Consider the following 49,198-nt stretch of genomic DNA (forward strand, 5'->3'; position numbering starts at 1 on the left):
TAGGCTTAGATGTGTATAGTTCATGGTTGCAATCTCACTTTGGCGGTGGATATAAACTTTGATGCTAGCGCATCTAGGTCTTTTTTTCACCTCGCATTTGGTATTGCACTTCATGTGTTAATCTAAGTTTTTATAAAAATGGTTGTCATCAAGATAAGTTGACAAGATAATTTGAACAGCGATTACAAACGCATTCAATACCTTAAGCCTGTGCTTCTATATGCTTAATTAAAGCGGCTAATTGATCTTGGCTATGGAAGAATATCTCGACGCTACCCTGCCCATCTTTTTTATGCTTGAGCTTCACTTCTGCACCTAACATATCTGTCAGTCTTTGTGTTAAACGCTCGACATCGCGAGATTGCCCTTGTTCGGTGCGGCTCACTTTTGGTGCTGGCTGCAAAATAGATTTAACGAGTTTTTCAGCTTCGCGTACGGTCATACCGCCATCAATGATTTTTTGGGCGATGATAGGCTGCTGATCAGAAGATAAGGCTAAAAGTGTACGCGCATGACCCATATCTAGAGCATTGGTCGCCAAATGATCTTTGACCGTGTCATGTAATTGATTCAGACGCAAGAGATTGGATACCGTCGTACGTGCTTTACCGACGACTTCTGCAATCATGGCATGACTCATACCAAATTCAGTATGGAAACGCTGCAGTGCCGCAGCTTGCTCAATGACCGATAAGTCTTCGCGCTGAATATTTTCAATCAATGCGAGGGCAATCGCCAGCTCGTCTGACAAAGCACGCTCAATCGCTGGAATGACTGACTTGCCTGCCATTTTTGCCGCACGCCAACGGCGTTCACCGGCGATGATTTCGTGAGTAACAAAGGCTTCGCTTTTGTCTTCATTTGCCAGTAATGGACGAATAACGATCGGCTGCATGATACCATGCTGTTCGATAGAAGATGCCAACTCTGCCAGTGCCGTTTCACTCATATCACGGCGCGGCTGATACTTGCCCGCTTGCAAACGGGTGACATCGATTTGCACCAAACTGATTTGGTCCTCAGACCCGCTATTTTCTGTACTATTTACACGATTGCTCTTAACCGCAGTTTTATTTATCGTACGCGGTGTGCGAGCTTTACGCAGGCTATTGTCTTTTGGCTCAGAAGCCGCAGATTGAGCGGACGCAGACTTCGTATTGATTGCAGTTTCAGCAGCATTGCCCGTCGCTTTTGTCTCAGCTGGCAAAGCATGCTCGCGCGCAGCCATATCGTCTTGCAAGGCAGAGGCGGTAATTTGCTTTTCTTTTTTGATTGACCCTAATAAGGCATCCAAGCCTCGATTGGCAGCCAACCCTCTTTTCTTCGCCATGATTACCTATCCTCTAACGCTAAAATAAAAGCCAAATGTTTTTAAATTTAATAATGAATACAATGTTCAATGTTCAATGTTCAATGTTTTGTTATTTAGCTGATTGCTCTAATGATCCATTACTTTTTTATCATTCGTCATTTTGTCTTATCCTAAGATAACTAACGACTTTGTTTTATGACTTCAGCGGCCAATTTTTGATAAGCACGCGCGCCCTTTGACCATCTCTCATAAGCAATGACCGGTAGACCATGAGCAGGCGCTTCAGCCAAGCGGATATTTCTTGGAATAATGGTTTGATACATGACGTCGCCAAAGTGCGCCTCTAACTCAGCAGACACATCACGGGCGAGCGTATTACGCGCATCGAATAACGTTCTGACCACGCCGCGAATATATAACTTAGGGTTCAATTCTGTTAAACGCTCTATCGTTTGCGACAAATCCGCCAACCCTTCTAGCGCATAATACTCACATTGCATCGGAATAATAACGCTATCAGTTGCCACCAAAGCATTAATCGTCAATAAGTTTAAGCTTGGCGCGCAATCTATAATCACATAATCATAGGCGGGCTTTTGTGCCACTGCTTGCGCATCAATCAAATCTGCCATTGCCGTCTTAAATAACTCATGGCTGTTGGTTTTGCTCATTAATGTGATGTCCATACCCGCCAAATCACGATTGGCACCGATGACATCAAATCCTGCAGGGCTACTGACTATAGCATCAGATAAAGATACGCCATCAAGCAGTACATCTGCTATCGTCAATGCGAGCTCATTTTTATCAATGCCCGTACCACTAGTGGCATTGCCCTGTGGGTCTAAGTCAATGAGCAGTACGTGCTTGCGTTTGGCAGCCAAGCTGGCGGTCAAATTTACCGCCGTTGTGGTCTTACCCACGCCGCCTTTTTGATTCGCAATCGCTATGATTTCCATACACTCACTCAATTTAATTAGGATCTATTACTGATTTTACTAACGGGCTCTTTTACTGAAGGCATAAACATTAGCACAAAGGATGTTTCACCATAAAAACACAGTTTCATGGCAAATGCTGTGCTCATAGCTTAGACATTTTTATGAGACAATTCAATTAAATGACGACTATCATGTAAACGTGGCACATTAAGTTTAATGGTCTTAATCTGCCAATTATCATCCAATGCTTGCAGCTCCTCATCGCTCGGAGCCTTACCTTTCATCGCACATAAGTAACCACCATCTGCTAATCTTGGCTGTGCTGAGTCAACAAAATCTATCAAACTGGCAAACGCACGCGAGGTGACCACATCGTAGCTGGCCTTATGCGCCTCAATGCGCGACGCGATGGGCTGCACGTTGCTCAAACCAAGCTCGCTGCTGATTTGCTTAATAAAACGAATTTTTTTCTGATTACTATCAAGCGCGGTACATGAGCGCTCAGGCTGGCAAATCGCAATAATAACCGCCGGTAAGCCTGCGCCCGTGCCGATATCAAGCAGCGACCCTGGTGGTAAATGCGTTATAATAGCCAAGCAGTCGATAACATGTTTGATAAGTGCCTCTACCGGATCAGTAATGGCGGTCAGATTATACGCTTTATTCCATAATAAAAGCTGGTCTAAATACAATAATAACGTGCGTTGCTGCGTCTTACTTAATGCGAGACCGAGCTCCTTTATCGCTTGTGCCAAGACATTTGCCAATGTCGGTAATTGCGTGCCAAGCTTTACAAAGCCAGTTGGATCAATATGGATATTGCCTGTGCTAACAGATGATGCAGCGATTTTAGTAGTGTCTGACATACAAGGAATTATCCAGTTTTGATACGTGAACCGTCTATTTTATCATGCAGGCTGCCCATTGAATAGTTACAGATTGCGCCAATGTCCGCCATCTTATACTATCTACACTGACAGTGAGCCGTTATTCTTCTTGTAAGTCGTAAAGTTATCATATCGAAGTTAAGGTAAGTGCATTCCTATTAAATAAAACCTTCATCTCCCTATGATACAAAACTGCGCTTAATGACTTATTTAAACTATGGCTATATCTTGTAAGATGTTCTATCCATTATTAAAAATTGACCATAAATATTTAAATATAAAAACCCAGTATTAAAACCCAGTATTAAAACCCAGTACTAAAACCAAGCATTAAAACTCAATGACCATCCAACTACTAAAAACGACTGATCATACACCTATGACTGAAGAGCCCAACATAACCCCGAATAAAGACCAACAAGACATCACCGACAATACCGCTGATGCTATGATGCCTATTAGTGATTCAAGTGATAAGCATGCATCTAAAGAGCCGTCAGCCAATAAAGAGCCATCAGCCAATGAAGAGCCGTCAGCAAGTAAAGAATCCCTGAATAACAATGCTTTAGCTAAGAAGAAATTAGATCAAAGCTTAAAACGCAAAAGAACGGCTCGTAAGTCTGCAGAAAAAGAAAATAACCCTGACACTGCGGACACACCTATGACGCCTCACCCTATATTTATAGAGGTCTCTCAGCGCTGCCTCATCGCGGCAAACCAACTTAAACGTTATAGTAAACCTACCCTACTGCCAACTGATACCCGCAGCGCCCCAGATTTAGATATTGGTTTTGGGCAACAGCGGGCGCTTAAGGCATTGCATACGGCACTCGATATTCATGCTAGTGGCTATCATGTGTTTGCTGCTGGTGAAAATGGCTTAGGCAAACGGACAGTGATTAGTCGCTTGCTCAGTCTTATCGCAGCCGATGCACCGACACCGGATGATTGGGTATATGTACATAATTTTACTGACCCTCGTACGCCGCTCGCCCTACGCTTACCTGCTGGTCAGGCCGCTGTATTGCAACAACAAGTCAATACTCTGTGGCAACAAGCCAAAAAACGGCTGAGTCAACGTTTTCGTAGCGACCAGTATCAAAGCAAAATTGAAGCCATCAAAAATGACACCCATCAAAAAGAAAGTCACGCCTATGATGCGCTCAATGCTGAGGGCAAACAGTATGATTTGGCGTTAACCTTTCGCCCATTTGATAATAAAGCCGTTTTTGTTCATCCAAGCCAGCTTGCCGCAGAAACGAGCGAGATGGATGATAAAGAAGGCAAACTCTCTCATAGCCGTAAAAATAATAGCCTTATCAATGACAATAAGGAAGCGGCTACCGCTAGCGCCGATGAGAGCGATGTTAAAGCTAACAATAAGGCATACAGCAGTGAATATGAGACTGAGCTGAATAATTTTGCGCAAAAAAACCATATGCAAAAACGTCTTAGCCAGCTGACCATTGCTTTAGAGCAATTAGAAGACGAAGCTAATGATGCCATTGAGTCATTACATCGCAATATTGCAAAGCGGGCGCTGCAGCCGTTATTCACACCTATTTATGAGCAGTTCAGCGCTCACCCAATTGTCGTTGAGTATCTAAAGGTAGTCTTTGCTGATATGGTTACTCATGTCGAGCGTATCGTCAATGGCGATGACGAAGAGTTTGTAACGGCGCTGCTTGCCACGACGCCTAGCCGCTATGCTGTCAATGTCGTTATTAGCCATGAGCCTGACAGTGGTGCGCCGGTTATCCTTGAAGACCTGCCCACTCATCTAAACCTTTTGGGTCATGTAGAGCAAATTACCCAATTAGGCACGGTCACCACCGATGTCAGCATGATTCGTGCCGGCGCCCTACACCGCGCCAATGGTGGCTATCTGCTGCTAGAAGCCAGTCATCTGCTTGAGCATCCTTATGCGTGGCAGGGTCTTAAGCGTGCACTGCAGTCTCGTAAAATCAAACTCTCAAGCCTTGAGCAAATGCTGACCTTAACAGGCAGTTTGTCTTTAGCGCCTGCACCGATTGAGCTTGATATAAAGGTTATTTTATTAGGCGAAGCTGATTTATATTATGAATTATTAGAGCTTGAGCCAGAGTTTGATGCGGTATTTAAGGTACGTGCTGACTTTCATGATGATGTAGTGCGCACTCATGAGCACGAGCTGGCGTTGGTTGGAAAGATGGCAGACATCATCGACTATGCCAATCTTTATCCGTTTGATAGAAGGGCACAGGCTGCGCTGCTTGAGCATTTAAGCCTACAAGCAGAGGACCAAGATCGTCTGAGTCTGCACAGTGACTTACTTATTAAACTGTTGCATGAATCTAACCGTCATGCGCGTTTGGGCGGACAAGACATCGTCAGTGCCAAGCACGTAGTGCAAGCGATTGAGGATATGGATGAGCGCTCAGGATATTTGCGCGACCTATATTGGGATGAGCTCAAAAACGGTCAGCAGCTTATCCAGACCCAAGGAGAGGCGGTTGGACAAGTCAACGCTTTAACCGTGGTAAGTTATGCCGATAGTGAGTTTGGTATGCCTGCCCGTCTCACGGCGGTCATTCAGCCAAATATCGGTACGGGTGAAATTCTAGATATCGAGCGCGACGTTGATTTGGGCGGCAGCTTACACGCCAAAGGCATGCTGATTATGACCAGCTACTTACGGGCGTTATTTAGTCAGCACCACGCATTAAATTTTAGCGCCTCACTGGCTTTTGAGCAGAGCTACGCGCATATCGATGGTGATAGCGCGACTGTCAGTGAAGGCTGTGCCCTATTGTCTGCCTTAGCAAACGTACCGATCAATCAATCCCTTGCGATCACAGGGTCTATGAATCAGCTTGGTGAAGTACAAGCCGTCGGTGGCATTAATTCCAAGATTGCTGGTTTCTTTGATGCGTGCCGCGAGCAGGAATTGACTGGACAGCAAGGCGTGGTCATCCCGATGGCAAACGTCAAACAGCTTATGCTGCGTGATGACATTATTACCGCTGTCAAAGCGGGCAGTTTTCATATATATGGGGTGCACACGCTGAGCGAAGCGCTCACATTAATGACGGGCTTGCCTATCGATACGATGAATAAGAAAGGTCGCTATCGCAAAGAGACACTGTTTGGCAAGGTGTTAAGTCGTTTGATGCTATGGGATGAAAACCAAAACACAGATGATGATATTGATGATAAAAAATCAAAAAAGAAAGCCAAAAAGAAGCGTCAAGCCAAACGGCAAAAAGAAGAAGATAAGAAAAAAGCAGTTAATAAAGACAAAACGCTTGATGAAGACAATGGCATTGCCACAGATGAAGCACCCTAGACGTTATGCTGCTTTTCTGCGATGATAATCCACTGCTGCCGTCGTGCTCATATTAATATCAATAACCGACTGCCTTTATACTCGTGACTTTACAAAGGTTATCTTTTTATGACTGTATCTCATATCGACACTGCTCATACCAACAATGACAGTCTCGACTCTCAGCTTGCCATTGATGAAGGGACGCATACTGTTGCGCCTTTAGACAATAAAACCTCTGATGATACAGCAGATAGTCGTCATGGCGCTGCGACAACTGCGCGGCAGTGGCAAGTATTGTCGCAATTGCAGCGCAATCGCTGGGTCGGCACAACCCATGTCTATGAACAGCTGATATTGGCAGGTTTTGATATCAGTTTACGCACAGTACAGCGCGACCTAAACGCCCTTGCCAAACGCTTTCCTATCGAAAAAAACAACGCCAACCCGCAAGGTTGGCGCTGGGAAGATGATGCACCACTACAAAGCTTACCGCATATGAATTTATCGCAAGCAGTCGCTTTTAATATGGTTGAAGCCAATCTAAGCCAACTGCTACCACCAGTTATTTTAGATGAGCTATTCCCTTGGTTTGATTTGGCACGGCGCCAACTTAAACACAGTAAAGTCACTCATTCATGGATTGACAGAGTTCGTATTGAGCCTGCGACCCAGCCTTTGATTGCCCCGCATATTGATTTGGACAGTAAAGACAATATTTATCATGCGTTATTTTATCAGTTACAAATCAAAGCCTGCTATACCCGCAGCAATAAATCCCAAGCCAGCGAATACATCCTAAACCCTATCGCTATTATCCAGCGCGGGGTAATTATTTATCTGCTCGCAACCCGCACCGATGATAGCGAAAATATCATTCGCACCTTTGCCTTACATCGATTTGCCACAGTTGAGATATTAGAGAGCGCCGCAAAAACCCCTGACAACTTCCAACTGGATAATTATCTAGACGCAGGTGGCATGGGCTTTAGCCATCCCCTATTTAGCCAATTGCCCAATCATGGCAAATACACAGCGATTGAGCTACAATTTACCAAACAAGCAGGCAAGAGCTTGACCGAAAGTAAGCTCAGTGATGACCAAATTGTTACCATCAATAGCGATGAAAGCTTGACCATACAAGCAACCGTGAATCTCACTTCTCAACTGGTTTGGTGGTTACGAGGTTTTGGTAATGGGCTGCTAGATGCCAAGCCAGAGCTATTACATCAAGCAGTATTAGATAAAGAATTAGATAGCCACTAATCCGTCTTTACGTTGCCTTTATTAATACCTGTATAGCTATCTTAACAATTCATAAAAAAATCCAAGCATCAAAAAGGAATACTATGTCGACCACTACCCCATCGCCACTACTTTCAGACAGTTTAAGAGGGTTAGGTCTAGACGCAGGGACTTTGTTTTTTGGTCTCAATTATGAATTTACCAAAGTTGAGCAAAAAGGCTTATTTAAAAAATTAAAAAAACGCTTTAATAAAAATGCAAATTCCATGGATCTTGATTTGGCTTGCGTGTTATATGATGAAAACTGCACCATCAGCGACATCGTCTGGTTTAAACAATTGCGTGACAAAGCCGAATCGGTTCGCCATCAAGGCGATAGCCTCAATGGCAAAGACCGCGGTACAGAAGCGATGTACCTTGCACCCCTTGATCAAGAGCAAATCAGACTGTATTTGGATGAAATTCCTGCTCATATCACGCACATTGCTTTGATTGCCAACTCCTATTACGGACAGCCCTTTACCAGAGTTAAAAAGGGTGAGATTCATCTGAGTGATGATGAAGGTAATCGCTCTTTTGAGGTTAATTTAAAACAGCTGCCGCGTGATTGCGTGACGCTTTGGGTGGCAGACTTGCGCCGAGAAGTAGATGACTGGCATTTGACCTTACAGAACCTGCCACTCCCTGCAACAGATTTGGCAGTAGCAGCACAACAAGTGGCGCATGAATTGGCACGTGCCTTGCCTATTCCACAGGCAATCTATAGCTAAGACACTGCGCTGCGCTTAATAAAAAATGGTCAATCGCTATACAAAGCCATTGACCATTTTTTATTTTATATATAAGCGATTCGGTACAGAAGAAAACCTGTGATAACTGGTATAGTTAAAATATCTTAAAGACGCTACAGTGCTGCTGGTATAAATTTTTTGCAGCCTCTGTCTGCGTAGGCACAGCAAGCAAGAAAAATGAATATCAGCAGTACTTGATGTATCAATATTACTTTTCCCTGACTATAGTCCTTTACTATAAGCGCTCACCGCAATGCGGACAAAAATTCTTTTGCTGCACATCTCTTTCACGGCGCTCAAGCTCTTGCTCACGCAGTACTTGCAGCACAATGTCCTGTGCTTGCTCTTTATCTAGGCCAAGCTTGTGGCGTATTTTCTCAATCATCATCTGATTTTGTACCAAATCAAAATCACTATCAATCAGCTGTCCTCGAAAGTCTTGTTCAAGCTCTTCACGGCGCTGACTGAGCTCATTCGCCAAGCCCGTCGCTAAAATACCGGCAGGCAATGCTGCTAAACCAACACCCAATATGGTAATAATAGCGCCTAATATCTTGCCAGCATTGGTAATCGGTATCACATCACCATAACCCACCGTCGTGAGTGTCACTACCGCCCACCACATGGCTTTTGGTATCGACTCAAACTCCTCTGGTTGTGCATGATTTTCTACCAAATAGATACCACTAGAGGCGGTCACAATCATGATTATCAGGATAAAAATAACCGCTTGAAAAGAGCCTCTTTCTTTACTAATGACCACCAATAATATACGTAATGACGCAAAATAACGTGTCAACTTAAGAATACGAAACAGACGCAAAATACGTAAGAAACGCAAGTCTATACTGACAAAGAAATTCAAAAAGGCAGGTACAATAGCAATCAAATCAATCAATGCTGACGGACTTTTTAGCCAATCCCAGCGCTGTCGCCATGTGGTATTGCTTGGCTTAGCTTCAGCAACGCTCCATAGCCGAAGCAGATATTCAATAGAAAATATGATAATAGAAAAATTTTCAAACCACGTAAAGTATTCTTGATAAGGGTAGTACCAAGTATCAACAGACTCTGCAATCACCGCAGTAACGTTTGCCATAATCAAAAAAATAAGGAAATAATCAACACAGCGACTAAAGAGCGTATCATGCTCATCGTTTTGCAAAATATTATAGACAAAAAGACGCAAGCGCCGTATAGATTGAAATAGCATGTCGTCCCTATGCGGTATAACACCGAGCTTAGATAGTCAGTCCTAAATAAAAGAAGTACAAATATTATCAATCACTACTGCGGTTAATTTTCTAGCTTGCTGTTCCTACGCAGACAGAGGCTGCGAATAATTAGCCCCAGTAGTTCTATACTCTTTTAAAAGTGGATCAAAACTATATGAACAAAAAAGCCATTGTGAGAGTCTAATTATACTAACTTTGTGTAATAAATGTGGGTAACCATGACCAATATTACAGCAACTGCAAAAAACGCCATGCATAATAACCGCTTTTCAGCACGCAGCTCATCACTGCGTTTTTGGGCAGGCAATAAAAACAAGCCACAGTTCGGGCAACAAGAATCTATTTGGTCTAACACTCTTAATGAGCGAGCGTTTTCACAGCGCAGTGGAGAATTACTACAGTAACCAAGCATGATAGATAATCGATCCCTTTATAAAATAATGACGTATCCATGATAGCAAAAACCTATAATTAAAATATGTTATGCCGTAAACTTTAACGTATCCAAACCTTTCTCATTGTAACTTTACACATAATAGTCTTAACGTTCCGCTTAAAACCTTACTTATAATAAGGTCCTTGTATGTAAGAGATAACAGACATAAAAAAGACCATCCGCAGACAGTCTATTATTATGTATATAAGGGTTAAATACTCATGAAACCTACAGCAAAATACGACGCGGATCCGCCAATAAGTTGGCAACATAGCGGGTGAATACTGCCGCATCAGCGCCGTTAATCACACGGTGATCATACGATAAGGACAACGGCAACATCAAGCGCGGCTCAAAAGTTTGCTTAGTAGCGTTCCACTTCGGTTGCATAGTGGCTTCTGATGCGCCCAAAATACCCACTTGTGGCCAGTTTACCAGTGGCGTAAACGCGGTGCCACCTAAGATGCCTTGACTTGATATGGTAAAGCTTGCGCCTTGCAAGTCTTTGGTACTTAGCTTTTTATCACGGGCTTTGATTGCTAGCTCGCCGATTTCAATGGCGATTTGCTTAATGCCTTTTTCGTGAGCGTTTTTAATCACTGGCACGATTAAGCCATCATCTGTTGCTACTGCAATACCCATATTCACGCTTTTGCGTAGGATAACTTGGGTATTGTCATCGCTTAAATGACTGTTAAAGCGCGGATGCTGAGTCAAGGCATAAGCGGTTGCTTTGACAATAAAGGCTAAAATCGTCAGTCCAACCCCTTCAGCTTTCATACCGCCTTTGAGCTCACTACGCAGATTTTCTGTCTCTGTAATATCAGACAAATCAAACTGCGTCACTTGCGGCAAGTAAGTATTGTAATTCAGCTGCGGTATAGAGACCTTTTGCAAGCGGGTTAAGTCTTGGGTTTCTGTTTCACCCCAAATCTCAACGTTACTCATATCAGGCAAGCTTGGTAAGCTGGCTCTAGATACGCTAGCTCCCGTAGCTGGCGCAGCTTGCTTTGTCGTTAGGCTTTGTTTGACATGCGCAAATAAATCTTCTTTTAAAATACGCGCATTCAGTGCTGAACCTGCCACCTCACTAATATCCACACCCAACTGACGAGCAAGCTTACGCACGGCAGGACCGGCATAGACATCAACCATCTTTTCATTGACTTGTGCTTCAGTCAACTTATTGCCTGCGCTGCTCATTACAGTAGATACAGTATTAGCAGCTTGTTTAGGCTCAGCGCTTACTTGCTTGTCCACTTTTTGGCTTGAATCAGGCTTTTTATCAGTAGCCGCTGGCTTTGCCTCTTGCGACTGCGCGACCGGTGCTTTGGCTTCGCTTGCAGCATTGGCATTGTCATTGTCATTGTCATTGTCTGAGCTTTGACCTATGATGACAATAAAGTCTTGACCATTGGCTACCATATCGCCCACTTGTACCAGTATTTTTTCAACTTTGCCTGCTTGTGGCGCGGGTACTTCAACTGAGGCTTTGTCCGATTCAATCAATAAGATAGACTGATCGGCACTGACCATATCGCCGACACTGACCATAATCTCAGACACTTGCGCTTCATCGACGCCTAAATCTGGAAGCGCATGTGTGGTCGCTGTTGCTTCTTGCTGAGCAGGTTGGTCGGTATTTGACTCAGCTGGCGCCTTATCAATTTGCTCTTCTTTTTGCTCAGCATCAAGAGACTTATCTTGAGTGTCAGCGACAGGTGCTTCTGCGTTTTGGCTCTGATCTTGACTGTCAGTCTCGCTTTCAAGCTCGATCAGCACCATACCTTCACTGACTTGATCACCAACTGCAACATTAATTTTGCTCACTTTACCAGCGGCAGAGCTTGGTACTTCGACCGAGGCTTTATCAGATTCAATCAAAATAATATTGTCGTCTTTTGCAATGACATCACCAACTGCAACCATAATTTCACTGACTTCGGCACTATCGACACCCAAATCGGGGGCTTTAATTTCCATCCTTGTTCTCCTTGTCTTATGGTTATTTTTCTTTGACGTCATTATCATTTAGCAAGGCTGCATCGGCTTGATCTTCAGCACGACCTTCACTGCTGATCTCTTCATCATCTTCAGCGACAAACTCAGGTACTGGGTTTGGATTGATATGGTCAGGTGCTGGTGCTGGTGCATCTGGGAAGTGATCATAATGAGGCTGTTGCTGCCATGCTGGCGGTTGATCCGCTTCGATACCGAAGCTTGAAATTGCGTCTTTTACCAAACGCATCTCAACTTCGCCTTCATCTGCCAAGCGTTTGAGTGTTGCAACGACGATGTGAGCCGCATCGACATGGAAGAAGCTACGCAGATTCTCACGGGTATCAGAGCGACCATAACCATCGGTACCAAGCGTGGTATAAGGACGGTTATCAGGTAACCATGCACGGATTTGTTCTGAATAATTACGCATGTAGTCCGTTGCTGCAACGACCACACCTTCATGAGGCGCAAGTTGTTCAGTGATCCACGAAACTTTTTCTTCTTCCATAGGATGCAGACGATTGTAATCGTCACAAGCCATACCATCACGAGTCAACTCATTAAAGCTAGTGACGCTCCAAACGTTGGCGGTGATATTGAACTCATCTTGTAATATACGCGCCGCTTTTTGAACTTCACGTAAGATAACACCAGAACCTAATAGCTGCACTTGAGTTGAGCCATTATCTTCAAGTAAATACATACCGCGCTTGATGCCTTCCTCGCTTCCTTCTGGCATCGCAGGCTGATCGTAGTTTTCATTCATTAGCGTCAAGTAATAATAAACACGCTCACCTTCACCATACATCCGGCGCAGACCGTCATGCATCACGACTGCCAGCTCATAACCAAAGCATGGGTCATAAGTGACGCAGTTAGGTACCACGTTGAATAGAATTTGTGAATGACCATCTTGATGCTGCAGGCCTTCGCCATTTAGTGTCGTACGACCTGCTGTTGCCCCAAGTAAGAAACCCTGAGCCTGACAATCGCCCGCCGCCCATGCAAGGTCACCAATACGTTGGAAACCGAACATTGAGTAGTAGATATACATCGGAATCATCGGTAACGCGTTAACAGAGTAGCTGGTTGCTAAGGCAATCCAAGCACTCATCGCGCCTGCTTCATTGATGCCTTCCTCTAACATATGACCGTCGATAGCTTCTTTATAGCCCATCAAGGCTTCGCTATCTTCTGGCGTATATTTTTGACCAACAGCCGAGTAAATACCCAATTGACGGAACATACCTTCTAGACCAAAAGTACGCGCTTCGTCAGGTACGATAGGTACCACACGATCTTGAATGTCCTTGTTTTTTAGCATAGCAGCTAACAGACGCACAAATACCATGGTGGTCGACTGCTCTTTACCATTACTACCTTTTAAGACACGATCAAAAATAGACAAGTCTGGGATATTCAATGGAATATGCCCACTGCGACGGTTTGGCAGATGACCACCTAATGCTTCACGGCGACCTCTAAGATACTTCATCTCTGCTGAATCTTCGGCTGGACGATAAAACGGCAGCGTCTCTAATTGCTCATCGGTAAATGGCAAATCAAAGCGATCGCGGAAGTACATCAAACCTTCTTGATCGAGCTTTTTAACCTGATGCGATTTATTCACCGCTTGGGTTTGCGTCGATAGGCCATAACCTTTAACTGTTTTGACCAAAATAACGGTTGGTTGATCTTTGGTCTTCATGGCTTCACTAAAGGCCGCATAGACCTTCATTGGATCATGACCACCACGGTTCAAGCGTGAGATATCTTCATCAGATAACTCATCTGCCATCTCTTTTAATTCAGGATATTTATTAAAGAAATTCTCGCGAGTAAATTCCGCTGTACGCGCCTCATATAGCTGATACTCGCCATCGACCGTTTCTTCCATACGGTGCTTAAGGACACCGGTATGATCTTTATCGAGTAACGAATCCCAATTACCACCCCAAACGACTTTAATCACTCGCCAGCCTGCACCGCGGAACACCGATTCTAATTCTTGAATAATCTTACCGTTACCACGAACCGGACCATCAAGGCGTTGCAAGTTACAGTTGACAACCCATATGAGATTATCCAACTTCTCACGGCCAGCAAGTGAGATTGCGCCCAAGCTTTCTGGCTCATCGGTTTCGCCGTCACCTAAGAAGGTCCAAATCTTGCGACCTTCTTTTTCAAGCAAACCACGGTTTTCCATATAGCGCTGCACGTGCGCATGGTAGATCGACATGATAGGACCTAAACCCATCGAAACGGTTGGGAACTGCCAATAATCAGGCATCAAGTACGGATGCGGATAGCTTGATAGACCCTTACCACCGACTTCACGGCGGAAGTTTTCTAACTGCTCTTCAGTCAAGCGCCCTTCTAAATAAGAGCGCGCATAGATACCAGGTGCTGAGTGACCTTGGTAATAAATCATATCACCACCGAAATGATCACTGGCAGCACGGAAAAAATGGTTAAATCCGGTCTCATAAAGAGTCGCACTTGAGGCAAATGTCGCTAAGTGACCGCCCAAATCGTCATCATTTTTATTGGCACGCATGACCATTGCCAAGGCATTGTAGCGAATCAAGGCACGAATTTTGCGCTCGATCGTCAAATCACCGGGATACATAGGTTCATCTTCAACGGCGATGGTATTGATATAAGCTGTATCGAGACGGTTAAATGGCAGACCTTCTTGTACTGCCATGTTATATAACGCTTTTAATAAAAACTGCGCCCTATCCTTGTCAGCATGTTTGACAACAGACTCAAAGGCTTCCAGCCATTCTTGGGTTTCGCTGCTATCAGCATCCTTGTAATAATTCATCTTTATTAATCCTTTTTATCAGTCAGCCCTGCATGATGGCAGGTGTTATTAAATTAGAGTGTTATACATATTTTAAATGAGTAAACGATTTACTTGATGACTTCCTTGCTGCATCTGAGCATTCCATTGTCTTATGTGGATTATATACAGCTATGCCATACAAAGTAGTGGCACTGTACATTGGCATACGTGTTGAATAAGCATAATTATAAAACTGAATATACAATTAACTGTGTCTATTCAGTCACTAAATGATTATGGCAATCTATTATAGACGCTTATAAGTAAATTGTTTATGGCTGTAGAGAAATGTCGATGCGACAAGTATTTTTAAAATAAATAGTGATTATTTTTTTAGAGGTATTATAGAATTTTGTTGGGAAATTTTTTGACATAGGCGGTTAAGTGGGATTTAGGACAGAAATGTATTTGGTCATAATAAATCTACCGCTCATCTGTTTTCTAGGAAATTTACAAAATTATTGCTTAATATAATGCATTACGTAACATAAACAGATTTTTGGTTATGTTTATCGTCCGTATTTAGATCAATAGTTATCAGTAAATATCGATTTATAGGAATAGCGATATGTATCAGTTCTATTTAAAAATATGAGTGATGAAATACTAATTTCTGCATTTAGCTATTCTCAATTTTGCTTCACTATTAGCTATATCCTTTTTTACAATGCTTCTTATAGAATATATCAGTTACTAATAGCAGTTATTAAAATTCAATATTAATATTTCAAATATATCACACTCCATATTCGGTGATAATTTACAAGCACATCAATTTTTATACTAGATGCATTTGGTTACTCTAATTTACAATTTGAAATATATAATTACATTTCATCCTAAAATATCTACCATCTGTCGACTTTTAGGTGTTTTATGACAAATTATTATACACAATGTCAAATTAAGCGACTTATGTACTCATTTACTTACTAATACTTAAGTCGTCCGTTTGAATTTTAGTCATTAGTATAAGTTTATGGGAATAGCGATATGTATAAAGCTCGATACTCTTCAGACTCAATAAGTATTTCTCCATATCGTAGGTATTTACAACAAATGTTGTCTTTAGTTGGTATTTTGCTATTTTTATTGTATAGCAATTTCGCAGTCGCTAATCCATTTGCTACTCCTGATGACTTCAGTGCCGCTAGCTGCCCCATCAACCATAAGATGTACTACTTAGGGTCTAATCCTCCTACCTCTACTTCTGCTCAACCCGTAGTTGCACTACCTTTGAGCTGGACAGCTGGTAACACCAGTAAAGAGTTTACTTTTGCAGACAATAAGATTTTTACCATTGCCTTCCCAATTTTGATAGATGCCAATAATAGTAATGGCACAGTCCCATTTTACGGTTCCATCAATGACGCTACTTCTAATGCTATTAACTTAGTACACAATTCTACACGAGTGCAGACCGATCACTCTTTAGAGCTTAGTATTAATCGACCCGTCAGTAAGATCGGCTATAAAATACAAGATTTGGACTCAACTACAGTACGAGTAAATGTTGGATCGTTTTTTTTCCCTCGTTATGAAAATAGAGCGCCATACATTGAGCAAGTGGATGTTTCAGCTAATAACGGCCAATTAACCTTTAATAATATTTTTCATAATATTAACGCGCAGAGAAATATCGTAACCGCTAAAGAAGGTGAGAATTGTGATACTGGTGAATGTACTATAGATGCTGCATGGGGATATAAACCCGCAAACAGTGTTGTTAATCTAAAACATAGTAATACTAAGAGAGAAACTAGTGGAAGCCATGCAACGGGCTACTCTGACTTCTACTTCTGTCTAGCACCCCCCAAAATTATTGTCAAGAAAGCCCTTAGCGGTAATCGCATCAATGATACCGATGCTAAGCGTGATCAATTCGAGATAAAAGCGACTGGTGGTTCGATAGCCGCCAATAGCTTCACGACAACTGGTAATGCAGCAGCAGTCACTAATAATAGTAGTGTCGTATTAGAGCTATCGGAAAATACAAGTTATAAGATTACTGAACGAGTGATGAATGGGAATACACTTGGTGATATTGCCAATTATGAAGCCACCTATGTCTGCAATAATGCGACAACGGGTAGCACCACAGTTATGCCTACTACGGCGATGACCTACGATGCAACCACCAAAACTCGCTCATTTACTCTTGCTAATGCCAATTACGGCGATGAGATTACTTGTACCATAACGAATGGACCGACACTATATAATTTTTCTGGAATTGTCTTTGACGATAATGGTGGCATTGCTAGCACTAGAGCCGACAAAGAGAATGCTGACATCACCACCACTGCGAGTGCATATAGTAATAATAGCACCTACTTCAACGGCGTATTTAACACGCCTCCAGAAACAGGTATCGCCGGTAGTAGTGTGAAGCTGGTCAGTTGTACTAATACCAATACTATCTATGCCAATCAATCAGTTGTCACAACTGGTACTACTATTGGTCGTTACCAATTCAGCTTACCTATCAGCACCTTTGGCGGTAATAATAATCTCTGTCTGATAGAGAGTCGTACGGGCGATACCCACCCTATCCGGACCTCTAATGAGAATAAGAATGTAGGCTTTGCGCCAACCAATTTTAACTATCCCGATAACGATTTTGGAAGAGTCATTGATGCTCATGCAGCGATCGTGTTGAAGAAATACCAATATGTCAACGACTGCGACACGACTCTAAATTATTCCGCTATTTCCATCACGGCAGACCCAAGGACGGGCTTTAGTACGGGTACTGTTTCAGAGAGTTTGATTCCCGGACAATGTATCGCGTATAAGATAGTCGCTACCAACCGCGCCAATATCTCTGTTGATAACTTCGTAATGCGTGACGTGCTCCAAAGCAAAGGCGTTAAGAACGCAACGACGACCTCTGTATTGGTAGCACCTGTTGACGCAGCTAGTAACTATGCGGGCAATAGTGTGGCTATTGGGATGAACGGCACGGTGATTTCTAACAGTCAGTCCATACCTGCTAGAAAAAAACGTGATTTTTACTTCAATACCAAATATGGCACCACATCGAATCCATAGTAATTACTTATGTTGCATCGTCCTTAATACTGAAAAATCAAACTTTTCAACAAAAGCCCTATCTTAAAAGATAGGGCTTTTACCGTTCAGCCATCTAAAAGTGCCGTTTGTCTTCTTTATGGTGCATCTTTGTATCTATTTTGTGACAATACCCTTAAGAAAAAATATAAATTTATCAGTACTTTTATAGATCACTCATTGCAATTTTTAAATCACATGAGATGACATTTAAGTCGCATTAATAACAATAGTCTAAGCAAGGAATACTATATGAAAGGTTTTAATATTTTACGCAACACCTTATTAGCCAGCGTAACGTCGGTATTATTATTAAGTACCGCTCATGCCGATGACGCTTTGAAAATGGATCTAACCGTCAATCAAGTCATCAAAAACGCTGAGGGTAAAATCAGCTATGTACCTGTACGTACTGCACCCAAGGGAACCGTCATTCAGTATAAAGCCAATTACCTTAATACGATTAACAAAGATATCCAAGACTTAGCAGTGGTCCTGCCTATCCCTGCTAATATGACTTTTACCGGTGAAGCAAGCCCTGCCAGTGCGCAAGCCAGTACTGATGGCAAGAACTATATGGATATGCCACTGATGCGCAAAGTCAATGGCAAGATGGTCAAGATTCCGTTTTCTGAATACCGTACCCTGCGCTGGAATATCAAGTTATTACCCGCACAGAAAACCGCTGCGGTATCTCTTAATACCATTGTTGAATAATCTCATCATTGATTAAAGCGTGCCGTTCACTACTTTCAAACCCTCATTCCAATTTCGACACTTTTAAACCTTGGAGTTATACATGAAATCAAATACTTTTAATTACAGCTTATTAGCTATCGGCGTCGCTGCTGTACTAGGCCTCAGTACGGCTGCTAGCGCAGTAGAAACCCCCACTACAACAACGGGCGTAGACATCACCAACCAAGCGACCGCTAACTATAGTGTTGCTGGTCAGGCCCAGCCTGAGGCTAAATCAAATATCGTAAAAGTTAGTGTCTCACAACAAGTATCATTTTCACTGACTGCTGATAATAACGATACAGCCGCGCCGACAAATGGCGTACAAGGCGACAATAAAAACGAAAATATAGCAGTGACGCCTAATGGCTTCGTTCTCTTTGAACATACGTTGAAGAACACGGGTAACACTACTGACACCTATGATATAACTGTGGGTGCAACTGACCCTAAATATACCCAAAACGCATCTACTGTCACATTTACCACATATAAAGCAGATGGAACGCCAATTACAGACCGCACGAACATCACCCTAAACTATATGGAAAACACTCTAATACCGTCTACTCTAGAAAAAGGAGAGTATGTTAAGTTCACGATTAGAGCCAAAACCAGTGGTAATAAAGGTGAGGAAACCCTACCACTCCAACTATCAGTGACTAGTAGAAACTTAGCTGGCATTGCTGGTGCAACTAAAACACTCATAAACACTGACACTTCATTCACGAGACTGCCTACCTTTGGTATCGTTAAGACCATTACTAATGGTCTAGACCTCAATGATACGACTTATCAGGATACTGCCACTTATAAAGTAGTCGTGACCAACGACGGTACTAACTTTAGTGCTGATGCTACAAACATCACTATCGAAGACGTTTTACCAAACGGTCTCGTCATGGCGAAAGAATTGATAGCCAGTAATATCACTGTCAGTACTGGTGCTACTAAAGGCACTATTGCTTCAGGTAGTTTAGGTTCTCAAGGCTTCAGCATCACTAATGTCAATCTCCCAATAGGTCAAAGCATCACTATTACCTTTGAAGTCAAACAAACTGGCGCAGTTACGATTACTCCTACAGTTGCTATGGGCATGATCAACCATGTCACTGTCACTGATGACTTGGATGAAGATGCGGCTACTACTGGTGACATCGTTATCGATAGTACAAAAACTGGTAGCCCAGAAAACGTCTCTACCTTCTACCCTGCTGCCAATCCAGAGGTTAACTATGTTAAGGGTGAGACTCCAGCTAAATCAGGTGATGACTCTACCGTGCCATTATTGACTATCAAGCGTGAGCTGACTCTAACTGGTGTGACTACTAAAGAAATTGCACCTGTCACAGGGCTTACTGCAGCCGATACCGCTGGCCAAGTGACCCATTCAACCGTCATTACCAACACCGGTAAAGATGTTGAAGGTAGTAAACCTGGCGAGTTAACCTTTACGATCACTGATAATGATGGCGGCGTGCGAGATGCGATCAACGTAGTACCTGGTACTGTAAAAGTCACTTATAATCCAGGCGGTACAGGCACTGGTGTAACAGATGCGACTATTACCCCCGTCAACGGTATCTATGATATCAACACTGTTTTAACTGCTGGTATAAAAGCGGGTGGCATCGTCACGATTACCTATAACGTCTCAGCAAACGATGCTCCACTGTTCAATCCAGTGACCTCTACGAATGATGCTGATGCTACATTTGAAGACACCATTGTTACCTTGATTCCTGTTGCAGAAGGCGCACCTACACCAATTACGGTAACAGACAAAACAACAGTGCGCGGCTTAGTGCTAGTGAAAAAACAAGCGCTAGCTGTAGATTGCGCTGCAACTAGTACTGGTATTGTCGGGTCTTTCGTGACTACAGACATTACTGGTGCTCTACCTGGTCAATGTATTGTCTACCAAATCCAAGCTAGAAACACGTCTACTACGGCAGCAGGTTTTCCTATTACTAGTGTCACCATCTTGGACGAATTTTCTAAATTTGCGCCCAATGCTACCTATGTTATAGGTTCTTTAGCTGATATGGATGGTGCAGAGATTGAAGGTACAGATAGAGTTACCACTACGCTTGCTACCTTAGCGGCACAAGGAACTGCCACTATGCAGTTCAAAGTCAAAATCAAAACTGGTCTTTAAATCCTAGATTTATGTTATTAGTTTAATTTCTATCTTTTAAGGTCTATAAGTATCCACAGGTACATATAGATATTTCCCTAGCCTGAATTTACTTAGGCTAGAGGAATCCAAACCCTGATTTTGTTTTATTGGATAAGCGACATATGACTCTATCTACCATGACACCGTCTAATCGTATCGCCTTACGTACAGCGAAGATATCTGCGCTGTCGGTGGCCATGTTGCTTATGCAATCAAATATGGCATTTGCTGCTTCTGACTCTTTAGTACAGTTCATCACTAATACGGCTCAAGCCAGTTATAATGTCAATGCTCGAACCGATACAACGCTTAGTACCGACTCAAATTTAGTAAAAGTGAGATCTTCAGCATTTCCTGAATTCGGTATTAGCTTGACGCAAAATCCGTCGCAGACCGTCGCACCAAATACGGTTGTGAATTGGATCAATACACTTAGTAACACCAGCTTTAGTGATCAAACTATTGCGCTAACCCTTGATGTCAGCCCTTCTCTATCCAATGTCAAAGTCTATCAAGACCTCAATAAAAACGGCATTATCGATAGCGCTGACCAACAGATTATCTTTGATAATTTGACCGCACAGATCAAACTGGGTCAGAGCGAAAATATTCAGCTTATTATCCAAGCATTATCTGATCCTAATGGCAAAAGTGGCGATACCGCTGCTATCAAACTAGGTGCTGTCGTCCTTGAAGATCCTTCGGTTGCGTCTGCCAACGCGACTGATGACTTAGTGATTGTTACCGCAGCGATCGACTTTACCACGCCCAAATTTGATAGCAACAAGACAACCTCACAAATCGACGAAAACGTCTATATCGAAACCAGTTATGCGCAGTGTAATGTGCAGTTCGATCAGCCGGATCAAGTCTGGGTGACTGTTACTTCGAGATTGACTGGCGATACCTATGCGCTAAAAGCAATTGAGACAGGTAATAACACCGGTAAATATCAGCTGTCTGCGCCCACGCAAAACAATGCTGATAAGCTGAATGACAAGATTATCCAAACCCTAGCCGGCGATACGTTGACGGCGTCTTTGGATGCTTGTATTGCCCCTTCTGTGGGCACGGCTCCTGACCAGTTACCGACAGAGTCTGACTTTACGCTTCGTATCGATGATCTAAATACCAGTATCGAAATCGTCAACGATAGCCCAAGTCTAATCGTTACCAAAGAAAGTGACGTAAAGATTGCAGATCTCGGCGACTACGTCAACTATACGATCGACATCACCAACAGTGGTAACTCTACGGCGTATGATGTTCAACTAAAGGACGCTTTACCGCGTGGTTTCGCTTATGTTGAAGATAGTGTTCGAGTCAGCCAAACCGCCGATATCGACATCAATCAACCACAGACCACTGAATTCAAAGCGGAAGGTAAGTATCAAGTCTTGAATCTCGGAACGATGGCTATTGGTGAGACTAGACATATCACTTATCGTGTGTTGCTAGGGGCATCTGCCTTAGGTGGTGATGGTACCAACCGTGCGGTTGCAGTAGCGAGTAATGATCAAGGGGATATCCTCGTCTCGAGAGAAGCACAGTGGAAGATCGATGTAGAGCGTGGCGTGATGAATACTGACGGTATCATCATCGGTAAGGTCTATCACGATATCAACCGCGACGGTATTCAACAAAAAGACGACGGTGAGCTAGGCGTTGCCGGCGTACGACTTTACATGGAAAACGGTAATTTCATCGTCACCGACCCTGAAGGTAAATACAACTTTTATGGTGTCAGCGCCAAGACTCACGTGCTAAAAGTTGACCGCACGACGTTACCTAGAGCGACAGAACTCATCATCCAAAGCAATCGTAATGCAGGGGATGCCGGTAGTCGCTTCGTCGATCTAAAATACGGTGAGCTTCATCGTGCTGATTTCGGTATCGTAGGTGTTATGGCAGATAGCACTGAGCGTTTAAATGCAGAGCTAATCGCCCGTAGCAAAACTATCAGTGCCAAAAACGATACTCTCGAGCAAGCGGTAAAATCCGAATTAGTACTAGAGCCTGACTACGATCGTGACAATAATGATAATGTTGATGCCAGTGGCTGCAAATCTAACGACTTTTTAGATCAAGGTATTCATTGCGATTCAGCCATTGTCACTGAAATGGCAAACCCTACCGCCAATCGTGTTGATATGGCGATCTCTACTATTGCTCCTCCAGTAGAAAAAGAGCTGGAAGAATATCTTAAAGACGTGGCTAATAATAATGTGACCTTTATCAATATGGGTGAAGGTCAACAGCTCAATACTTATAAGCAATTGATTCAAGTACAAGCGCCGTTAGGGGCCAACTTTACCTTATATGCGAATGGTAAAGCTGTATCAGAAGAGACAATCGGTAAAACAGCTGAGCAAGAAAAGCAAAAGGTCACCGCATTTGACTATTATGGCGTTGAGCTAAAACGCGGACGTAATGTCTTACGCGGTGTCGCTACCGATATCAATGGTAAAGTCATCTCTGAACAGACGATTAATGTCTTGACGCCAGATACCTTACAATCTATAGATTATCGTACTCAGGCACAATTGGTTGCTGCGGACGGCGTCAGTGAATACCAGATCGTCATCAGCCTAAAAGACCGTGATGGTCGCCCTTACATTGGCTCAACGCCGATGACTATCGATACCAACATTGGACGTATCAACCTTAATGACACCAGCAAAGACCAAGCGGGTACGCAAGTTACCGTCAATGGTGGTGAGCTCCTCATATCAGTAGTTGCACCAAGCGTCCCTGGTAAAGGTGAGCTGTTGATTGACACCGGATCGACTAAACAAATTATCCCGCTACAATTCACGGCAAAACTACGCCCCCTCATCGCAGTAGGTATCGTTGAAGGCGCGATTTCGCTCAAAGACTTCGATGGTAGCAGTATTACTGACGCTCAAGGCGCATTTGAGCAAGAGCTCCGCGAAATCGCCGGTAACGATGATTACTCAGCGACTGGGCGCGCGGCAATGTTCTTAAAAGGTAAAGTACGCGGTGATTATCTATTAACGCTTGCTTATGATAGCGACAAAAAAGGCGAGCGCCTGTTCCGTGATATCGAGCCGGGTGAATACTATCCCGTTTATGGCGACTCCTCAGCCAAAGGTTTTGATGCGCAATCGACCAGCAAGCTGTATGTTCGCCTTGATAAAGGTCGCTCATTTGCGATGTATGGCGATTTAAAAACCCAAATTGATAACGATGACGGTATCAAGCTTGGTCAATACAACCGCACCTTGACGGGTGTAAAAGCCCAATACGAAGATGACAATACTCGTATTACTGCCTTTGTCGCTGAAACCAGTACCTCACAGCGTGTTAATGAGACTCGCGGCTTAGGCATATCAGGTCCTTACCCACTTGCCAATAATTTTGATGCGGTATTAGAAAATTCAGAAACCATCGAAGTGATCACCCGTGATGCCAATAATCCTGGACGTATCATAAGCCGTGACACCCTAACGCGCTTTGCTGATTATGAAATTGATCCTATCAGCCGTAGCCTATATCTAAAATCACCGATTGCCAGTCAAGATATTGATGGCAACCCTATTTATCTGCGCGTCACTGTCGAAGTAGATGAAGGCGGCGAGAACTATTTGGTTGGTGGTATCGCCGCCAAGCAGCAATTGACCGATAAAATCTCTTTCGGTGGTAGCTATATCAACAGTGATGATCCGCTTAATAAGGAAGAACTTGCCAGCGTTAATACTGTGATTAAAATTAATGATAAGTTAAAACTGGTCGCAGAATACGCTCAAAACAAAGCTGAGAATCCAAACTTTCAGCCAAGCAACCAGATTAACGTCACAGAATCAGATAACAAAAACGTCGAAGGCAATGCTCTACGTATCGAGCTTGACTATGATGATAAGAAAAATACCCGTGCAAAAGCCTATCATAACGATACAGATATCGGTTTTGTCACTGGTGCGTCCCCTCAAACTGCTGGCCGTACCGAGTCTGGCATCGAAGTCACTCACACTATAAATAATAAAAATACGGCGCTTAAACTTGAAGGCGTACGTACAAAGGACCAGACTACTGATGCCAGTATTGAGGGTATACAAGCCAGTGTTGAACAACGTTTAAGCAAAAACATCGTTGGTGAAATTGGTGTACGGTACTATAAACAAGAAGCAGCAGCCTCACGTAATATCCAAGCAGCGACCGATGTCGTAGACATAACTAACGACACTGTTTTTAACGATGACATCATTAATCAATCAGCGCTTAATGGCGTCAATAGCATAGAAAAAGACATCGAAGGTACCACTGCTCGCGCCCGTTTGACTGCGCGTTTACCGAAGCTGAATAACTCATTGATATTTGCTGAGTACGAGCAAGATATTGAACACAGCTCACGCAATGCTACCTCTATCGGTGGTGAAACCACACTGGGTAATTTAGGTCGACTCTATGCTCGCCATGATTTAATCAATAGCTTGTCAGGCAGCTACGGTTTAGATGATTCTGAGGAGCGCCAACGTACTGTCGTCGGTTTTGATGCCACTTATATGAAAGATGGCAAGGTTTATAGTGAATACCGTATGCGTGATGCCATCAGTGCTCGCGAAGCGGAAGCTGCTATTGGTCTAAAGAATAAATGGTATGTGCAAAAAGGCTTAACGCTTAATACTTTACTCGAGCGTGTCGAATCTTTAGAGGGCGAGAAAGACAGTACCTCAACTGCAGCAGGTTTTGGCGTTGAATACCTTGCTAACGAAAATTACAAAGCATCAGGGCGCCTAGAAAAACGCTGGGGCGATACCAGTGATACCTTATTAGGTAGCGCTGGCGTTGCTTATCGTTATAACGATGAAGTTACTTTATTAGCCAAAGATATTTATTCAAAAGTTGATTATGATGATGGTCATCGGACTATCAATCGCTTTCAACTTGGCGCAGCTTTCCGCGATTACGATAGCAATCAGCTTGATATGCTCGCCAAGCTTGAGTATCGCTTAGATGATAATGCAACTGGTGATGACCCTTATCAAAAGGATGCTATTGTCTGGTCATGGAGCGGTAACTACCATCCAACGCGCCCATTAACGTTATCAGGTCACTATGCAGGTAAATATACCGAATACGACGCTCAAGGTATTGCAAGTGACAATACCGCTCATGCTGTGTATGCTCGCAGCTTATATGATATTAGCGAGCGCTGGGATATTGGTTTACAAGCAGGTACTTACTGGAATAAGCAAGCCAATGACCTAGCCTATTTAGTTGGCGCTGAAGTTGGCTATAGCCCAATGAACAATTTATGGTTGTCGCTTGGTTATAACTTTATGGGTTTTGAAGATGAAGACATCGCTTATGACGATACTACCATCGAGGGCGCGTATTTTAGACTACGCTTCAAATTCGATGAAGATCTATTTAAGCGTGAAGACCCACGTAATAATAAACGTGCAGCACCTGTATCCTCTATATTTTAAGACAGTCAATTAAAAAGGCATCATCTTGAATGACGTTTTTCTGGAATCGTTTTTCCTTATTCACATGCACTAAAGCAAGATAAAGACTTTGAAATCTTATTCCAATAGCACTATATTTTTGAAGTAAATTGACTATAGCATTTGATAAGCGATAAAATCAGTCTCAAAATTGCCAGCACCGATACTTATCAGCTTACTACAAGGTTTTCGCGTTATGCTTTACTCTACTATTAAAGTAGCTACTTATAAAAATCCAATATGTGCTGCGTTTTCAGCTGTTTTGCTATTATCAATGACTTCATGCGTATCGACTCTTCAAAACAGTGCTCATATCACTACTGTAAATACCTCTGATTACTGCCAGAGTCAGGATTTAGAAGCGACATATAAAAACCAAAATACGCAGCAACGTGCGATGAGCTGTATGCTAGCAGAACTACAGAATTATCAGCAAAAAGATAAAACTGCGCAGCAACAGTACTTTGCCTATAAAGCCCAAGCTTGGCTCAACTATGCCATTCATAAAGACAGCATGAATAGTCGCTCACCTGCCGGATTAGAAGCGGCACAATCTGCAGAAGCTATTTTGCAAGCATTAAAAAAAGGCTCAGAGAACGATCTTGTTCTTATTCAAGATATACCTGCGTCATCAGCACTCATGCGACCTGATTTATGGGCAACGTTAAGCGCCCTCAAAGACAGCGGCGGCATCGTAAGTGCTCCCCGCGAAATTGCATTTAGTGAAGTGGCATTAATCTGGGCCGCGACTGACCAATGTGAACATAACTCACGGCAGGCAGGCAGCCAATTTCGCATGGCGGACCGCTGGCTTGAACAGGCACGTGAGGCTTTCGTTAATGGTCATGACGCCAAAGCAAACGTGGCGTTAGAAGCGCTTGTGGTACATTATTATGAACAATACTCGCCTTTCGATACAAGTGGTGATCGCTGTAATGGTCAAGTGTTACCGCCACTCGATCAAATGTAGATATAGTTAATCCACTTTTAAAAAGGTACAGAACTAATGCGGTTAATGATTCGCAGCCTCTGTTTGCGTAGACACAGCAAGCAAGAAAAATTAACCGCAGTAGTTCTGTATAACCTTTGTGCTTCTTTTATTTAGGATCGACTATACATTAGCCACTAAAAATTCTTCATAAGGCTCATGCATAAACATTTAGCAATAAAAAATCCGACATTTATATGTCGGATTTTTGATGCAATATCTATTTGCAAAATTTAATAGACAGATTAATCATTTTTACGTGGTAGTTTTTCTGGTAAATAACAACGCAGATAAGCAATAGATGCGGTATTTGCTTCTTGCAAATATTTATCAGTAATGCGCTCATGACGACGATAAGAAACCGTAAATATCGCATTCACGATACTAAAAGTAATTAATAGCACATCTTCAATATCTGCAAACTTAGGTACTTCATAACGTTCAGCCAAACGGTCATACACTAACTTGACCACTTGATGATCCATATGCTCACCAAAACTGTCACCTTCAAAGTCAGGCGTATTGGTATCATAAATCAATTTGGCTTTGGTTTGATCTTCATCGAAAATTTGTACACAGCGATCAATCAGTGCCGTAAGATACCCCTGCCATCTATCATATTTAACCGTTTCAACCGTTCTTAATACGTCTAAGATATCAATAGCATTTAAAAAACGCAGCGCTAAAAATATGGCTTCAATGTTAGGGAAGAAATGATAGGCAGACGCTCGTGGAATACCCGCTTCTTCGCAGACAGCCGCAAGCGTAATATCATTAATAGATTGAGTTTCACTCAACTTTTTAGCACCCATCAATAATTTTTGACGGCGGGCGCGCCCTTGCTGGCTGGTAAATTTAAACTTATTCGGCACCAGCTTTTTTGCCAGCTCCGAGTCTACCAGTACATCTTCAATTTTGTCGTCTTTATTTTCACTCATGATAAATCTCTTAATGTTATGCCCTATCTTTATAAATATAGTGTTCATCGGATAGTATGCGCCCTAAATCAAAGGACCATTTCTATCAACCACATATGGGCTGGTAGTACCGCTACTATACTCAACGAGAAGGCATGATAAACGCTTGTACACTATCAAGCAAGGAACAAGAATAGGTTGAAAAACAATTCAGCAATTAATTATGAAATAGCATTAATTGTGAAGCTTTATTTTCGCTCTTATAATACCATGATCAATCACCCTATCTGTATAATCCCACTTTAAATGGTCATTAAAATAGTCAACGCGTTCGACCTGACCGAGCGAAAACTTGCTATCAGGCAGAAACTCTTCAGAGACAAATAATTGATCAATCACTTCTGGCATACCTTGGTAAATATGGGTATATGCCACATCTTTCATCCAACCATAACGACCTTGGATACGAGCTGCATCAAACAGAGCAACATCTCGCATACTCTTGTCATAATTAACCTCGCCAGTCTCCGTCATCAGCTGGGTGGTCACACTTTCGGTCACATCATTCATATCACCAAGTAGAATTAGAGGCTCACGAGTATGCTGCAACCTATCTATGATAGATAGCCTGATAGATGCAGCTTCTGCAGCACGCATACACAAACTACGTAACTTGGCACGAATACGGATATTTGGATCATCCATATCTTCCAACAAATTGCCTGCCTCATCACGTAAGAAAAAAGCACGTTTACTTTTCAGGTGAGCGGTAATAATCGTTATCGGCTGCCCAAATGCATCCACGCGTAACACAAGGGGCGGACGATTAAAGCGCTGATAAGGACCAATATCAGGGATATCAATGACAGCCTTTGGGGCGATCTCCTCAAGCAAGCCAGTCTCTAAGTGTGCAAACCGACTAATGATACCGACAGCAGGCGTATTTTGTGCCCCTTTACCCTGCGTGTATGGGCTTGCACTATCATTACTCGCCAGCGGAATGACCACATGTTCAGGTTTAAACCCCAATGACACTGCCAATGCTTCAAGTGCATTGCTGTCCCATACTTCCTGTACTGCAATGATGTCCGCGTGTGCCTTCGATAGTAGGTCTGTAATGCCGCGCAATTTATGTTCGTATTCGTGATTAGTATAAGCAGGTGCATTTGGATAATAGAGACGGTTGGGATTGGCAAAATTGAGCAGATTAGCGGTCGCTATATAAAATTGCTTATGAGTACTTTCATTGTTATTGGTCATAAACTGCCTATTATTGTTTTTACATGAGGTTTTTGACTGTTACTTATTGGCTAATTTTAACAATAAAGCATATTAAATATTATATATTCATACATAGTAATATACAGCAAAAAAGCCTCCAAAGAAATCTTTGGAGGCTTTAAAATAGCATAAATCCGGATTATTCTGTCTGTTAACAAAAAATGTTAACAATCGCACCAAATCTAGTAATAAGACAGTAAGCTTTAATCGTGTTTACTTACTTATATTAAGTAGACCATTAGCAGCACTTAAGTATTGTTCGCTCACTACTTTCATAAATTATCTGATCTGAGCACTTAATATCTTATTAAAGTCACCATAATACATTAAGAAACACGGTTCCATGCATCACGAGATGCTCTACGTGCCTCATTCCATTCCATACGTGATTCGCCTTTTACCTCATCCCACGAGCGCTCTAGATCTGACTCATGATCTTCAAAACGGGCATCAGCAGGATAACGTGCACGATTGGCATAACCTACCGCATAGGCTGGATGTAAGTCACGGTCAAAGTCATGACCTTCTTGATAGTAGTCGGCATTGGCATGCTCTGCTCGCCAATACGCTTCTTCATGCGTTGGATCAATCGCTTCGGCTGCTGCATGACCTACGCCGCCGCCAATGATTGCACCAATGGCACCGCCAATAAGTGTACCGAGCGGACCCGCTATCGTACCAATAGCCGCACCTGCTGCTGCACCGCCAATACCACCGACACCGGTACCTACAGGATGTGAGCCTGGCTCACCTGTGATAGGGTCAGCGTTCAAATCACTTCTTGCTTCTTTCGACATCTGCTTAACAGCAGTACGATCAATCGCATCATGATCGTCTATGATATTGTCATTTTCATGTCTAATGACAGTATTATTCATGCCATGATCATTACCGGTCAATCGGCGCTCATTGTCATCGATGATACGCTCTCTATCGCCAACTTCAAGATAGTCGTCAGTAATCACACGGTCATTAGGGTCTGTAATGCGGCCATCGTTATTCATAATATCTTCCTTAATTGATTTGTTATATATTCTAGTTATCATCAATCCACTTCTTATCGATATAAGGCAGATTGAACGTTTTAGTAAACCTTCTAAAGTATAGGAATTGATTGCAAACACAGATAGGTCGAATATGTAAACTTTGTCAAAATCACGATGGTATTGCGTTACAGTCTGTATCTTTACCAAAAATTTGTCGGCTGACGTATGGTCAGTCCTAAATAAAAAAAATACACATATTATCAATCACTACTGGGGTTAATTTTTCTTGCTTGCTGTAGCTAGCAGACAGAGGCTGCAAATAATCAACCCCAGTAGTTCTGTCCTCTTTTAAAAGTAGATCAATTATAGTTTTTAAGTAAGTCGATTATACAACATCGAAAACGGCTATTGAATGACGTGCAAAATAATACCTATCATAGCAATCAAGGCACCATCAGCGCTCTACTAATAGCTTGTTGCCACTTATTAAGATGTTGGGCGCGTATGTCTATAGACATGCTAGGCTCAAAGACTCTATCCACCTGCCATGAGGCTTGCATCGTGGCATCATCATATAAACCTGTCTTTAGACCAGCAAGTAACGCTGCCCCTTTTGCTGTAATTTCTGTATCTTTTGGACGCAGTACAGGCACCCCTAGTAAATCTGCTTGAAACTGCATCAGTAAATCATTGTTTGCTGCGCCGCCATCTACCCTTAGTTCAGTGAGTGGATGCGGGCTGTCTTTTTGCATAGCGATTAGTACGTCATACGTCTGATAAGCAACAGCCTCGAGCGCTGCCCGCGCAATATGTGCTTTGGTGGTACCGCGGCTCATACCGGTAATACTGGCACTGATATCTGATCGCCAATAAGGGGCGCCCAGCCCCGTAAATGCGGGCAGTAACACCACCTCTTCACTGCTATCAACTTGCCGCGCTAAGTCTTCTACCTCTCCGCTTTTTTGGAACATACCCAGATTATCCCGCAGCCACTGTACGATGGCGCCTGCCATAAACACACTACCCTCCAAAGCATAAGTTACTTCTCTATTTGGAGGCTGTAGCATACGTCTGCCAGATTGCACAATCTGCTCAAATGATAAATTGTCCGGACGAGTTGGCGCTGACTTTCGTTGCCATGCAACGGTCGTCAATAGCTTATGCTCACTAAGCAGCGGTTTTTGACCGATATTCATCAGCATAAAACAGCCGGTGCCATAGGTATTTTTTGCCATGCCTGCCTCAAGACAGCCTTGCCCAAAAAGCGCCGCTTGTTGATCGCCCAGTACCGAATGTATGGGGATTTGTTTGGCAAATAATCCCTTTTTGGTTTTGCCAAAGTCGCCATCAGATGGCAGAACTTTGGGTAAAATATTCATAGGTATACCAAATCGGGCGCACAGCTCCTCTGACCACGCCAACTTATGAATATCATATAACAAGGTACGAGAAGCATTGGTCACATCAATGACATGCTCACCGCCGGTTAGCTTATATATCAGCCAACTGTCTATGGTGCCAACCGCTATCTCGCCTTTACTGGCGCGTACACTCAGTTTGGGATTGTGCTCTAACAGCCAAGCGATTTTACTGGCACTAAAGTACGGATCCAAACGCAGACCTGTAATACGTTGCACTTCACTTGCCATATCACCTTGGCTATTATTACTAACCGTACCACTTTGCGGCATGGCATTTAGGTTCTCAGCAGCAAGCGCTTGACAGTAGCTTGCCGTACGCCTGTCTTGCCAAATAATGGCTGGCGCAAGCGGCTTACCCGTTTGCTTGTCCCAAATGACAATAGACTCACGCTGGTTGGTAATGGCAATACTGCTAACATCGGTAGCGAGCAGCCCCGCCTGATTGATGACGTCATGGGCGCAGCTGATTTGCGTCTGCCAAATTTGCTGGGCATCTTGCTCAACAAAGCCTGCTTGCGGCGTTTTCAAAATCGTTGGCTGTTGTGCCATTTTAATTGGGCGCGCATGATCATCATACAATATCGCTCGACTCGACGTTGTCCCTTGATCTAGAGCTAAAATATATCCTGCCATCGTTTACATTCCATCTTATTTTATCGATTCATTATTTGTAATAAATTTATCAAAGCCCAAATCTAGTATAGACAATCTTATGGTTCTCATATCAACCACCTATAAAGCACCGAGAATCAAAGAAAAATACCCAATTAACTTATAACAGCCCTTTTATAAATAATGCTATTATTCACTTTTTATAAGATATCTAGCACAAAATATAGTTTCATACAATGCAAAATAAGCAAATACTGAGCATTGACCCGTCACCATTGTGGCACTACAGTGTACGCTTTGTTATCCATAACAAATTTTAGCTTCAGCCTATGTTTGATAACTTAGCCTATTTAGCCGCATATTTCGCGTGATATTTAGCTTGGATTATCTCTAACATAAACAGTACTCAGCGTGAATGATACTATTTATACGCTGCTTATACGCTGCATGTTATACGCTGCATGTGACGCTAAATACCCTGCATACTAATTAATGGCTTACGTGACTTATGAAATTTGCTCTATCGACTCTGTCTACTGCTGTAATGACGATTACTCTCATGAGCATAGCGGCGACTACCTCAGCACGCGCTGATGACCATATGATTGAGTCACAAAGCGAGGTGATAGCCGTCAATGTGACACAGATTATCGATGCCGACAATCAAAACAATACTCTAAGCGCATTAAAAGCAGTCAATCAAGATATCACCTCTCAGCCGGTATCCGCTAGAAATACAGCTTTTGCAAACCAACCTTCTACTAAGAAAGCTTCTGTGAAAACAGCGACGACGCGTGTCGACAGTACGAGCGATGCCTCTAAACATCAAGCAGCTCTAAGTACCCTTATCGACCCTATCACTCATAAAAGCGTTGAGAACAGCTACCCGTTAGAGGTGTCTAGCCTGTTGAGTCTTGAGCAGGCGCAAAATATCTTACTGCAAGTGTCTCCAAAAATCGCTGCCAATCAAGCCGCCATTGCCGCCAGTGAGTATCAAACAGACGCCCTCAAAACCATAGACCATCCGCTTGTATTTGCCCGTGTCTCAGCCACTACCTATAATTTGGATACGGACATTGATCTATCGTCGCTAAAAAATGGCATCGTTAATGAGATTAATAGTGGTGTTGGTGACATTATTCCGCCCATTCCCAATTTGCCAAATTTTGGTGAATTGGTTGGTGAGCGTATCCCAGATACCTATGAGTTAAAACGCTCAGGCTCTACGGCGGGCGCAGGACTTGGGGTAGTATGGCCTATTTATACTGCTGGTCGCAGCGCTGCTCTAACAGGCGCCTCTAATGCTCGTACTCAAGAAGCGGTAGCTGACAGTATATTGGATAAAAATGAGCTTTATAACACCTTGATTGAGCGTTATTTTAAGGCGCAATTGGCAATCATTGCCGCCTATCTGCGCGATGATGCTTATGATACTTTGCAGCAGACCGACCATATGGCGCAGCGGCTTTTTGAAGAAGGTTTTATATCGCGGGTTGATCGCTTAGAGGCGCAATCTGCCCTTGCGGATGCCAAAAGCGAATCCGTCAATGCCAATAATGATGCCCGCCTTGCCATGATGGCATTACAGCGTCTATTGCGTACTGAGTACCGCATCAAACCTGGTACGCCTTTGTTTGTCTCAAGCCGTCCTCTACCCGATGTCAGCTATTTTCAGGATTTGGCACTGACCAATCACCCCGGTCTACAAAAAGTCGCCGCCAAACGTGCGCAGGCTCAGCAGCTACATGCACTATCGGATACCGGTTATAAGCCGACAGTCATGCTATATGGCTACGGGCAAATCGAAAAAGACCCAAGCTGGGTCGCTGGCGTCTCAGCGAGTTGGAAATTATGGGGTGGTTTGGATAAAACTGCATCACTGGCATCAAGCAATGCCAAAATACGCCAAGCTGACCTGTCTGAGATTGAAGTCAGTGACAATCTATTATTGCTAGTCGAAAAAAACTGGCATGACGTGAATAATGCTCAATCACGCTATCAAGCCCTACAAAGCAATGTAGAGCTTGCTGCAGAAGTCTTGCGTTTACGCAAACTCGGATTGCAAGAAGGCTTGAACACCCCAATCGACATCGTCCAAGCGCAAACGCAGTCGCTAAAAGCGCGTACTGAGCAAGCACAAGCGGCATATGATTATGTTCAGTCACTTTCCGCCCTTATGCAAAGTTGCGGCACGCCCCTTGCTTTTAATGCCTATCTCAATGCTGCCGACATTCGGCTACCAACCTTATATAAAAAATAACAGCGCCCATTTATCGTCTTAAAAATCATCAGATAACCAACGATTTATTGTGCTTATTATCGACTTTATTGCTTTAGGAACCTCACTGTCATGACTGAATCTACCAACGAATCAGGCGACTCGCGCAAACTAGACGACTCAAATGCATCGGCTGAATCAACCAATACTAATAATAATTCTGCGCCCATGGACATGGATGCTGCGGTCGATGCAAATAATACCGATTCGTCTAAAACTAATATGAATAGCAGTGCTGATACCGATACCGATATTGAGCCCGAGCAAACGTTACCAAGTTACAAACGCACTTCAGCAAAAAATGACAAATCAGCAAAGATTAAAAAGGCGATTTTGGCATTGGTGATTTTAGTTATTTTGGGCGTGATTGCTTATGGCTTATATAAAAGCAATCAGCATAGCGAGCCTCAAGTTGTTACCCTTCAAGGGCAAATGCAAATGCAGCAAACGTCTATCGCGGCAAAAGTGCCGGGGCGTATTGCACAAATTTTGGTCACAGAAGGTGATGCCGTAACGGTCGGTCAACAGTTGATTGAGATGGACTCGCCTGAGATTAATGCAAAAATTAATCAGGCACGTGCCGGCAAACAAATGGCACAAAGTCAGTTAGATAAAGCCGAAAATGGAGCGCGTCCGCAAGAGATTGCCCAAGCAAAAGCAGCATGGCAAGCAAATAAAGCGGCATCTGACTTGGCAGAAAACACCTATCAGCGTGTCAATCGTTTATATAAAGAAGGACTGATGGCGCGGCAAAAAAGTGATGAAGCGTATGCGCAATATCTGGCGACCCAAGATCAGACCGAAGCGGCACGCTTGCAATATGAGCTGGCGATGGAAGGCGTGCGCAGTGAAGATAAATCAGCGGCAACCGCACAAGTTGCCCAAGTCGATGCACAATTAGAGGAAGCCTTAGTCGCAAAAGAAGAAGCCAACTTAAAAAGCCCGATCTCTGGTGTCGTGGATAATGTCATCGTCAATGCAGGTGAAGTGATCGGTCAAGGGGTGCCTTTGCTAACTTTGGTCAATACTAATGACCAATGGGTCGTCTTAAATGTCACGGAAACTCACTTAAATCAGTTTGCCATTGGTCAACAATTTATGGGTACTATTCCCGCTTTATCCTCACCTGAAAAGCCTTATACCAAGCAATTTACGGTCTATGCTACTTCAACCCTGTCTGATTTTGCCACGTGGCGACCAACCAATAATGACGATGGTTTTGATGTTCGTACCTTTGAGGTCAAAGCACGCCCAACCAACCCTGATAGACGTATTCGCTCAGGCATGAGCGTGGTTGTGCGTCTTAGTCCCGCCCTCGTTAATCAGAACCAAGAGTAAGATATGCGCCTGACGAAGCTAAAGGATGCTTTTGTACGCAGTGCAGCTTACGAGCGACGGTTTTTAGCCAAAAATCCGTGGGACTTGGCGATGGTGGTGTGGATACCACTGGCTACCGTGCTATTGATTTGGTGGATTTTTTCACAAATACAAATTACAGATTTACCTATTGGCGTGATTGATAATGATCGGGGGCCTGTCGCTAATACGGCGCTGCGGTATTTGGAAGCCAATCCCAATTTAACGGTAAAGCAGCTATATCACTCGCCTGCTGCGGCAAAAGCCGCTATCTTGCAACGCGATATCTATGCAATCGTGATTATCCCTGAAGATTTTTCTCGCAATATCTTATTAAGTAAGCCTGCGCCTATCGTACTACAAGTCAACGCCCAATATGGCACCCACTCTGGCATTATTCAAGCCAGTGTACAGTCTGTCATCGGTACCTTGTCCGCAGGTGTTGAGATCAAGCGTTTGGTCAAGCAAGGTATGGCCCCATCGCAAGCCGCGATTGCTTACGCTCCTATTAGCATTCAGCGTATCAGCTTGTTCAATGCCGCGACTGATTATCAGCAATTCTTGGCGTCGACAGTCATCCCTGCGCTGCTACATATATTAGCAATGGTCATTGGTGCAACGACGATCGGTCGTGAGCTGCGTGACAAGCGAATCGGACGCTGGTATCGCTTTATTGATGGTAGCCGCCCTCATTTAGCATTACCGTCTAATGATATTAAAACAAGTAGTTCAGAAAAGGTTTCAGAAAAATCAGCACCAAAAACAGTAAGTATATTGGTACTCATATTCGGCTTATTAGGTAAGTACTTTTGGCCGCTACTTGCTTACAGTATATGGGCGATATTGGCGCTATGGCTTGCAGCCCCGCAGCAAGCTGTTCCAATCAGCTCCCTTATTGTCACTTATCTCAGCCTTATATTACTCATCATGCTATCTTTTTGGCTCGGGGCTATACTTACTTTAAACTCATTCTCATTACGTATGGGTTTATCTTCGACGGGGTTTATCTCAGCGCCATCCTATGCCTTTGCAGGGGTTACCTTTCCTTATATCGCAATTAGTGAGAACGCGCAGCATTGGTCAGATGTGCTGCCGCTTACCCACTATCTGAAGCTACACATTGCACAGTTACAGATGCAGGCTCCCGTTATTATCTCTCTGCCTATTTTATATGGTCTTACTATAGCGACGCTGATTGCGCTGTACTTAACGGCTTTATTAACGAGACGGGCGCTGGCGCATCCTGAACGCTGGGGAGCACGCTGATGTCATCGTCATCCAAAAACAAGTCCTCTACTACCATGACAGAATCAGAGAAAACTTTAGCATCGCCAAGCTTTTTCGGCAGCTTCTTACAAACTATAAAAGACGTATTTTCTGATAAAGGTGTGTTGTTATTACTGATGATTGCGCCGATTATTTATGGCTTCTTTTATCCTTGGCCGTATTCTACAGAAGTTGTAAACCACGTGCCTGTTGGTATTGTTGATAAAGACAATAGCCCTCTGTCGCAAACCATCGTTCGCTATGCCAGTGCCAGCCCGCAGCTAGATACAAAACGCTTTTTAAATGAACAGCAAGCCATTGAAGCCATGTGGACCGATGATATCGCAGGCTATATGATTATCCCAAGCGGGCTTGAGCAGCAAGTGTTATCCGGCAAGGCTGCGAGTGTCAGTGTACTTGGTAATGGCGGCTATTTTTTATTAAATAAAAACGTACAAATGGGTTTTTTACGAGCTGTTAGTACTGTCTCAGCCGGTATTGAGGTGAAAAAAAACGTGGCACAAGGGGCGTATTTAGCGACTGCTTCTGCCAAGACTCAAGCTGTGCCCTTAAAAATTATTCCTCTATACAATCAAACAGAAGGTTATGGCGCTTACGTCGTGCCGGCAGTGTCTATTCTTATCTTGCAACAAACACTGTTGATGTCTACAGCGATGTTGATTGGTACGTGGTATGAGCAGCGTCGTCATAGAACCACTATTCGCGGCTGGCTTGGGCGGATCGCAGCACTGAGTATGTTTAGCTTCGTGATTGGCTGTTTTTATTATGGTTGGGCATTTGAGCTACATCATTATCCGCGCGGGCAAAATATGCTGGGCAGTTTGTTATTTTTGCTGCTATTTTGTCCGACAGTCGCGACCCTTGGCTGTCTATTGGGACTTTGGTTTCGCCAGCGTGAGCGCAGTATGCAAATCCTGATATTTAGCTCGCTACCGATGTTTTTCGTCAGTGGTTATCCTTGGCCTGCCCATCAATTGCCCGAGTTTTTGCAAGTTATTCGCTGGTTATTGCCGACGACGCCTGGCATCAATACTTCCGTGCAGCTTAACCAGATGGGTGCCAGTATCGCGCAAGTAGCGACCGGTTTTTATGTGTTGGCAGGATTGTGGGCTTTTTACTTTATCCTGCTTTTGCTATTCCGCTGGTTTACTGCAGAGCGTAAAAGCGTTTATTAAAGTGAATAAAAAAAGCGCCTGTATGATTACAGGCGCTTTTTTATTAACTGACTCTCATACCCTTAATCACTATAAGACACGATTCAGACCGTTCAATGCGGCAACGCGATAGGCTTCTGCCATCGTTGGATAGTTAAAAGTCGTATTAACAAAGTATTCAAGCGTGGCATTACACTTCATCACGGCTTGCCCAATATGAATAATCTCTGAGGCATGATTGCCGTAGCAATGAATCCCCAAAATCTCTAACGTCTCACGGTGGAATAGGATTTTTAAAACCCCTGAGCGCTCACCGATGATTTGCGCGCGTGCCAGATGTTTGAAGAATGCCTGACCCACTTCATAAGGGACTTTGGCATCCGTTAATTCTTGCTCTGTTTTACCGATACATGAAATTTCAGGAATAGTATAGATGCCTGTTGGTACACTTGATACCGGTTCTGCATCACGGTCACCGACCATAAAGGCAGCAGCACAGCGACCTTGATCATAAGCAGCTGAAGCCAGCGACGGCCAACCGATAACGTCGCCCGCCGCATAAATATTTTCAACTTCGGTACAGTACGTATCATCAACTTTCAGTTGACCACGGCTATTGGCTTCTAAACCTAGGCATTCTAAATTTAAGCCTTCGGTATTACCTGAGCGTCCATTTGACCACAAAATCGCATCAGATTTGATTTTCTTACCACTTTTTAGATGTAGAATCACACAGTCATCATGCGTTTCTAAATGGTCAATCTCTTCATTGCTACGGATAACCACGCCGAACTGACGGAAATCATGAGCGATGGCATCACTGATTTCACTGTCAAGGTAGCTCAACAGCTGATTTTGGTTATTAATCAAATCCACTTTATAGCCAAGACCAGTGAAGATAGAGGCATATTCACAACCAATTACGCCTGCACCATAAATAATAATTTTCTTAACCACATAATCCATTTGTAGGATTTTGTCAGAATCAAAGACGCGTGGATGATTGAAGTCTAAGATATCAGGGCGATACGGACGGCTACCGACGGTAATGATGGCTTTATTAAAGGTGATGGTTTCAAAAGTATTTTCATCAATTTCGATACGTATGGTGTTTTTATCAACAAAATTTGCCCAGCCATGAATCACTTCAATCTGGTTGCGCTCATAGAATCTGGTGTGGGTATTGACCTGCTGACGAATCACATTTCGCGCTTTGGCAAGCACGATATTGAGCGGTACTTGATGATAATTCATCGTCTTGGTAAACATCTGGTCACGGCGAAAGTTAATCAAGTTAAAGACCGACTGACGCAAAGCTTTACTTGGAATCGTACCAACATGGGTACAGTTACCACCTACTTGCTCACGCGGGTCGATAACCACAACCTTCTTGCCCGATTTGGCAAGCTTCATGGCAGCAGCTTCGCCAGCAGGACCTGCACCCAATACGACTGCATCATATTCAAACTCATGCTTATCGCTTTTTAGACGTTGTGAATCCTTGGTAAAGCCAGATTTTACATCAATACGCGTATCATCTAGTGGATTGACCAAATCTGGATGATGCATGATGTCTTCAGTAACTTGCTCATGCGTTTGTTCGATTTTCTCTTTCTTGTTTTTACCCTCAGTATGCTCAGGGTTTGGCACACGACCACTTTCCTTATTAGAGACCTCAGTATTGGTGTCTTTACCGGTATCATTGGTCGCGTCGCCTATCGTTTTGCTTCCCATCGTGTCCTCTTTATTCATTTATAAATCTGTTTTTTTAGCGCATAGATGCCTTTATTTTTATAAGTGTCTAGATAAAAATATCCATGGTGCTAAAGTTTGTTCACCATATGTGGTGATACGTTATTTTGCAATATAGCCACGACTGCAACTGCCGCTTTCAAAAATACTATTTTTAAAAAAATAGTGAGTGATCTTAGTTAGCCAATGCGGCGTTTTAGACCGGTCATCTGTAATATACGCGTGGCAATCTCTTCAACGGACATCTCTGACACATCGAGGCTTGGAATGCCTTGCGAGGTATAAATTCCTTGTATCGCGCGTTGCTCTTGCTGACATTGCTGATAACTTGAGTAACGACTGCCCGCGCGGCGCTCTTGACGGATTTTCACCAAGCGATCCGTATCGATAATCAGACCAAATAGCTTGTGTTTATGCTCGCGCAATGCTTTTGGGAGCTGATTGTCGTTTAGGTCTTCTTCGGTTAAAGGATAATTGGCGGCTCGGATACCAAATTGTAGTGCCAAGTACAATGACGTTGGGGTTTTACCAGAGCGCGAAACACCAATCAAAATAATATCTGCGGCATGATAATGACGGGTACGTGCGCCATCATCATTGTCTAATGCAAAATGCACCGCATCGATACGCTCTTTATAAGTCTCAGAGTCAACATTATCATGCGCATGACCTGAATGCCCATCTGGCTCCACCCCAGTCTCTTCTGCTACGCGACCGATAAGACCTTCATACATATCCAAATTACAGCTGTGCGCTGAATTGATTTTCTCTCGAATCTCAGGACTGACAATGGTATCAAACACCAGTGGTAGCAGGCCGTCTCGCTGATAGGCGGTATTGATTTGCACAACCGCATCTTCAGCACGTTCTAAATTATCCACATAAGGCAGTACTCGGGTCTCAAAAGGCACTGAAGCAAATTGGCTTAAAATAGCACGTCCAAGCGTTTCTGCGGTAATCGCCGTGCCATCAGAGATAAAAAACGCCGTTCTTATGTTTTGAGCGTTATCGACTTCTAATGCTTTCATATTCTGAATCGTAGAATTGGGTTGTGGTGACGAATGGTTTACATACATAACGTTGATACCCTTTTTAAATCCTTGGTTGAAACCTCAGTAGCAGCCTTTCATTTTAGCATTTAGCACTTTTTAGTTTGGTTATATGCGTCTCAAATTTTCATCTTTATTATACGCATAATAGGCGCTCAATAGGAATCAATGTTACAGGCATACCCTTAGATTTACATAGGTTTTCACATCATAGCTCGCAGCAAAATCAACATTACTGGTGCCAAAATTTATGATCTGTCCTAATAAATATGTAGCAAATCTCACAATTTGTATCTTTTTCATCATTTTTTTGCTTCAACCTCTCGAATTTCTCAAAATATAGGGGTATAATCGACCATTATAATCTTTACTAAATAACCTTATTTTCTGGAGTTATCATGGCAGCGCAATCTACAGCACTTGTAATTAACCTTGATCAGTTAGGAAAAGACGACATTGAAATGGTCGGTGGCAAAAACGCTTCACTTGGTGAAATGATCAGCCATCTATCTGATTTGGGCGTTAGTGTTCCAGGCGGCTTTGCCACGACTTCAAATGCTTTTTATCAGTTTCTAACAGAAACAGGCTTACTTGACAAAATCAACAGCGAGCTTAAAACCTTAGATGTTAACGATGTCAACAAACTCGCTGAGACGGGCAAAAAAATCCGTACTTGGATTATTGAGCAAGAGCTGCCAAAAGATCTTGAGCAAGCGGTTCGTGATTCATTCGAAGAGATGAGCGATGGTAAAGAGATTGCTGTTGCGGTACGTTCTTCTGCTACGGCTGAAGATTTGCCAGACGCCTCATTTGCCGGTCAACAAGAAACCTTCTTGAATATTCGCGGCATTGATAACGTCCTTATTGCTATTAAAGAAGTTTTTGCTTCCCTTTATAATGACCGTGCCATCTCATATCGTGTCCATAAAGGCTTTGAGCATGAAGGTGTTGCTCTATCTGCTGCCGTACAACGTATGGTTCGTTCAGAAACGGGTGCGGCTGGTGTGATGTTCACCCTAGATACCGAAAGTGGTTTTGACCAAGTGGTCTTTATTACCTCAAGCTATGGCCTTGGCGAGATGGTCGTGCAAGGCGCGGTAAACCCTGACGAATTCTATGTGTCAAAACAATTACTTGCTAACGGCAAACCTGCGATTATCCGTCGCAACTTAGGTAGCAAGCATAAGAAAATGATTTATGGTGATGAAGGTAGTACCACCAAATCTGTAAAAATCATTGATGTCGAAAAAGAAGATCGCATGCAGTTTTCTTTGTCTACTGAAGAGTTGAACTCACTTGCCAAGCAAGCGATGACCATTGAAAAGCATTACGGTCAAGCGATGGACATCGAGTGGGCAAAAGACGGCGATACCAATGAAATCTTCATTGTTCAAGCCCGTCCTGAAACCGTTAAGAGCCGTCAAGACAGCAACGTCATGGAACGCTATGTCATTAACACCACTGGTGCCAAAGTATTGTGCGAAGGTCGCTCAATCGGTCAACGAATTGGTGCTGGTAAAGTTCGTATCGTGAATAACTTAAACGAGATGGACAAAGTACAAGAAGGTGATGTGCTAGTATCAGACATGACGGATCCGGATTGGGAACCCGTCATGAAGCGTGCTTCTGCTATCATTACTAACCGTGGTGGTCGTACCTGTCACGCGGCGATTATTGCTCGTGAGCTTGGCGTACCAGCGATTGTTGGTTGTGGTAATGCCACAGAATTATTGGTTGATGGTCAAGACGTTACCGCCTCTTGTGCTGAAGGTGACACAGGCTTTATCTACGAAGGTCAGCTTGATTTTGAAGTAAAGACCAACTCTGTTGAGTCTATGCCAGAACTTGCATTCAAAGTAATGATGAACGTTGGTAACCCAGATCGTGCCTTCTCATTCACCCAAATGCCAAACGAAGGTATTGGTCTTGCCCGTCTTGAGTTCATCATCAACCGTATGATTGGTGTGCATCCAAAAGCCTTGCTAAACATGAATAGCTTGCCACGTGAAATCTCACAAGCAATCAATGAGCGTATCGCAGGTTATGCTTCTCCGATTGATTTCTACGTTGATAAATTGGTTGAAGGTATCTCAACCCTAGCGGTAGCCTTTATGGATCAGCCAGTTATCGTTCGTATGTCAGATTTCAAATCAAACGAATATGCTAACTTGCTTGGTGGTAAATTGTACGAGCCATCAGAAGAAAACCCAATGCTTGGTTTCCGTGGTGCTAGCCGCTACGTGTCTGACAATTTCCGTGACTGCTTTGAGCTTGAGTGTAAAGCGCTTAAGCGTGTACGTGATGAGATGGGCTTGACCAACGTCGAGATTATGATTCCATTCGTCCGTACCGTTGGTGAAGCCAAACAAGTCATCGAATTACTTGAAAAAAATGGTCTGAAACGTGGTGAAAACGGTCTACGCGTCATTATGATGTGTGAGCTACCAACCAACGCCCTACTAGCGGAAGAATTCCTTGAGCACTTTGATGGCTTCTCAATCGGTTCAAACGACTTAACGCAGCTAACGCTTGGTCTTGACCGTGACTCAGGTATCGTCTCACATCTATTCGATGAGCGTGATCCTGCGGTTAAAAAGCTATTGTCTATGGCAATTGATGCTTGTCGTAAAGCAGGTAAATACGTCGGTATTTGTGGTCAAGGTCCATCAGATCATCCGGATCTTGCTTACTGGCTCATGGAGCAAGGCATCAGCTCTGTGTCATTAAACCCTGACTCAGTATTAGATACGTGGTTCTTCTTAGCGGGTGAAGAAGTAAAGTAAGCTGCTGTCTAAAGGTTACCTACTAAAGATTACGTACTAAAGATTAGTAGTAACAAGCAATACTAGTACACTTTATTATTAGGGTTTGTTTGCCAATCATCATTAATTTTGATGAAATAGCATACAAACCCTATGCTGTATTTAACACATCAGTATGCTTCTAAAAAAAGACGACTTGTGAATTTTAAATACGCCCTAATATAGTCATCTAAGATATGACCAACGATGTAGGCAACTATGCAGATTTTCCTTGCTCGAAATAACGTACAAGCCGGTCCATATACTTTGGATCAGTTCAATATCATGCTCACCTCTGGTGAGGTGTTATTAGATGATTTGGTCTGGCATGAAGGCTTAGATCAATGGCAGCGCGTGGGCAACTTGACTAATAATCAAGCCTTTTATAGCCCAACTCATGTAGCAATGCCTGAGGTTAATGATTCTATCATTAACAACGTCACTATCTTCCCAGAAGACGATGCAGCAGATACCAATAAAGACAAACAGTCCGTATCGCTAGATCGCCTATATGGCAAGCCTGAGCGCTCAAAAGACACGGCTAAAAACTCCAAAGCGGACATGACAACCAATCGTCAATACAAGCCAAATAGTCATGTGTCATTAAACAAGTCTAACGCTGCCAAAGCCAATTCAGCGAAAGATAAAGTAGTCGGTAATGTGGTACTGGCTCCTATCATGTCACGGGTATTGGCAACGGCGCTTAATGCTTTACTGTATTTATTAGCCATTTTCCCGCTAGTGATGGCATTGACCAAGATGGATGTCGATTATACCAAGTTCCAAAACATTCAAGACATGGACGCCGCTTATCAGTATTCAATGACATTGATGGAAAGCTTGCCTAGCAGCACGTTGCTGATATCGCAGGTCATGGTCTTTGGTTTGTTTGCCCTGCAATTGTTATTTATCACCTTGCGTGGTCAATCACTGGGTAAAATGATTACAGGTATTCGCGTGGTCGATCAAACCACTCATCGTCTACCGTCGTTTTTAAAACTTATCGGTATGCGTACCTTTTTGCTGTTTATTATTTATAATTTACTGTTCTCTTTTACCAGCTTTTTGGGTTTTGTTGTTGTTGCCATTCATTATTATATGGCTTCTAAAAGTCCTGAAAACATTGGTTGGCATGACAAATTGGCCAAAACTTTGGTGGTCAAAGCGGATAGCAGTCAATTGGTAAAAAAACCAAAAATAAAATAACTTAACTTTTGGTTATTGATAATATCTCTTATGTTTGTCATAAAAAGCGGCGTATCAGCGTTGCTTTTTTATTGATAAAGAAACCCTGTATTCAATGAATATTTTTAATTAACAGCCGCGCATTGATTAACCTTTGTGTTCATCAGTAACTACTGTTATAATATGGCGCTTTATAAACTAAGCTTATTCTCTGTTAATTATTTATAATAATGGGTAGGATTTGAGCTTACCTTATAAATCTCCTTGCTATTAACATAGGGTTAATAGCTACTAATCCGTAAGGAGTCATAATGCGACATTACGAACTGGTGTTACTTGTACACCCAGACCAAAGCGACCAAGTGGTCGGCATGGTTGAACGCTATATCAAGTTAGTTCAAGACAACAACGGCACCATCCATCGTCTAGAAGATTGGGGTCGTCGTCAACTGGCTTACCCAATTAACAAGATTCACAAAGCTCATTACGTTCTTTTCAACATTGAAACTGACGGCGAGACTTTAGCTGAACTTGAAGAATTATTCCGTTATAACGACGCGATCATTCGTAGTCTAGTTATGCGCCGTGACGATGCTGTCACTGAAGAGTCGCAGTTAGCCAAGAATGCCGATGAAAAACGCGCACGCAAAGCAACTACTCGTCGTCCAGATCGTGATGATAACGACGACAACGACCACAGTGAAGACTAATTAAAGGAGAATACTCATGGCACGTTTCTATCGCCGTCGCAAATTCTGCCGTTTCACTGCTGAAGGCATCACTCACATCGATTATAAAGATGTTGAATTGCTAAAACAGTATATCAGTGATAATGGTAAAATCGTTCCAAGCCGCATTACCGGTACGTCTACTAAATATCAGCGTCAACTAGCGACTGCTATCAAGCAAGCTCGTTATTTATCGCTACTTCCATACACTGATAACCATCAGGGTTAACCGTTAACTAGGAATGACTCATGCAAATTATTTTGTTACAGCGTATCGTCAACCTTGGTAAACTCGGTGAAACTGTCGATGTGAAACCAGGTTACGGACGTAACTTTCTTATCCCTTTGGGTAAAGCACTACCTGCTACTAAAGCTAACATTGAAAAGTTCGAAGCACGTCGTGCTGAGCTTGAAGCTGAAGAAGCAAAAGAAGTGGCTGTTGCTCAAGAACGTGCTGACGCATTAACGGATGTTAATGTTATCATGCGCGCTAAATCAGGTGACGAAGGCAAGCTATTCGGCTCTATCGGTACACGCGATATCGCTGAAGCATTGACTAACTCAGGTCTAGAAGTTGACCGTGCTGAAATCAAGCTGCCTGAAGGCACGTTACGTCAAATTGGTGAATATAATGTTGATATTCAACTACATCATGACGTGACCGCTACTATTCTAGTGACCATTCTTTCTGAAGATGGTGACAACGAAGACCTAGATGAAAACGACGCTACAGACGAAAACGAAGACTATTCTGAAGAGTAATCTTTAGCATACTGAGTTTTAGTCACAATAAAAACCAGCAACTTCAGGTTGCTGGTTTTTTTTATGTTGGTTTCGAACTTTGTCTTTCAGATGGGTGCTGATACAGACGATAAACACTGCACACGTAATGACAAAAGACTATTGATAAAGTCTGGTGTATTCTAATACTGCTAGCCACTATGCTGACCATATAGTCAAAATACCCTAAAAACGCTACAGTACTACTGGTATAAATTTTTTGCAGCGTCTGTCTGCGTAGTCACAGCAAGCAAGAAAAATTAATATCAGCAGTACTTGATGTATCGATATTACTTTTCCCTGACCATATCTATTTTATAAATGAAATCTAGGACACCATGATAAATACTGATGACACTTTACGATGTACTCAAGGTAATGATTTTTATACCGAAGGCAAAATTTATAAAGTCGGTAGAATCGTTAATAATAAATACTTCCAAATATTGACTGATAATAATACTGACCATTGGTATGCGACATTAGACGATAAAGGTATTTATGTGAGCTTTGATTCCGCGGTAGTAGAAACTGAGAGAGCGTATTTTGAGAAGATCGATAATTCATCAACTGATTATTAATAGTATCTCAAGGCATTTAAGCTGTCGTTGGAAATTAAAAACGGTCATTATAATGACCATTTTTTTGGTTAAAAATCTAGCTGGCGATAGACCTTGGTATTTATCTAACGCCTTAATAGAATGATCAAAGAGAAACTTATGAAAATTTTAATCGCCCCCGACTCATTTAAAGAAAGCTTAGAGGCATTGGATGTCTGCCACGCTATCCAAGCTGGATTCAGTCAAGTATTCCCTGACGCTGGCTATAAGCTATTACCCATGGCAGATGGCGGTGAAGGCACCTCTGCGGTGTTGTCTTATGTGCTGGGTGGACGCTGGAAAGAGGTACGTGTCCATGACCCCTTAATGCGACCTATTAGCGCAAAATATGTATTATTGCCTGATGCGACTGCGATCATTGAAATCGCCCAAGCCTGCGGTTTACATCTATTGACTGTGGCAGAACGCAATCCTGTCATCGCAAGCAGCTATGGCGTGGGCGAGCTGATTGCAGATGCTTTGAATGAAGGTGTTAAGCGTATAATTATCGGTCTCGGTGGTAGTGCTACCAATGATGCAGGACTTGGTATGCTAACGGCACTTGGTATGACGTTTTATGATAGTGATGAAAATATATTGGCCCAAGGCGGTGGCTCGCTTGCCAACTTGCAACGTTTAGAGGCGACAAGCTTCCATGCTGGTGTGTTAGAGACAGTATTTGAAGTGGCTTGTGATGTCACCAATCCTCTATATGGCGAGTCGGGTGCCAGTGCTATATTTGGCCCTCAAAAAGGGGCTAGTCCGCAGCAAGTAAATGATTTGGACCAAGCCTTACACCACTTCGCCGCTATATGTGAGCAACATGGCTATCAGGACTATCAAAAAATATCAGGCGCGGGCGCAGCAGGTGGGCTTGGCTATGCGCTGATGAGCTTTTGCCAAGCTGAGTTAAAATCAGGTTTTGATACGGTTGCAAAAGTTACCAATTTATCACAGCACATTGCCGATGCAGACTTGGTCATCACAGGCGAAGGTAAGCTTGACGCTCAGTCTGCCATGGGTAAGGTAGCTGGCAGCATTAGTCAAGTTGCCAAAGCCCGCCATACGCCAGTGATTGCTATCTGCGGCAGTGTTGATAGCTTAGAACCAGCTCAGAGCAGTCAATTCGATGTCATCATGCCCAGTATCCAAAAGCTAGAGTCCATCGATAACATCTTTAAAAACGCTTATCGTAATATTGAAACGACTGCTGCCAATATTGCTGCGGCAATAAAACTGGGTCAAAGCATAAAATAGAAATAATCGTTTGTCATGAGATTAGATTTTGAATGCAGCGCTTCATGAAAGAAATAATAGCTTACGATAATAGCGCTCTTACATTATAAGAGCGATATCAGCATTTTATAATGCAAAACGCCATTGTTGGGTATTGTTGGATAAGGCTCAAATAACAAAGCAGCTTTTTTAAATAGCAATAACTAAGAGCCTTTCCTAAAAAGTGTGTAACTGCTTATAATCCACTAACAGGAGAATAAGCAATGACTACTCAATCTGACATTAAAAAACTGGCCGAGCAAATGGCTGGTAGCATGAACAGCTTTGATGACAT

At 43.0% G+C, this 49,198-nt stretch carries 32 protein-coding genes and 1 pseudogene; 21 read left to right on the forward strand and 12 right to left on the reverse strand.

Going from position 1 to position 49,198, the window contains the following annotated elements:
- Positions 1 to 202: 202 nt before the first annotated feature.
- The 3 genes from JMW90_RS11260 to rsmG all read right to left on the reverse strand — a co-directional run bounded on the left by JMW90_RS11260 (position 203) and on the right by rsmG (position 3,119).
- Positions 203 to 1,330, reverse strand: a complete 1,128-nt coding sequence (locus JMW90_RS11260) for a ParB/RepB/Spo0J family partition protein (protein ID WP_201564241.1) — start codon at positions 1,328 to 1,330, stop codon at positions 203 to 205.
- A gap of 161 nt (positions 1,331 to 1,491) precedes the next feature.
- Positions 1,492 to 2,271: a ParA family protein gene (locus JMW90_RS11265; protein ID WP_201532345.1), complete on the reverse strand. Its 780-nt coding sequence runs from the start codon at positions 2,269 to 2,271 to the stop codon at positions 1,492 to 1,494.
- 131 nt (positions 2,272 to 2,402) lie between these two features.
- A complete protein-coding gene (gene rsmG / locus JMW90_RS11270) occupies positions 2,403 to 3,119 on the reverse strand; it encodes a 16S rRNA (guanine(527)-N(7))-methyltransferase RsmG (protein ID WP_201564243.1) in 717 nt (238 codons plus the stop codon).
- A 400-nt stretch (positions 3,120 to 3,519) separates the two neighbouring features.
- Between rsmG and JMW90_RS11275 the strand changes: the two genes are divergently transcribed.
- The 3 genes from JMW90_RS11275 to JMW90_RS11285 all read left to right on the forward strand — a co-directional run bounded on the left by JMW90_RS11275 (position 3,520) and on the right by JMW90_RS11285 (position 8,459).
- Complete coding sequence (locus tag JMW90_RS11275; protein ID WP_201564295.1) at positions 3,520 to 6,465, forward strand: ATP-binding protein; 2,946 nt, start codon at positions 3,520 to 3,522, stop codon at positions 6,463 to 6,465.
- A gap of 108 nt (positions 6,466 to 6,573) precedes the next feature.
- Positions 6,574 to 7,710 (forward strand): helix-turn-helix transcriptional regulator, encoded by a 1,137-nt coding sequence (locus JMW90_RS11280; RefSeq protein ID WP_201564245.1) that lies wholly within the window; start codon positions 6,574 to 6,576, stop codon positions 7,708 to 7,710.
- 83 nt (positions 7,711 to 7,793) lie between these two features.
- Entirely contained in the window at positions 7,794 to 8,459 is a 666-nt protein-coding gene (locus JMW90_RS11285) for a TerD family protein (RefSeq protein WP_201564247.1), read from the forward strand.
- Between the two features lie 256 nt (positions 8,460 to 8,715).
- Here the strand turns inward: JMW90_RS11285 and JMW90_RS11290 are convergent, their stop codons facing one another.
- Positions 8,716 to 9,693 (reverse strand): ion transporter, encoded by a 978-nt coding sequence (locus tag JMW90_RS11290; protein WP_201564249.1) that lies wholly within the window; start codon positions 9,691 to 9,693, stop codon positions 8,716 to 8,718.
- A gap of 240 nt (positions 9,694 to 9,933) precedes the next feature.
- On the opposite strand from JMW90_RS11290, the gene JMW90_RS11295 reads away from it, so the two are divergent.
- The gene (locus JMW90_RS11295; protein WP_201564251.1) at positions 9,934 to 10,119 is read left to right on the forward strand and encodes a hypothetical protein; all 186 of its coding nucleotides are present in this window, start codon (positions 9,934 to 9,936) and stop codon (positions 10,117 to 10,119) included.
- 260 nt (positions 10,120 to 10,379) lie between these two features.
- Here the strand turns inward: JMW90_RS11295 and JMW90_RS11300 are convergent, their stop codons facing one another.
- Positions 10,380 to 12,134 carry a 2-oxo acid dehydrogenase subunit E2 gene (locus tag JMW90_RS11300; protein ID WP_201564253.1) on the reverse strand — a complete coding sequence of 585 codons (1,755 nt, stop codon included), beginning with the start codon at positions 12,132 to 12,134 and terminating at the stop codon, positions 10,380 to 10,382.
- A gap of 22 nt (positions 12,135 to 12,156) precedes the next feature.
- Entirely contained in the window at positions 12,157 to 14,979 is a 2,823-nt protein-coding gene (aceE, locus tag JMW90_RS11305; RefSeq protein WP_201564255.1) for a pyruvate dehydrogenase (acetyl-transferring), homodimeric type, read from the reverse strand.
- Between the two features lie 1,080 nt (positions 14,980 to 16,059).
- On the opposite strand from aceE, the gene JMW90_RS11310 reads away from it, so the two are divergent.
- The 5 genes from JMW90_RS11310 (at position 16,060) to JMW90_RS11330 (ending at position 27,424) form a co-directional block, all read left to right on the forward strand.
- Complete coding sequence (locus tag JMW90_RS11310) at positions 16,060 to 18,051, forward strand: hypothetical protein (protein WP_201564257.1); 1,992 nt, start codon at positions 16,060 to 16,062, stop codon at positions 18,049 to 18,051.
- 270 nt (positions 18,052 to 18,321) lie between these two features.
- The gene (locus tag JMW90_RS11315; RefSeq protein WP_201564259.1) at positions 18,322 to 18,786 is read left to right on the forward strand and encodes a hypothetical protein; all 465 of its coding nucleotides are present in this window, start codon (positions 18,322 to 18,324) and stop codon (positions 18,784 to 18,786) included.
- A gap of 82 nt (positions 18,787 to 18,868) precedes the next feature.
- A complete protein-coding gene (locus JMW90_RS11320) occupies positions 18,869 to 20,965 on the forward strand; it encodes a DUF11 domain-containing protein (RefSeq protein WP_201564261.1) in 2,097 nt (698 codons plus the stop codon).
- A 143-nt stretch (positions 20,966 to 21,108) separates the two neighbouring features.
- Complete coding sequence (locus tag JMW90_RS11325) at positions 21,109 to 26,436, forward strand: SdrD B-like domain-containing protein (RefSeq protein ID WP_201564263.1); 5,328 nt, start codon at positions 21,109 to 21,111, stop codon at positions 26,434 to 26,436.
- A gap of 214 nt (positions 26,437 to 26,650) precedes the next feature.
- Positions 26,651 to 27,424, forward strand: a complete 774-nt coding sequence (locus JMW90_RS11330) for a hypothetical protein (RefSeq protein ID WP_201564265.1) — start codon at positions 26,651 to 26,653, stop codon at positions 27,422 to 27,424.
- Positions 27,425 to 27,687: 263 nt separating this feature from the next.
- Here the strand turns inward: JMW90_RS11330 and JMW90_RS11335 are convergent, their stop codons facing one another.
- The 4 genes from JMW90_RS11335 to glpK form a co-directional block, all read right to left on the reverse strand.
- Entirely contained in the window at positions 27,688 to 28,380 is a 693-nt protein-coding gene (locus tag JMW90_RS11335) for a TetR/AcrR family transcriptional regulator (protein WP_201564267.1), read from the reverse strand.
- A gap of 213 nt (positions 28,381 to 28,593) precedes the next feature.
- Positions 28,594 to 29,619, reverse strand: coding sequence for an endonuclease/exonuclease/phosphatase family protein (locus JMW90_RS11340; protein ID WP_201564269.1), 1,026 nt, complete (start codon positions 29,617 to 29,619; stop codon positions 28,594 to 28,596).
- Between the two features lie 347 nt (positions 29,620 to 29,966).
- A complete protein-coding gene (locus JMW90_RS11345; RefSeq protein WP_227691951.1) occupies positions 29,967 to 30,437 on the reverse strand; it encodes a hypothetical protein in 471 nt (156 codons plus the stop codon).
- 632 nt (positions 30,438 to 31,069) lie between these two features.
- Positions 31,070 to 32,680, reverse strand: a complete 1,611-nt coding sequence (gene glpK, locus JMW90_RS11350; protein ID WP_201564273.1) for a glycerol kinase GlpK — start codon at positions 32,678 to 32,680, stop codon at positions 31,070 to 31,072.
- A 487-nt stretch (positions 32,681 to 33,167) separates the two neighbouring features.
- Here glpK and JMW90_RS11355 point away from each other — a divergent pair, with 487 nt between their 5' ends.
- From JMW90_RS11355 to JMW90_RS11370, 4 genes are all read left to right on the forward strand, one after another.
- On the forward strand, positions 33,168 to 34,919 hold the full coding sequence (locus tag JMW90_RS11355; protein WP_201564275.1) for a TolC family protein: 1,752 nt from the start codon (positions 33,168 to 33,170) through the stop codon (positions 34,917 to 34,919).
- Between the two features lie 90 nt (positions 34,920 to 35,009).
- Positions 35,010 to 36,275 (forward strand): HlyD family secretion protein, encoded by a 1,266-nt coding sequence (locus tag JMW90_RS11360; protein WP_201564277.1) that lies wholly within the window; start codon positions 35,010 to 35,012, stop codon positions 36,273 to 36,275.
- Positions 36,276 to 36,278: 3 nt separating this feature from the next.
- Positions 36,279 to 37,559: an ABC transporter permease gene (locus tag JMW90_RS11365; protein ID WP_201564279.1), complete on the forward strand. Its 1,281-nt coding sequence runs from the start codon at positions 36,279 to 36,281 to the stop codon at positions 37,557 to 37,559.
- Positions 37,559 to 38,755 carry an ABC transporter permease gene (locus tag JMW90_RS11370; RefSeq protein ID WP_201564281.1) on the forward strand — a complete coding sequence of 399 codons (1,197 nt, stop codon included), beginning with the start codon at positions 37,559 to 37,561 and terminating at the stop codon, positions 38,753 to 38,755. The genes JMW90_RS11365 and JMW90_RS11370 overlap by 1 nt, the downstream gene beginning before the upstream one ends.
- Positions 38,756 to 38,824: 69 nt before the next feature.
- On the opposite strand, the gene sthA is transcribed toward JMW90_RS11370, so the two are convergent.
- Positions 38,825 to 40,468 (reverse strand): Si-specific NAD(P)(+) transhydrogenase, encoded by a 1,644-nt coding sequence (gene sthA, locus JMW90_RS11375; protein WP_201564283.1) that lies wholly within the window; start codon positions 40,466 to 40,468, stop codon positions 38,825 to 38,827.
- Between the two features lie 197 nt (positions 40,469 to 40,665).
- Positions 40,666 to 41,514 (reverse strand): posphoenolpyruvate synthetase regulatory kinase/phosphorylase PpsR, encoded by an 849-nt coding sequence (ppsR, locus tag JMW90_RS11380; RefSeq protein WP_041753451.1) that lies wholly within the window; start codon positions 41,512 to 41,514, stop codon positions 40,666 to 40,668.
- Between the two features lie 419 nt (positions 41,515 to 41,933).
- Between ppsR and ppsA the strand changes: the two genes are divergently transcribed.
- The 8 genes and pseudogenes from ppsA to JMW90_RS14105 all read left to right on the forward strand — a co-directional run.
- Positions 41,934 to 44,318, forward strand: coding sequence for a phosphoenolpyruvate synthase (gene ppsA / locus JMW90_RS11385; protein WP_201564285.1), 2,385 nt, complete (start codon positions 41,934 to 41,936; stop codon positions 44,316 to 44,318).
- Between the two features lie 237 nt (positions 44,319 to 44,555).
- Positions 44,556 to 45,542 carry an RDD family protein gene (locus JMW90_RS11390; RefSeq protein ID WP_227691950.1) on the forward strand — a complete coding sequence of 329 codons (987 nt, stop codon included), beginning with the start codon at positions 44,556 to 44,558 and terminating at the stop codon, positions 45,540 to 45,542.
- 290 nt (positions 45,543 to 45,832) lie between these two features.
- A complete protein-coding gene (gene rpsF, locus JMW90_RS11395; RefSeq protein ID WP_201564287.1) occupies positions 45,833 to 46,231 on the forward strand; it encodes a 30S ribosomal protein S6 in 399 nt (132 codons plus the stop codon).
- Positions 46,232 to 46,247: 16 nt separating this feature from the next.
- Positions 46,248 to 46,478: a 30S ribosomal protein S18 gene (rpsR, locus tag JMW90_RS11400; protein WP_010198808.1), complete on the forward strand. Its 231-nt coding sequence runs from the start codon at positions 46,248 to 46,250 to the stop codon at positions 46,476 to 46,478.
- 20 nt (positions 46,479 to 46,498) lie between these two features.
- On the forward strand, positions 46,499 to 47,011 hold the full coding sequence (gene rplI / locus JMW90_RS11405; RefSeq protein WP_201564289.1) for a 50S ribosomal protein L9: 513 nt from the start codon (positions 46,499 to 46,501) through the stop codon (positions 47,009 to 47,011).
- Positions 47,012 to 47,367: 356 nt separating this feature from the next.
- Positions 47,368 to 47,610, forward strand: a complete 243-nt coding sequence (locus JMW90_RS11410) for a hypothetical protein (RefSeq protein ID WP_201564291.1) — start codon at positions 47,368 to 47,370, stop codon at positions 47,608 to 47,610.
- A 138-nt stretch (positions 47,611 to 47,748) separates the two neighbouring features.
- Positions 47,749 to 48,885: a glycerate kinase gene (locus JMW90_RS11415; RefSeq protein WP_201564293.1), complete on the forward strand. Its 1,137-nt coding sequence runs from the start codon at positions 47,749 to 47,751 to the stop codon at positions 48,883 to 48,885.
- Positions 48,886 to 49,127: 242 nt separating this feature from the next.
- Positions 49,128 to 49,198, forward strand: a pseudogene (locus tag JMW90_RS14105) (transposase); the annotation flags it as partial.

The sequence above is a fragment of the Psychrobacter glacincola genome, assembly GCF_904846215.1.
Classification (GTDB): Bacteria; Pseudomonadota; Gammaproteobacteria; order Pseudomonadales; family Moraxellaceae; genus Psychrobacter; species Psychrobacter glacincola.

Excerpts from the sequence above, each read along its gene's own strand:
- JMW90_RS11390 (WP_227691950.1), top strand. The coding sequence starts at position 44,556 with ATGCAGATTTTCCTTGCTCGAAATAACGTACAAGCCGGTCCATATACT.
- JMW90_RS11345 (WP_227691951.1), bottom strand. The coding sequence starts at position 30,437 with ATGTCGAAAGAAGCAAGAAGTGATTTGAACGCTGACCCTATCACAGGT.
- JMW90_RS11335 (WP_201564267.1), bottom strand. The coding sequence starts at position 28,380 with ATGAGTGAAAATAAAGACGACAAAATTGAAGATGTACTGGTAGACTCG.
- glpK (WP_201564273.1), bottom strand. The coding sequence starts at position 32,680 with ATGGCAGGATATATTTTAGCTCTAGATCAAGGGACAACGTCGAGTCGA.
- JMW90_RS11330 (WP_201564265.1), top strand. The coding sequence starts at position 26,651 with ATGCTTTACTCTACTATTAAAGTAGCTACTTATAAAAATCCAATATGT.
- JMW90_RS11300 (WP_201564253.1), bottom strand. The coding sequence starts at position 12,134 with ATGGAAATTAAAGCCCCCGATTTGGGTGTCGATAGTGCCGAAGTCAGT.
- JMW90_RS11325 (WP_201564263.1), top strand. The coding sequence starts at position 21,109 with ATGACTCTATCTACCATGACACCGTCTAATCGTATCGCCTTACGTACA.
- rpsR (WP_010198808.1), top strand. The coding sequence starts at position 46,248 with ATGGCACGTTTCTATCGCCGTCGCAAATTCTGCCGTTTCACTGCTGAA.
- JMW90_RS11315 (WP_201564259.1), top strand. The coding sequence starts at position 18,322 with ATGAAAGGTTTTAATATTTTACGCAACACCTTATTAGCCAGCGTAACG.
- rpsF (WP_201564287.1), top strand. The coding sequence starts at position 45,833 with ATGCGACATTACGAACTGGTGTTACTTGTACACCCAGACCAAAGCGAC.
- JMW90_RS11415 (WP_201564293.1), top strand. The coding sequence starts at position 47,749 with ATGAAAATTTTAATCGCCCCCGACTCATTTAAAGAAAGCTTAGAGGCA.
- JMW90_RS11370 (WP_201564281.1), top strand. The coding sequence starts at position 37,559 with ATGTCATCGTCATCCAAAAACAAGTCCTCTACTACCATGACAGAATCA.
- JMW90_RS11290 (WP_201564249.1), bottom strand. The coding sequence starts at position 9,693 with ATGCTATTTCAATCTATACGGCGCTTGCGTCTTTTTGTCTATAATATT.
- ppsR (WP_041753451.1), bottom strand. The coding sequence starts at position 41,514 with ATGAAAGCATTAGAAGTCGATAACGCTCAAAACATAAGAACGGCGTTT.
- JMW90_RS11310 (WP_201564257.1), top strand. The coding sequence starts at position 16,060 with ATGTTGTCTTTAGTTGGTATTTTGCTATTTTTATTGTATAGCAATTTC.
- JMW90_RS11280 (WP_201564245.1), top strand. The coding sequence starts at position 6,574 with ATGACTGTATCTCATATCGACACTGCTCATACCAACAATGACAGTCTC.
- ppsA (WP_201564285.1), top strand. The coding sequence starts at position 41,934 with ATGGCAGCGCAATCTACAGCACTTGTAATTAACCTTGATCAGTTAGGA.
- rplI (WP_201564289.1), top strand. The coding sequence starts at position 46,499 with ATGCAAATTATTTTGTTACAGCGTATCGTCAACCTTGGTAAACTCGGT.
- aceE (WP_201564255.1), bottom strand. The coding sequence starts at position 14,979 with ATGAATTATTACAAGGATGCTGATAGCAGCGAAACCCAAGAATGGCTG.
- JMW90_RS11295 (WP_201564251.1), top strand. The coding sequence starts at position 9,934 with ATGACCAATATTACAGCAACTGCAAAAAACGCCATGCATAATAACCGC.
- JMW90_RS11285 (WP_201564247.1), top strand. The coding sequence starts at position 7,794 with ATGTCGACCACTACCCCATCGCCACTACTTTCAGACAGTTTAAGAGGG.
- JMW90_RS11260 (WP_201564241.1), bottom strand. The coding sequence starts at position 1,330 with ATGGCGAAGAAAAGAGGGTTGGCTGCCAATCGAGGCTTGGATGCCTTA.
- sthA (WP_201564283.1), bottom strand. The coding sequence starts at position 40,468 with ATGGGAAGCAAAACGATAGGCGACGCGACCAATGATACCGGTAAAGAC.
- JMW90_RS11410 (WP_201564291.1), top strand. The coding sequence starts at position 47,368 with ATGATAAATACTGATGACACTTTACGATGTACTCAAGGTAATGATTTT.
- JMW90_RS11355 (WP_201564275.1), top strand. The coding sequence starts at position 33,168 with ATGAAATTTGCTCTATCGACTCTGTCTACTGCTGTAATGACGATTACT.
- JMW90_RS11365 (WP_201564279.1), top strand. The coding sequence starts at position 36,279 with ATGCGCCTGACGAAGCTAAAGGATGCTTTTGTACGCAGTGCAGCTTAC.
- JMW90_RS11360 (WP_201564277.1), top strand. The coding sequence starts at position 35,010 with ATGACTGAATCTACCAACGAATCAGGCGACTCGCGCAAACTAGACGAC.
- JMW90_RS11265 (WP_201532345.1), bottom strand. The coding sequence starts at position 2,271 with ATGGAAATCATAGCGATTGCGAATCAAAAAGGCGGCGTGGGTAAGACC.
- rsmG (WP_201564243.1), bottom strand. The coding sequence starts at position 3,119 with ATGTCAGACACTACTAAAATCGCTGCATCATCTGTTAGCACAGGCAAT.
- JMW90_RS11320 (WP_201564261.1), top strand. The coding sequence starts at position 18,869 with ATGAAATCAAATACTTTTAATTACAGCTTATTAGCTATCGGCGTCGCT.
- JMW90_RS11275 (WP_201564295.1), top strand. The coding sequence starts at position 3,520 with ATGACTGAAGAGCCCAACATAACCCCGAATAAAGACCAACAAGACATC.
- JMW90_RS11340 (WP_201564269.1), bottom strand. The coding sequence starts at position 29,619 with ATGACCAATAACAATGAAAGTACTCATAAGCAATTTTATATAGCGACC.